This is a genomic window from Vibrio minamisatsumaniensis (assembly GCF_050337445.1).
GTDB lineage: Bacteria > Pseudomonadota > Gammaproteobacteria > Enterobacterales > Vibrionaceae > Vibrio > Vibrio artabrorum.
This window is the reverse complement of the sequence record NZ_JAKJSY010000018.1, coordinates 1-57671: the sequence shown is the minus strand read 5'-3', so window position 1 is coordinate 57671 and position 57671 is coordinate 1. Positions and strand designations below refer to the sequence as shown.

Here is a 57671-nt window from a genome sequence, read left to right as displayed (position 1 = left end):
ACTTCATTCAGAAATGCTTTAACGACGGAATCTTCCTTAGGAGCGAAATAAATCAGACTGCGGTGCGGCAAAGGCTTTGAGTGAGAATAGACGGGGTAGGCGAGTACTGAGTTGATGGTTAAGCTCATGATTAACACCGTGCTGATGGTCAGTAGTTTTAGCAAACTAAACCAGAGACCTGAGTTTGATGGTTGATTCAACGTTTGCACCAGTTTGGTTGTGTCGATGCTTACGTTCGATTTGTGTGTTTGTCGGTGCAGCATTGCCAACCTCCCTTCATAAGCGCTAAGCCTGAGTATGATTTGAATGTTACGTAAAGCAGAAGGTGAAGTTCAAAACCATCTAAGAAACGTTCAAAACGAATCTACTTACATTAAGCATAGTTAGGATTACGCTAAAGATATTAGATTTACGTTAACGATAGCTGACAGGTTCATTTTTATTAAGTAAAGCGACTCGCATTTTTCAATTGGATAGAATAGGGTATACGGAAAATCTCAAGGTATGAATTTATGGAAAATATAGCAATCTTGGTCGACGTTCAGAACGTTTACTACACGACACGCGACAAATACCGTTCTAATTTCGATTATAACCAGTTTTGGTATGTTGCTACTGAAGGGCGTCATGTTGTTGCCGCCAATGCCTACGCAATCTCTAGCCAAGACCCTAAACAGCGTCAGTTCCACCATATCCTTCGCGGTGTTGGCTTTAATGTGAAGTTAAAACCATTTATTCAGCGCAGAGATGGTAGTGCAAAAGGCGATTGGGATGTGGGAATTGCCCTTGATGCGATAGAACTGGCTGAGACAGTGGATACGATTGTTTTAGTTTCTGGGGATGGGGACTTTGAAATCCTTGTTGAGCGAATCAAACAACGCTTCGGTAAACCGGTCGAGGTGTATGGTGTTCCTGGATTAACTGCCCAACACTTAATCGATTCAGCCTCGAAATTTGTAGCGATTGAAAAAGATCTTCTGCTTTAGAGGAAATCTCTCACTTTATCATTGAAATCAATAATACTGATAATTAGAATGCAAACTATTCTTATTTATCGGTGTGTGCAATGTCTCGCATTTTAGTTGTTGATGATGATATCCAGTTGTGTGAGTTACTGGGTGAAGTATTGGAAAATGAGGGGTATCACGTCGATACCGCTCATTGCGGTGAATCTGCGCTAGAGTTTATCCAGTCAAACCCTATCGATTTGGTTCTACTGGATGTAATGCTCCCTAATTTAAGTGGTATCCAAGTGGCTAGGCGAATCTGTCAGCGATTTGCTACGCCAATTCTTATGTTGACAGCACTTAATGACGACGCTTCTATGTTAGAGGGTTATCAAGCTGGCGCAGATCAATACATCGCGAAACCTTTCAATGTTCCAGAGTTATTGACCCGCATTAAAGTTATCTTACGTCGGGTAGGTTTTGAGCGTCAAAGGCAATCTCTTGCGTCATCTAATCATGGCTTGTGCGAACAACTCTCTCGTTTACCGCTAACTGGTACAGAAAAAGATTTGTTGGATTACCTTGTTAAAAACCAAGGGATTGTTGTCTCTAAATCCAATCTGCAAATCGATGTGCTTAAGAAAGAACTCTGTCCTTTCGATCGTAACTTAGATATGCATATCAGCAATATACGTCGAAAGCTTGTTCAGGCGGGCTTGTCTAAGCAACACATAAAAACGGTTCGTGGTAAAGGCTATAGCTATTTAGAGTCGGTCGGGGCATGAGTAAAAAATTACTGCGTTACCCCGACTTTATCGCCAAGCGTAAGGATGGCTTGACGTTTCAGTTATTCAGCTATTTAACGGTGATTCTGGTCAGTATCTTGCTTCTTCAAGGAGTGGCAGAGCGAGCGTTGATGAAAGCCTTGTTAAAGGTGCCTGAATCCGTTAAAGCTGAAATGCTTGACCTTGCTTACCAAGCGAATGTGTTGCTCGAAGAAGGGGACATGGACGAGCTGGCGGATTGGGGAAATGCGCAAGCTTATTCTCTCTTCGTTATCGACCAAGATCATCAACCCATCACTCATCGAGACATGCATCCGCATTTTGAATTCAAGTTGAATTATTTGCGCAAGTTAGATCACCAACTGAGTGACCGTGTGAGTAAGCCTATTTTTGGTCTGCCCCTTAACAATGGTAAGACGTTGGTCATTCAATTGCCTGATCAGGTTCACCCAGCCAAATCCTTCGCGCCATACTCATATCTGTTAAAAGCCTTAATCGCTTTGTTCGTGTTGTTACTGTTCTCTATGGGTATGGCGAAAAGCTTACAACAGCCGCTGGATCGTTTAAGAGAAGCAAGCCGAAGGCTCGCACAAGGGGATTTTTCCGTCAGTGTTGTGTCGGAGTTAGGTTCAAGTACGCGTGAGTTTAACGAACTTGCCCATGATTTTGATCATATGACATTTGAAATACAGTCTCTGGCTGAAAAGCAACGTCGATTGCTTCGAGATGTGTCCCATGAACTCAGAACGCCGTTAGCAAGACAAAACCTCGCATTACATTTGTTGCGAGGTAAAGTCGATGAGAGTAACGTCGGTCTACTCGACAGGCTTGAAAATGAAACGGAAGAGATGAATAAGCTGGTCGGCGAAATTCTCGAATTTAGCCGACTAGAGACGTCTCGTTACGAATCTAAGCTGTCTTTGATGAGCTTGGAACAATACTGTTCGTTACTTATTGCGCAAATGCAGAACGATCTAAAGCCAAACCAAACTTTGGTTGGCGAGTTAAGAACGCCGACGAAAATGGTTAATATTGATGAAAGGTTACTTTTAAGGGTTATCGGTAATTTGGTGGGGAATGCGATTAAGTATGCCGGTGATGATGCTCATATTTTGGTGACCACGCATGAACTCGTCCTTGATAAAAGTTACAGTGTCATAGCTGTGGAAGACAACGGCCACGGTATCCCAGATAATAAAATGGCCACAATTTTCGACCCGTTTACACGTCTACAGTCAGCTAGAGACAAACAATCGGGTGGTTATGGCCTAGGCCTTGCTATCGTGAAGGAAGCAATGGGTGTGATGAATGGTCATGTTACCGCTGAGAATCGAGAGGGCGGAGGCTTGAGAGTCAATTTGATGTTCCCGATAAGTGATTAGACCGCTGATTATTTTGGTCTTTGAGAGACATAAAAAAACGCCACTGCAATCGCAGCGGCGTTTATATTTTTATCTATACGCTAAGGCATCGCCATTAATGATCCCTTAAGCTAGGAGATAATAGTGAGACTATGCTTGTTGCTGCGATAGTCTGACTTCTTCTTCTTTCTCGCCTGCGGAAGGGTCGTTGAAGCGAGACTCATCGAGAGAACCTTCAGACTTAGCCACAATGATGGTTACTGCGCTATCGCCTGTGATGTTGACAGCTGTGCGAATCATATCAAGAAGGCGGTCAACACCCATGATAAGAGCAATACCTTCAAGCGGCAGACCGACTTGGTTCAATACCATTGCTAGCATAACGAGACCCACGCCTGGAACACCTGCTGTACCAACAGACGCTAACGTAGCGGTTAGGATAACCATTAAGTAGTCACCCATCGTGAGGTCAATATTGTATGCCTGTGCAATAAACGCCGTCGCAACACCTTGCATGATAGCCGTACCATCCATGTTCACTGTTGCACCTAGCGGAATGGTGAATGAGGCTACTTTGTTATCAACACCCATACGGTTTTTCGCCGTTTCCATTGTGACAGGAATCGTTGCGTTTGAAGACGCTGTTGAAAATGCAAACATAATCGCATCTTCCATCTTACGTAAGAACATCATCGGGCTTAAACCAGTGAACCCTTTTAACATCAAGCTGTAAGTCACTAGGGCGTGCAGTAGTAGGGTTCCCGCAAGCACTAAGAAGTACTCTGCTAGGCTCCAAATTGCACTTAAAGCAAGTCCTGAGAACATTTTTGCCATCAAGAAGAACACGCCGTAAGGGGCAAGGTTCATCAGGAGCGCGACCAGCTTCATGATAACTTCATTTAAGTCTGCGAAAACAGCAGCGATACGTTCGCCCGGTTTACCTGCAGCACTAATAGCAATACCAAACAATACGGCAAACACGATTACTTGCAGTGTTTTACCTTCAGCCATCGCCTGTATAGGGTTGGTTGGGAACATGTCAATGATGACTTGACCCAAAGATGGTGCGTCCGCTGATTTGAATGAGCTTGCTGCTGTTAAGTCGGCACCTGCCCCCGGTTGGAATAAGTTACCAATGGTTAGGGCGAGTGTGATAGCAACGGCAGTTGTACCAATATAGAGCGCCAGTGTTTTGCCACCCATACGGCCTAAAGTTGATATGTCTTTAAGCGAACTCGTTCCACATACTAGTGAAACGAACACCAGTGGAACAACAAGCATTTTTAAACTCGCAACAAATATTTGTCCTCCGACTTCAAAGAGCCCATGAACGATATAGTTGTTAACAAACCCGCTTTCTGCAAAAAAGGATTGAATGGCAAATCCCGTAAGTACACCCACGACCATACCGAGGATAACTCGTCCAGTCAGAGACATAGGTTTCTTGGTATTCATTTAGAACACTCCTTATTATTTATAACTTTGACACCTTTTCAAAGTGAGCAGGAGATTAGCAGTCGGTATATTAAATCGAAAAACAAAAAATCACTCCGGGATTGCAGATGTGATCTGGCTCACTGATATTTTTGTGAAATAAACAAATAAAACCATGAATATTCACAATAAACTTACAAAATTCGATACCTCTATACATAAATAGGCCATTTCACAGGTAATAAATAAGACGAAGCTTTTTACTGCGTCCCGCTCATTTATCGAATCAGGAGCAAAAACAAGGTTGTAGCCCAGTAGGTAAAGCAAACGATGGATTTTTCATTCCGCCAGAGCCTTGAATTCTTTTCTAAAGTTCAGGGGGCATCTCTCCTCTGAATGCAAAGAATGTAAATTCAATGCAAATGGTAATGGTTATCACTTATATTCCCTATCGAGAATGATTCAGTGGTACCGGAAACGGTTTAACGAGCACATCGAATAAATAGAAAGTGTTCGTCTAAAAGAATAAAAGCGGAGAAAAGGACATGTTTTCAAAGAGCCCATTAGCTTTAGTGATTGGTGCAGTATTAGCGTCACCAGCGGTATTGGCAGAAACAGTAAAAACAGACGAGCATATGGTCGTTGAAGGTCGTGACTACGGTTACAAAGCTGACACGAACACAACAGCCATGCGCATGGAGGCAACTCAATTAGAGACTCCGGGACAAATCTCAGTCATTGATGAACAAATTATTGATGAGCAGCGTGCTAGCACATTAGGGAAAGTTCTTAAAAATGACGCTTCTGTTGGTGCGGGCTCTAAGTCAACAAACCGTGAACGCTTTACACTTCGTGGTTTTGAGCTCGACAGTAGCTCTGGTTATTTGCGTGATGGTGTTCAACACTGGTCTCACTATCGCCAGCCTGTCGAACTTTTAGAGCGCGTAGAAGTATTAAAAGGCCCTGCGGGTCTCCTTTACGGTAAGTCAGCGCCGGGTGGCCTTGTTAACATGGTGTCTAAGAAGCCTACGTATGAAACACAAGTTAATGTAAGTCAGGATATGGGTTCTGATCACTACACTCGCACGACAACGGATGTTAGTGGCTCATTGAATGATGAGCAAACTTTACGTGCTCGTCTTATTGTTTCACAAGAAAACCAAGATTCTTACCGTACACGTTTTGATGGTACGGATGTCGAAACCGATCGTTTTGTGGGTGGTTTGTTTGTTGATTACGATATCAACGAAGATATCATGTTGTCGGTTCATTATGATCGTACGATAGAAGAGGGCGATTTAGACAATGGTTCTAAAATCGACACATCGACGGGTAAAGAGATTGAGCCTAACACTGTGAACGATCAGCGTTTTGCTCAAACAGACAATGACGTTGCCAATTACGGAGTATCGGTAACGGCTCATCTAAGCGAAGCTTGGTCTATGAAAACAGGCATGAACCGCCAGTTCTATGAACGTCAACGTACAGAATCGAACAACACGGTATATGACGATAAGAACGGTGGCTACGGCTACAAGGTGTCAGACCGTCATGATGAATGGACGTTTGATACCGCTTACGTAGACTTTACGGGTGACTTTGATGCGCTAGGTGTTAACCATCGTCTGCTTGTTGGTGTGAATGGCTTACATTACGACTATGCACGTTTATATGACTCTGGCTACACCTGTGTTAACGCAACAGAAGCAGAAGCCGTCGCATCATGTGGTAACGGTTTTGATATGCCTTCTAACGTTAGCTACAAGAATGACAGCAAAGTTGATCACTCAGAAAGCCAGCACTACGGTCTTTACGTTCAAGATTTAGTGACATTGAATGACCAATGGCAAGTGCTCGCGGGCGTGCGTTTTGCTCACGATAAAACGAAGAGCAGTAAAGGTGTAGAGGAGAGTTACAACAACATCCTTCCTAAAGCCGGCCTAATCTATTCACCAGCTCCAAACGGTTCTATTTACGCGGTTTACGCTGAAAGTTTCGAGCCTGTTGGTGAAATTACAGATCAAGATGATGCGAATTTTGGACAATCTCAAGAGGCAAAAAAAGGTACACTTTACGAGCTAGGCTCTAAGTGGGAACTGTTTGATGAGCGCCTGTTGGTATCGGGCGCATTGTTCCAGATCACTCAGTCGAACATGCAAGTGACTGAAGACCTTGACCCCGCAAGCAATAACGGTAAAGAGACACGCACAACCCAAGTGGGCGAGCAAGTTCATACTGGTGTCGAGTTGTCGGCTACTGGCTACATGACCGATGCCTTTTCTCTGAGTGCATCAACCATGCTTTTGGATGCGGAATACCAGAATGACCCAGCACTGGCAGGCAAAACGCCAGCAGATGTCCCAGAGTTTACCGCCAGTATTTGGTCTACTTATTCGTTTAATAACGGTACTGATGTCAACTTAGGTGTTTATCATGTTGGTGAGCGTTACACTGAAGATGCAAACACCTTCAAAAAGGACGCCTACACGCGTGTCGATATGGGGATCGCACATACAATGAAGTACGACGAAAACCTCGCTTTTGTTGCTCGTTTCAATGTAGAAAACCTGTTTGATACTGATTATCTTGAAGGGGGCAGCACAAGCGGTGTCGTGGTTGGCGAGGGTCGCAACTACATGGCGACTTTACAAGTAAAATACTAATTTGATAATCGAGTATTATTGCTAGCATAAATACGCAGGGGAAAACAGCGGATTTCCCCTTTCGTGATTCTGCTATTTCGCAAAATATCTCTAGTAATGTGAGTGACTTTTAATGATGATGAGACTGTTTATCAATAAAATTCATTTGACCTTCTTCTATAGTAAATAACGATAATTATGACTCTTTTTAAAACTAGCTTAGCGCYCGCGATTACCTTGGTTGCAACGCCTTTGATGGCAAACAGCTTAGATCAAGCTCAATCCATTCAAAACAAGACCAATAACACATCGGCGTCGAGCCAAAAAGTTATTGATCAAAGCTCACAAGCAACGTTAATGCTACAAGCTGAGATTGAGCGTCTGCAAGAAGAAGTAAAAAACCTAGATATCTATCACGACCACTTGGTTGCCTTGGTTGAGAGCCAGAATCAAGAAGCGAAGAGCATTGAAGATCAGATCGCTGAAATTAAGTACACACGTCAAGGTGTTGTGCCTTTGATGTATAAAATGATTGATGGTCTGCAACAGTTGGTTGAACAAGATGTGCCAATCAAGAAACAACAGCGTTTAGAAAGAGTTGAAAAGCTGCAAGCAATGATGACTCACGCTGATGTGAGTGATGCAGAAAAATACCGTCGTATTCTAGAAGCTTACCAAATAGAGATGGATTACGGTATCAAGCTGGGTGCGTATCAAGGTCGTGTAGCACTGAGCAGCGACAGAACGATTGAAGCTGATGTACTCCACTTAGGTCGTATCTCTTTAGTGGCTCGCAACCTAAAGGGCAGTCAATATTGGGCTTGGAATCAAACACAAAATCAGTGGCAAGCGCTCGATTCATCCATGAAATCTGAATTAGATAAAGCTTACGATATTGCGAACCAACAAGCGGCACCAAGCTTGATAACGTTACCTGTTTCTTTAACCGTTGCGGAGGTTAAGTAATGAACTTAAAACCATTCGCCGCGCTGATTTGTATGGCCTCTATTTCATTTTCTGCTTTTTCTGCATCAGACACGACGGCTCAACTAGTGAATAAAGCAAAAATGGAGAGCCGTGCTCAAGCTTCTCACAATTTAGTACGTGAAGCTGATTTCAAAAAGAGAGAACAAGAACTCAAAGCGCTTAAAGCTAAACTTGAAGCGAAGCGCACTTCTATTCAAAATGCGACCGATGTGCTGACTCAGACATTCAGTGACAACGAAAACAAGCTCGCTCGCTTGGAAGAGAAGTTGCGTTTAGAGACCGGTAGCTTAGGCGAGTTGTTCGGTGTCGTGCGTCAAAATGCCAAAGAACTCGGTGCCGAGCTGAGTACAACAGTAAACAGTGTGGATCGTGCTGAACACACGGCAACCGTTACCCAAATCATGGATGCTAAATCACTGCCTTCAATGCCACAGCTGACAGGTTTGTGGATGAGTATGGTTGAGCAGATTAAAGCGAGCACAGAGCTGAGTAAAACCCAAATAGCGTTCATCAACGGTGAAGGCAACACACAAACTGTCGACGCTTACCGTCTAGGCTCCATTGGCCTAGTGACCGATCAAGGCTACGTAAACTGGAACACTCAGCGTCAAGATGCGATAGCGTATCTAAAACAGCCGTCGAATGGCCCAACATTGGCGTCGCTTTCTGCATTAGCAAATGGTGAAGTATCGAATGTGGTTGTCGATCCTTCTCGTGGGCGCATGCTAGAACAATTGGCTTTGGAACCAAGCCTAACCGATCGCCTTCAAGCGGGTGGCGTGGTTGGTAAAGTGATCATCGGATTCTTGGTTATTGGCTTAATCATCGCATTGGTTCGCGGTATTTCTTTGGCTATCGCTCGCCAGAAAATTCGCGCACAACTCAAGGCTCCAGATCAAGCGGGTGACAACCCTCTAGGTCGGGTTCTTGCGGTTTACAACAAAGAGCAAAACCGAACGGTTGAAGCGCTAGAGCTGCGTCTTTTAGAAGCGGTAGTCGATGAGCAGACTCACTTAGAGAAAGGTTTATCGATGCTTAAGCTATTGGCAGCACTAGCACCAATGCTTGGTTTGTTAGGTACAGTAACCGGCATGATCGAAACATTCCAAGTGATCACCCAGTTTGGCAATGGCGACCCTAAAGTGATGGCGGGAGGTATTTCGATGGCGCTGGTAACCACCGTACTTGGTCTTGTTGCAGCAATGCCTCTTCTATTCGCCCACAACATTCTTAGCACTCAGGCTGAGAACATTCGTAATATTCTTGAGAAACAAGGTATCGGTCTTGTTGCTGATCAGGCAGAAAAGAGAGCTGAATCGAACCCTGTTGGCTCACCTGTTGGGACTGTGGCGTAATGGATATTTTGTCGGCTTCTCTATTACCAGCAAGTTGGTTAACGAGTGACTGGCTGCTGTCTTTATCAAGCTTTATGGAGCAGGGCGGTTTCGTCCTGTGGTGGTTAGCCGCGGTTGTCCTAGTATTTTGGGTGCTTGTGGTAGAACGTATACTTTATCTTGCGTTCTACTTTCCAAAGCAACGTCAGGTTTGGATTACTCAGTGGCATGAACGAGAAGAGCACTCTTCTTGGTATGCTAAAGCCATTCGTGAAGGTTGGTTGGGGCAAGCGAGTATCTTACTTAACCAGAACTTGAATTTTATTAAGCTATTAGTCTCTATTTGCCCGATGTTGGGGTTGTTAGGTACCGTCACCGGTATGATCTCTGTTTTTGATGTGATGGCGACTCAAGGAAGCAGTGACCCTAAATTGATGGCTTCAGGTATCTCGTTGGCAACGCTACCAACCATGGCGGGTATGGTTGCTGCTTTGGCAGGCATGTTTGTTCACGCGCGTTTAGCAAAAGTGTGTCACCACTTAGAATTGAAATTAGAAAAATCTTTAAGGAGTCAACGATGAGACTCGGTCGACGTCATTCTAAAAACGAAGAGGCTCAAATAGACCTTACTTCGATGCTTGATATTGTATTTATCATGCTGATCTTCTTTATCGTGACCAGTTCATTTGTTCGTGAATCAGGGGTTGAAGTCAATCGCCCACAAGCGTCTAACGTCGTCAGCCAAAAGGATGCGGGCATCTTTGTTGCGATTACTTCTGCAAACGACATTTATATAGATAAACGTGTTGTTGATGTTGAACGTGTTCAAGCGACATTAGAACATTTGTTATTAGAACAACCGGATGCTTCTTTGGTTATTCAGGCGGACGAACACGCCTATAACGGTACGGTTGTTAAAGTGATGGACGCCGCCAAAAGTGCGGGTGTTAAAAATATTGCGCTTGCGGCTGATAAGCGATGATCTGGGAGGATCTTGATCAATGATTCGCCTATTTCTTGCTCTACCGCTGGCGGGCGCATTGGGTTTAGCTCTTTTTTCTTTTATGGCTTGGATGGTCGATAATGGTCATCAACGTTCAGCAGACAACCGTGAGACGTTAAGTTTCAATATGGTGATGGTGGAACAAGAACAACAAGTTCAAAGAAGACAACGTGTCGTTCCTGAAAAACCAGAAATGCCAGATCCGCCACCGAAAGCACAAGCGTCTCAATCACAAGCGGAAGTGACGCCACTCAACTCAATGTCGTCACTGCCTTCATTGAATTTGGATACATCAATTGATGGTTTAGCGATTAACGCGCCAGCCTTTTCTGATTTTGGGTCAAACCAACAGGCAATGCCTCTGTATCGAGTCGAACCGCGTTACCCAGCTAAAGCGCTGAAGCGTGGCGCTGAAGGTCATGTCATTATGTCTTTTACCATCGATGAAACGGGACGACCTGTCGACATTCAAGTCACGGATGCAAACCCACGTAGAATGTTTGAACGTGAAGCCGTGAGAGCACTTAAAAAATGGAAATATCAACCGAAAGTTGTTGATGGAAAAGCGATAGCTCAAGTTGGTCAAACCGTGAAACTCGAGTTTAAGTTGGCAAAATGATGAAACAGATATGGATATTAGTGGGCGTGTTATTAATGCCCCTAACAACACAAGCCCAAGCGTTATCACAATATACGGCTATTCGTGTTCAAAAGGCCTATCAACTGGCTCAAGATGAACAGGTTAAGCAGGCCATTGATGTACTGGCGGATTTAGATCTCTCTAAAGGTTACGATAAAGCCTATGTAGCACGTATGCTTGGTGTATTTTATTGGCAAGATGGTAAAACTGATGCGGCGATTAAGCAGCTCACTTATGCCGTCGATACGCATTTGCTCGTTGATGAGCAAGCTTGGGTCACGAAGCGCATGCTGGCTGATTTGTTGTTGAACGATCAGCAGTGCAAAAAGGCGCTTCGGTACTATTACGAGTTAGTGAAAACAGCACCAGAAAAGGAAAAGAAAGACACGCTTTGGATGCGAATTGCACAAGCTGAATACCAAATGAAGAACTGGTCGAAAGTACTCGTGGCCATCGGTAATCATGATAAGTTCAATTCAAAACCTGAGTTATCACCTCTATCGTTAAAACTCGGCGCACAGCTTCAGTTAAAGCGGTGGAAACCGTCTATTCCTACATTGGAAAGCCTCATTGAACTTCAACCAGAGAAAGATAATTGGTGGCGTCAACTGGTCGGTATTCAGTTAAGACTGGATCGTTACCGAGATGCATTGAATACCTTAGCACTGGCTGATCTCCAAGGCGTAGAGCTTAAAAAATCAGATCGACGGCTACTGGCTCAATTGTATGCCAAACGTGGTATTCCAGAGCGAGCCGCACAAGAAATAGCTAAGTTAGACGATGCGAACAGCGACGTTCAACTTCTCGCAGAGCAAGCCACGTATTGGCAATTAGCGAAAGAGTGGGACAATGCCATTAAAGTGTGGACGTTGGCGTCTCAAAAAGATGCTCAGTATCATTGGAATGTAGCTCAACTACTGGTTCAGCAAGGTTACTACGAGCGAGCATTGGTTGTGTTAGACAAAGTGAAAGACAAAAACAAACAAGCTGATGTGGCATTAGCGAAAGTACGTTCATGGTACAAGCTTAAGAAGCTTGATAACGCGCTCGCGCAAGCCAAGCGTGCAAATAACATTGAACCGTCATCTGAAGCACAAGGTTGGATTAAATACCTGACTCAGCTTAGAAAAGTCAGTGATAAAGGAAATGTCTAATTCCTGATAGTGAAAACCGAACACAACAAGCATAACATTTATATGGGTGCCATTTGCTCGCTCCAATGACACCCATCGTTAATGTTGGTGACTTAAGCTCATCTCGCTATATTGTATGGATTTATGGATTTATGGATTTATGGATTTAAGGCTCACACATCGTGCCACTAGACGTAGCACTTTGAATAACACCACTGTTGTCCGTTATCCAGTTAATGGAGCAGTCGCGATAAGGATTTTTAAAGGTGTGTAAAGTGTTGCCATCCTCCCATAACGTCTTCATTTCAACCCAAGCATAGTGTCGAGACGCCCAAAAACTGATGGGGCGCGAGCGTTCACTGAGATACAACGCCTGTACATCGCTGATGTTTGCCCCTATGTATTGTTGGAGACGCTCTTCTGTGCCGGGTATTAGGCTACTGCACGCTGTTATAAGCGTCATAAAAGCCAAAACAATAATACGCATTTCAAAATCCCTTTAGGCTAAATTAGCGCTCATAAATCGGTTATTCGCTCAGTTTTTAACAAACTACATCAACCAAAGAGTCCACCGCGTTTACATGGTTGTCAAAGTGTTGGAAAGCTCAAATAGTCTCAACTTTCACACCTTAAAGTCACAGTTGCTACCCTACACCAACCTCAATCAAGTATGTTGATACTGAGATTTTTAAGGTTTGCCCCCTGTTATTAATGAGAATGATGACGAGTGAACCATTCTCTCTAGTACAAGTTAGCAAGAATAGGCAAACAGTTCGATGACTTCCCATGTAATGTTGCGTAAATTTCCTTACGTCATTTGCAAATGTAAACAATCTGCGAACGTAAACAATGTAAATTAAATGTCAATACGAATGATTATCAACTAGATTGTCGCCATGAAATTTATAGGTATTAGTTTGTATGTCGTTAAAAAGTAGGGCGATCCAATCTTGGGCTCGTCGACTTCATGTTTATATTTCAATGGCGCTTCTGTTTGTTGTTCTTTTTTTCTCGGTAACGGGCATCACCCTAAATCGACCTGAGTTATTTGAGTCAAGCCAACCCAATATACAACGCTCTACGCTAACACTTCCCGCCAGTTTGTTCACGATCGAAGACGGACGATTAAAAGTCGATGATAACGCCTTTGAAGCATTTCTTTTTGAAGAGGCTAATTTATCTGGTGTTGCTTCTGGTTTAGACATCTACACCGAAATTGAAGATGGAGCATTGCTTGTTGGTGAAGTGTCAATGGACTTCAAAGGGCCAGGCTACAACGGTTCGGTATTTGTTGATCTGACGTCTGAAACGGTGGAAGTCGAAACCACGAATTACGGCGTGATTGCTCTGTTGAACGACCTACATAAAGGGCGTAACAGCGGCGAAGTTTGGAAGTGGTTCATCGATATCACAGCGCTGCTGATGATCTTCTTTGTTCTCACCGGTGTGTGCTTGCTACTCCCTAAGAAAAAAACGCTCAATACCTCCATTAAATGGACGGTCGTTGGCTCTGTAATCTCACTTGCTGTTTATTTTGTTGCTGTGCCTTAACTCTTCACTCGCTTGATCAATCAGCATCAAGAAAAGTCAAAGGTTAAACGGATTAAAAGGTTGTTAAACATGAAAAAAATCAACTGGAGCAAGGCACTTCTTGCGTTGTCTCTTTTACCAAGCCTAGGTATGGCACAAGCGATTCCTGATTCGGCAAAAATGGATGTCAGTTTTGAGCTGCCAAAGATAGATACCTCAATGTATGCACGCCCTTATGTGGCGGTGTGGGTAGAAAACAGTGAGCGAAAGTCAGTAAAAACCATTGAGCTTTGGGTTGGTAAAGACGAATGGCTTAAAGATTTACGTAGCTGGTGGAGAAAAGTTGGACGCTACGATCGTGAACTCGTTGATGCTGTGACATCGGCAACGCGCCCAGCTGGCAAGTACCGTTTCGTTTGGGATGGTAAGAGCGATGACGGCCAGCCCCTAGACCAAGGTGAATATACCGTTCACATCGAAGTGGTTCGTGAACACGGTGGCCGTAACTACCTGCGTCAAAAAGTATCACTTACGGATGCAAATGCGTTTTATCAGTTAAAGGCAACCAAAGAGACGGGTGAAATCACCTTGAATTACCTCGTTAAATAGCCGATGCGCCAGTTAATACCTGCGATGACTCACCAGTGAGAAAAGAATCGGCGTTTGTCATCGTTAGACCTCATTGGGTGACACAGTTAAAAAATATCAATAACGGAATTGAACATAATGAAACAGACAAAAATGAAAGTACTGGCTTTAGCGGGTGTTGTGGCGTTCGGTTTAGCGTCAACGACTACAGCCCAAGCACACCCCCGTTGGGTATTACCGTCTCACTTCACGGTATCGAAAGTGGGGGGGGATTGGCTGACATTTGACGTGACTGCGTCTCACGGTACATTCGTTTTCGATAAGCCCGCAGGCAGTGAAAATGCGCAGGTCATCATGCCCGATGGCCGAAGCGAGCGTCCAAACTTTGTCGTTCGCGGTAAACGTCGTTCAATTTTCGATTTCTACTTTGAAGAAGAAGGTACGCATAAAGTCGCGATTAATAATGAACCTTCTTACTATACACATTATAAAGCGGGCCGTCGTGATACCGTGAAAAGGATCAAAGCGAACAAGGCAGACCGCGATTCCGTCCTTCCTAAAGAATCACGTGACGTGGTAACGCAGCTCAGTTTCACTCGCGCTGAAAGTTACATCACAGTCGGTAAGCCATCAGATTCAGTCTTTAAGATTGAGGGTAAGCTTCTTGAAATGAAACCAGTAACACACCCTTCAGACATCATTGAAGGCGAACCTGTAACATTCCAATTCTTCTATAACGGTGAAGTTCAGAAAGACGTGACCGCGGAGATCACCCGTGAAGGCACGCTTTACCGCAACCACCAAGAGCAGATTGATGTTGTGAGTGATGAGAATGGCGAAATCACGTTCACCCCGGATGTGGCGGGTCGTTATGTCATGAAAGCAAACTACAAAGGTGAGTTGATCAATAACCCACTGGCAGACAAAGCCAGTGCCAACGTCCATTTAACCTTCGAAGCACTGCTTCAATAATTGGCTTTATCGAGGAGGTTCCTCGATGTTGAGACCAACAACGGTTTATCACCATTACGAGTTCAAAAACAGGGGCTCATTTGAGCCCTGTATCACTCAGTCTCGTACTGAGAAATTGCATTGTGTCTAGGGTACAAATCATGACAATAAAAACAAAACTAAACGCGGTAGTCGCCCCATGCATGGCTCTGGGACTTGGTTTCGCTGCATTACCTGCGCAAGCACACTTTCCCCTTATGAGTTGTTGGTTTGAAGGCCAAATGGTGGCCTGTGAAGTGGGCTACTCAGACGGCAGTAAAGCGATTGATTATACAGTCGAGATGTACGACTACGAAGACAACTTAATTGCAAAAGAGTTGACGGACAAGCGCTCTATTGTTGAATTTCCCAACCCTGATACTGAGTTCTACCTTGTGTTCGATTCTGGCCATGAGTTTCCTGTTGAAGTCGACGTTGTCGAGATCAGTGAGAAATGATGATTCAAGGTGTGCGTGCTGATACGGGCGGCAGAGAAGGCAAATGGGTAGGGCTGATCATGGTGTTCATTCTGAGCTTTGCCATGGTTGCTATCCCATTTCATCAAGCAGAATCGCATATCAAAGCGGTACTCGATCATCAAATCTTAGTGACCGATGTTGAGCAGAAAAACTTGGCGATGTTATCCGAGCTGCGTTTGGCCCATGAAGAGATTCGTGACCTGCGCATGGACTCTGACGGCGAATGGCCAAGTGTTGCATCACTTAAAGATGAATGGGTCGCGCCATTTGTTGAAGACCAGAGTTGGAAGCGTAAAGGTTCTCATACTTGGTTATTGGACGAGCGTGGTTACTACGTCGCGTTAGCAAGTGAACATGCGGCACTAAGTGAACAAGCTACGCCAACCGATCATGGCTTCGCGGATTCCTTTATTTTGAACGCCAACAGTGTTTCTCCTGAAATCTGGATTTACCTAGGAGGCGTAGCAAGTCAACCGACTCATTTTGATGAGAACACACTTGAATCTGCCGGCTGGAAAATGGTCGTCAATGAATCACAAGTTGAACAGCATGATGCTGCTTCTCATTAAGTACTCCGGCTTACAAAAATGCTCACTAATTATAAGAGATTTACTATGCGAATTATGACTCTATTGATGTCGTTATTAGCGGTGTTAATGACACCCAATGCATTGGCAAAAGAATACAAGGTCGACAGCGATAAGCTGACGATTGGCATAACCCTTCAGCCTTACTACAGCTACGTAAAAGCCGTCGTGGGTGACAAAGTGAACATCCTTCCTTTGGTTGATGCTGGCTTTAATCCGCATAATTACTTGCCACAACCGAACGACTTAAAGCGATTGAGCCAGATGGACGCCATCGTGGTAAACGGTATTGGTCATGACGACTTCGCACTAAAAGTAATCTCAGCCGCGCAACGTGATGACTTAGTGGTGATCGAAGCGAACAAAGAAGTGCCTTTACTGCCGGCATTAGGCCAGTCAGTGGGTCAAGGCGCGGTGAATCCGCACACGTTTGTTGGACTTTCGACAACCATCCAAAAGGTTTACACCATCGCGAGTGAAGTCTCTAAGCTCGACCCAGACAACGCGGTTTTTTATCGTAACAATGCGCGTCAATACGCTAAGCAATTTCGCTTTATGAAGCGCGATGCGATGTTGTCACTAGGTGAACTCGATACTTCAGGTATGAAGGTGGCGACCACGCATAATGCTTATGGCTATATCTTGCAAGAGTTTGGTGTGGATGTGGCAGCGGTGATTGAGCCTGCACACGGTGTTGAACCAAGTGCGAGCCAGCTGCAAGAGACGATCGAAAAGATCCGCGCATCGGGCATTGATGTGTTGTTCTATGAGTTAAACATGCCAAACCGTTTTGTTGACACCATTGAAGCGGAAACGGGCGTGCAGCTTTACCGTTTTTCTCACATGACGCACGGCGAATATCAAGACGATAAAGTTGAAGTTGAGATGAAGAAGAACCTAGAAACGCTGATCGAAGCCATGAAATTTGCGGCTGCGAACCAAGCTAAAAGCGGGAACGCATAATGTTAGGTCCATCGATTTCAATCAATCAACTTGGTCTACAGTACGACAACAACGTCATTCTTGACGATATTTCACTTGAACTTAAAGCGGGTGAGTGCCATGTGGTCATGGGACCAAACGGCGGTGGTAAAACCTCTTTGCTGCGCTCGGTTCTTGGTTTGACGCCTTTCTCTGGGCAAATTAATATTCATTGGCCAGAAAAGCCAAGTATTGGTTACGTTCCTCAAAAAGCGACCTTTGAATCGAGCTTACCTCTTACAGTCATGGATTTCGTGTTGCTTAACCAAACTCGAATTCCTCTATTTTGGCGTGGTAAGTCCAAGCAGTTGGATCTTGCATTAGCGCAGTTGGATCGAGTGGGTATGGCGACACGTAGCGATCGCCGCATGGGACAGTTGTCGGGCGGTGAGCAGCAACGCGTGTTGTTTGCTCAAGCGTTGTTGGATAACCCAAGCTTATTAGTGTTGGACGAACCAACGACCGGCATGGATGAGCAGGGCGTTCGTTATCTTGAATCGCTGATTCGTGAATGTGTTGACGAGGGTCGCACGATCCTTGCCGTTCACCACGATGTCACCGCAGTACGTCGCCTTGAAGCCAATGTACATGTTGTGAATCGATTCTTGGTGGATAGTGGTCCACATGAACAAGTACTGCACCCAAGTAAAATTGAAAGCTTATTCCAGCATTACAGCAGTGGCGCTGCGATGAACAAACCAAAGGAGGTTGCGTAATGGATTGGTTACGACACCTTGCCATAAGTGGTGTTGAAGCGGGTTGGTTATCAGACAGCTTCATCTATGCGTTCATGGTCAATGCCTTGGTGGCGGCACTATTACTTGGCCCGTTATTAGGTGGTCTTGGCACTTTAGTGATAGCAAAACGTCTGGCTTTCTTCTCGGAAGCGGTCGGTCACGCGGCATTAACCGGTATCGCTATTGGAGTGTTGCTTGGCGAGCCACCGGAAAACCCAATTATCGGACTGTTTAGTTTCTGTATGATCTTCGCGCTGCTTCTTCATTTTGTAAGAAACAGAACCAATGTGCCATACGATACCTTAGTCGGCGTTTTCCTTGCACTAGCGTTAGCGGTGGGCGCGGCGTTACTGATGTACGTTGCACGCAAAATCAATATTCACATGCTTGAGAACGTATTGTTTGGCTCTATTTTGACGGTAACAGACCAAGACTTAGCGATTCTTGCAGGCAGCTGCGCGATCATCATTTTGCTCTTAATTCCGACGTTCAATCGTATTCTTTTGACTTGTATCAGCCCAGATATTGCCAAGGTTCGTGGTTATAACACCAGTTTTTACGACTACTTGTTTGTCATGATGATCACCTTAGTGACGATTGCCGCGGTGAAGATTGTCGGTGCCGTTCTGGTTGGCGCGTTATTGCTGATTCCAGGTGCTACCGCTCGCTTGCTGACTAAACGTATGGGTAGTTTTGTGCTGCTGTCTGCCTTGTTGGCAACTATCGCGTGTGTAGTCGGAACGGTTTTACCTATGGAGCTAAAACTGCCCGTACCATCAGGCGCTTCAATCATCATCGTTTCTGCGACATTTTTCTTAGCAGCAACACTCTATCGAATTATGAGAAAGGCATAATCATGACCCCTTTAATGAATCGTATCTCAAGCTCAGTGAAGGCAACGACTCAAGCGGGCGCACTAAGCTGCCTATTTTGGGCTGGCTCAATGGTGTCTATCAATGCTAATGCTGAGGATATCCTCACCAGTACACCGGTGACTTATGCTTTGGCGACAGAGCTAACCAAAGGCACAGACATTACCACCGAATATCTACCGCCAAAGCGCTATGGTATTGATCGTCTGCCAAACTGGTTTGGCAGCAAGGGCGCAAGCAAAGTCTTACAATCCGGTAAAAGGGCAACGGTCGTATTAACGCTGTCGTCCATCTGGCCGGCGGACCCTACATTCATATACGCAAGGCAGGGTAACATCCGTTTAGTGGAAGTGGATGCCGCTCAAGCGATCACACCGCGTGCTCAAGGTGTCGCAGCACTGACGTTATCGAGTGGTGATGTGTCTAAGTATGCGTGGTTAAACCCAACCAACTTAACGCGCATGGCGGCGATCGTAGCTGACGACTTTAAGTTATTGTGGCCGGCGCAGGCTGATGCCATTGATGGCAACCTACAACGTGTCATGCTTGATGTGCGTGAACTGATAAACAAGCAACAAGCGGTACTGCTGGATAATGACGTCGATTCAGTATTGTTGCTTTCAGAAAGCTTGGAAGATTTTGCTTCAGGTAGCCAACTGTTCGTTGCAGAGCGTATGTTCAAAGCTGAACTTGAATGGACAGAGCAAGACAAAGCCAAACTCAAAGCGATGTTTTCAGAAGATGATGCACTGTGGTTCGTGACCACGAAAAAGCCCACGACTTTGCTTCAGTCACTGGTACCGATTGAACGAATTCTGGTTGTTGATCCGGTAGATCGTTGGGGAAGCGCGGGGATTCATGCAAAAGCGCCGTTTACACGCTGGGAAGTTCGGCCTTTTAAAGGCTAATCAGCGCGATTAAAAATGGTAGGATCAAAAAAGCAGCCCAATTAGAGGCTGCTTTTTTTGTTCTTGTCTGTTGGCTCTTGGAGAGTGTCAGACAAGAGAGCTGCGAGTTCACAACTTACTCTGCAGCTTTTGTCTCTTCGACTTCAACAGTCGCTTCAACTGTGCCTTCAGCTTGCTCTTGAGCGGCTTTAGCCTGTTCTTCAGCTTCCATTTTTGCACGGTCAGCTTTAGAAATGTAGCGAGGCTTGTTGCTACCATGCAGTTTCGAATTCGCTTGTTTCTGCTTCTTCTTTAGAATTTGGTTGATTTTTTTCTTACGGTTCATTGCTGCATAGCCTTGTATTTAGTTTAGGCGGTGGAGGATAATCATTTTAGATCTAGAACTCAATATTTACATGGTATTCAGCAAGGAAAATATCACTATGCAGGCAGTCGAGACCGAACGTTTACGATTAAGAATGATCACACCTCAAGATGCGGTGTTTATTCAACGATTATACAGCTTACAAGATTTCCTACGTTATATTGGAGACAAGGGCATTACTGATACTGACAAGGCTGTTGAATACATCGAAAATAACATTCTCACGATGCACAGAGAGAAGGGAGTGTGCTTACTAATGGTCGAAATCAAAGATTGTTCCACCCCAATTGGTATCTGTGGATTAATTAAACGAGAGACTTTAGCGTCACATGATATTGGTTATGGTTTTGTCCCTGAAGCGTACGGTCAAGGTTTTGCACGAGAAGCGGCACAAGCGATAATTGAACAAGCGAAACATCACGCTGATATCGATCATTTAGTTGCCATCACGACCTCAGATAACATTCGAAGTATCGCATTGCTAACAAAATTAGGTTTTGTCTTTGAGCGAGTCGAAGACGTATTAAGTGAAAGTGTTAATCTCAACCTGTACGGTTTATCTCTGGGCAATTAATCATGTTTCAACATAACAACATTCTACAAGGCGAACTCGCAACGGAGTACAAAACCGTGATTGCGATGGTGCACATCTACTGTAAAGATCACCACGGTGCAGTGCGTCAGAATGGCGCGTTATGTGAAGAGTGTGAGCAACTGTTACGCTATGCCGAAACGCGACTTGATCGCTGCCCTTATGGTGAAACCAAACCGACTTGTAACAAGTGTCCAATACATTGCTATAAGCCCGAACCGAAACAGCAGATGCGGTTAGTGATGCGTTATGCTGGGCCTAGAATGTTACTTAAGCATCCGATTTTAGCGTTCAGGCATTTGATTCATGAGCAACGAAAAGTGCCCGATAAGCCATTGCCGAATGTGTCGAATCGCCATATCCGAATGGATAAAAATAGTGATACCTCTAGAGAACGAGGCAACAAAAAGGTTTGATTTACCAAACCTTTTTGTTTCTATTTAATACTTAACTGTAAACCTAGATTGGTCAATTTAGAGGGTTATGCAGTTTGCGGCTCTTCGTGGGTCACCGTTAGGTTGTTGATCCAGCGTCGGCTTAGGTAGCGGTGTGAACATATGGCCAGTTTGACCACTTCTTCTACCAACATCAGGCCATAGATGTATTTGAAATCCCATCCCGCGACAAAGGCACCGTACACACATACTGGAATGCCAACCATCCACATCGCAATAAAATCCATGCGTAGACAAAACGCGTTGTCACCACCAGCACGAATAATACCGTTAATGATCACCATGTTTAGCATGCGAATCACCACAGCAAAACACATGATCATGATTGCTGGTGCTGCGAGTGGGTATAACTTCTCGTCTGTTAAATTCAGCCAACTCAATACGTGCTCCTTGCCGACGAAGAGAAGAAGACCGACAACCGCGCCAAAGCCAACGACGGCTTTAATGAAGGTCAGTCCCATACTCATCGCTTCATCAAACTCATCACGACCCAATGAATGACCTAGCAGTACTGAACACGCCACTGAAATACCGAAAAATACCGAATAACACAGCGATTCAAAGGGCGCGAGCATAGAGAATACAGCCAACTCTGTTGTCCCCATATGACCGAAGATCATTTGGTACGCCATGGTGCCCATTGCCCACAATACGGCATTCATCGTTAATGGCAGTGCAATACGACGGTAAGACAACCACAATGACGGACGATGTGGTGAACTTGGTGTCGTTAATAGCCAGTGTTTACGCATACGCATATAGCCATACATCAAGCCAACTTGAATTGCGCGAGCTAGTGTCGTTGCAAGCGCTGCACCCGCAACACCCATCGCAGGAATACCAAAGGCACCTTTAATCAGAATGAAGTTAAGTGCAATGTTGAGTGCAATGGTCACCGCCCCTAATAATAGAGGTGTTACAGTGTCACCCGATGAGCGTAGGCTGGCTTCTACCACGACAACAATATGAGTCAGAAGTAGGACAGGGAAGCCGTACCAAAGATAAGTCGCGCCGAGTGCTATCACAGTTTGATCGCTGGTTTGCAACATCATTAAAAAGTGGGAGCCAAGAGTGATGATAGCAGTAACAGGCAGCAGAACTTTTAGACCAAACACCATTGCAATGGATGATACGGTGCGTGCGCTTTTACGGTCGTTTTTTCCCCAATATTGCGCAACCAAAGTGCCGTTTGCTGAGGCTAAGCCAGCCATAATCATAATCGCTACGAAGTGCCATTTTGATGCAATTCCCACTGCTGCTGTTGCTTCCATACCGTAGTCACTAACCATCAGTACGTCAGCAAGGGCTAGAATTGCGACAAGCGCACTTTGTAATGCAACAGGTAAACCGAGCTTGAGAATGCGCGGTAATATGCTCTCAGCCGTGTTTTTGTTGTATAATTCAGGGTTAGTGTTAGTAGTCATAGGTTCTCCAATTTATGGCAGAACTATAGTGAGTTGAGGCGGATAAAAACATGTTCAAAAAACAACAAAACCTGTGCGAATCCGTCATTGAACAAATGCGACCTAAATCGAGATGGCAAGATGACGTCTTTTTAGCTGAAGCGTGTAAAGAACGTTTTTTGACCGTTGAAGATATCCCAGAAATGAAGAGTTGTGGGGTTTACATGGCCGGTATGGCTAAGCTGTACGATGCTTATTGGGTGGAACGCGAATCAGTGGATGTGCATTCGCTCATTTTCACACAAGAAGGGGGCGGTATACTGACGACGTCTACCTCGGTGCAAGCCATTACGCCGTATACATTAGTTGTTCTTCCGGCTGAAACCTCTTTCCGTTTTGAGCTTGACCCGCAATACAATTATTGGAAGATGGCGTGGATGTTGACACCGTCGACTCCTCAGTGGCAACACATTGCAAGTTTAGGCCAGCGTATTGTGCCGTTCGGAGAATGTGAACAAATCTGGTCGTTAATGAACTTGGTTTACTTTGAAATTGGTGGCAGAGCGAGTTATAGAAAGTTACTTATGAGTGAGATCATTCGGAGTTTGACCGGCTTTGAACCTAAGTCGACAAGCACCACTGCGCGAGTTCAGGCACTCTACAATGAAATCGAGAGCAGTCTCCATTTGGCGTGGACAGTTGCAGGGATGGCAGAGCGTGTCTTTATCAGTGAAGAGCAGTTAAACCGGGTCACCAAGTCATTGTTTAATGTCTCGCCTCGCCGCAAATTGATTCAGCTCAGAATGGATAAATCGACCAGTTTATTGAAGCAGCAAGATTGGTCGGTGTCGATGATTGCCAATCGTTTAGGCTACAAAGATCCTTATAACTTCTCGCATCGATTTAAAAAGCATTTCGGTTTATCACCCAGCCAATATCGAAAGAGTTATCAGATATTAGATAGAGATTAAGCAATAAAGCGCATCATTTAGCGAGTTCATCAATATTTAGCGCATTCACCGATTTTCAATTGATGCAAAACAAAAAGGCCCTGAGTTTAAACGTAAAGTCCTCACTCAGAGCCTTAGTGGCAAATATTTATTGTCCTGAAGTTACTCGCCTGCAATCTGCAAAGGAGAGCGCTTTAGGCTCGCGACCAGCATGTATATCGTTGTCGCAAGCAGAGACGCGAACAGGTACGTGAACAGCCCTGCTTGTGAATTCATAAAGCTGTCTGCAACGATGGGGCCAACAACAGAACCGATGCTGTAGCAAAGCAGCATAATTTGAGTCACTGACACCAAGTAGTTTGGGTCAAGGTTGCGGCACCCCAAGTTAATCGCGATTGGGTACAGCGCAAATGTTGCCATGCCCAAAACGAACAGGCTCATGCCTAATACGTAGAAATCGTGATTGATAGTCAACACGCCAATGCTTGCAACCCCTAGCAGGCAGAACAGAGCCATTAATAACACTTGTCCTACGTGGTGAGATAACCAAGTCACCATTGGTTGTACAGCCATGCCACCGATGATCACTAAAGCCATCAAACCGCCTATGTCTTCGTGAGCAATGTTACGTTGAGCAAGTTCAACTGGCATCAAACCGTAAATCGCCCCGAGTGTTAATCCAGATACAATGCAGCCAATGAGCGCGCTGTGGCTTAATTTGCTGATCTGCTTTAAAGACAAAGATTGCGCATCGTGGATCTGTGGTGGCGTTGCTTGTCCGTACATCAGCACAATGATCGCACCAAACAGAAGGGTGAACATTGCGATGAAAGGTACGCCACCAGTAATACCTAGGTAACCGATACCAAGCTGACCAACGGCAGAACCGCCGTACAGTGAGCACATGTAGATAGCGAGGCGTTTTGCTCGTTGTGATTCGTCACCGCTCATTAGCCAAGACTCTACAATCACGAAGATACCTGCAACCGCCACACCTGCCACAAAGCGAGCGAATAGCCATACTGCTTGATGTGGGATCAATGGCAATACAAGGATCGTGGCGATGAACACACTCAATGCGATGACGAACGCGTCTTTGTGACCAACACGCGCAATGGCACGTTCAATCAATAATGTACCAGCCAGTAGACCTGCATAGAATGCACTCGCCAACCAACTCGATAAATTTTTGTCTAAGCCATACTCAGACAGCATTAATGGTAATGAACTCATTAAGTAGCCTGAAGCGATCGCGTAAAAAGACAATGCAATAACAGGGACCGTTATGCGAGTTGTTGGTTGGATATTGTCCAATGCAGGAGCCTCTGATAGTCGAAGGAACGATGAATTTTCCGCGACTATGGAGGAGAAATTGGATTGGGTAAAACGAATAAAAATAGTCGTCAAGATAAAATAAATTAATCACCACTCTAAACTAAAATACCATTGCGACATTTCACGATTTGGCCAGATTTTATACGGTCGAAAAGCCGTTAAGCTGTTGTTCAATAGTGGTTTAATTTATAGAGAGACGGTAAAGTGGTTGGCTTGTTCTGATTGGGTTCGCATTGACGCTTATCTGTTAAATCGTCCCTTTACGGTATTGGCATGACGAGTTACCACTCTACTTGCGAAAGGCATGTCGAACGTTAGCACTATCATAAAGAGCGACGCGTTCAGGTATCTCTTCAATACTCTTTTTTGTTGAAGAAAACTGGTGATTAGAAAGGCTTCCGGTTTGAATAAATGGATTTATTTATGGATAACATCTCGGCATTTCAATCAGCATCTGTGAGATTTTCTCTTTGATGCTGATGGGGCGTTGATCTTAGCCCGTCACCACACGATTTGAGATATACCCATAAAGTGATGACAAGGCTCTCTAACCTATTTTTGTGTGGTTACTTAGAATAAAGCAAAAATGAAATTCAATAGCTCACCCCCCCATGTTATTTGGTTAGAGCTTGATTCAGCCATTGATCAAATTGACCTTTTGGTAGCGCGCCGTTTATCGTATCGACACGTTTACCGTCTTTAAACACCATCACGGTCGGAATGCTTCTGATTTGATACATTGCCGCGAGCTGCTGCTGTGCTTCAGTATCAATCTTAACGAATCGAACATCTCCAGAGCGTTCTTTTGCAACGTCGCTGAACACTGGCGCAAAACCGACACATGGGTTACACCATGTCGCCCAGAAGTCGACAACCACAGGCTGTGAACTGTTCAAGATGGATTGGAAATTCAGTGACGTTCCTTCGATAGGCGCGCCGTCGAGCAGCGCTGTTTTGCATTTACCACATGTGGGGCTTTCTGAAACTCTTTCTGAAGGAACTCGGTTTACGCCATTACAAGAAGGGCAGCGTGTGTTGAATGTAGACATAACTTTCTCTTTTTATTGTAACTCCGTGGCTAACGCGATTTACGAATCACGCACAGAGCGCTTATACTGTTTAAAACAAGACTACGATACTTAAATAAAAACAAACAATAAACAGGTAAATGATGACAAAATTTTATGCCGAAATTACAGGCTGGGGAAAGTGTCTGCCACCAGCCGTGTTGTCCAATGATGATCTAAGTACTTTCATTGAGACATCTGACGAGTGGATTCGAACTCGAACCGGTATCGAAAACCGTCGTATCAGTCATGTCAATACTTCTGAGTTAGCGACGGTTGCCGCGCAACATGCCATGGCGTGTGCTGGTCTAACGGCTGAAGATATCGACCTCGTTATCATCGCAACGTGCAGCCCTGATTCTCTTATCCCAAATATCGCCTCTAAGGTTCAACAGAACTTGGGCATTAAGAGTGCAGCCGCTTTTGACCTCAACGCGGCGTGTACCGGCTTCATCTACGGTGTTGAAACAGCGACTCGACTGATTCAAGCGGGCAACTACCGCAATGCAATCGTTGTGGGTGCAGAACGCCTGTCATTCTTCATCGATTGGACTAAGCGTGATACCGCGGTTCTTTTTGGAGACGGCGCGGGCGCGGTGGTTTTATCGCGTACTGAAGAACAAGTGGGTTTACAAGAAGCTCAAATCGGCTGCGATGCTGAAGGGCGTGACATTCTCGCGGTACCAAAATTCGGTACCTCCATGGATCGTTTTGCGGCTGATAACGGTTACTGGGACTTCGATTTCGTGGGTAAAGAGATCTTTAAGCGTGCAGTAAAAGGTATGGGGGCTGCGGCGCACACTGTGTTGAGCCGAACTGGTATCTCTACCGATAACATCGACGTGGTGATTCCGCACCAAGCGAATATCCGAATTGTTCAAACTCTGTGTGATATGGCGGGTATTGAGCGCGAGAAAGCATTTGTTAACATCCAAAACTACGGCAACACATCGGCTGCTACCGTGCCAATTGCACTGTGTGAATCATTAGAGCAAGGCTTCGTTAAGCCGAACTCCAATATCCTTGTCGCGGCATTTGGAGCAGGTTTAACGTGGGGTGCTGGCCACATTAAGTGGGGCAATCGCGTTGAACCACTAGGTCAATCGGATGCTAAGCTTCCGCAAGCTGATAAATCGGCGTTAGAGCTTCTAGAAAGCGCGATTTTACACTGTAAAACGCGTCCTAACTCAGAGAACGAGTAGCAGGATGACGTTGTTCAGCTCATGAAGCAAACCGGTCTCGATTAAGCGGTTTGAGTGCATATTGTTCAACATAGCACTTAATATTTTTAGTGGTTACACTGTCACCTTAAGCAAGGGCTAATGTGGTTGTAATCTAAAGAGAGAACGCTTGATAAAAGTTAACATTAGAAGGGCTCATTGGAGCCCTTTTGTTATGTATTAGGAAATGTTTTGAAGAAAGTTTTAGCCATTGGCTACGTTTGGCCTGAACCGAATTCATCGGCGGCAGGCAGCCACATGATGTCTCTTTTACGCTTATTTAAAAGGCAAGGGTGGTGCGTTGAATTTGCCACGCCCGCTCAAGAAACCGAGCACATGATTGATCTCTCAGAAGAGGGGATCACAAGCCAATCTATACAATTAAATTGTGATAGCTTTGATGATTACATTGATGATCTGCAACCTGATATCGTGATGTTTGACCGTTTTATGATGGAAGAGCAGTTTGGCTGGCGTGTTGAGAAGGTATGTCCGAATGCGTTCAAACTATTGGATACTGAAGACTTACAGTTTCTGCGTAATGCGCGCCACGAAGCGGTTAAGAAAGAGACGGAACTGACCAAAGCACATCTGCATAGTGACTTAGCTAAACGTGAAATTGCCGCGATTTTGCGCTGTGATCTTTCGTTGATCATCTCAAGTCATGAGATGGAACTGCTTCAATCTGAGTTCAAAATCGATCCCACACTGCTTCATCATCTGCCGTTCATGGTTGATCTTAATACGCTTCCAGAGAGCACGAAAAGCTTTGAAGAACGTCAGCATTTCATGACGATAGGCAACTTTAGACATGCACCTAACTGGGATGCGGTGCTTCAGTTACAAAAGATTTGGCCGAAGATTCGTAAACAGTTGCCTGAATCTGAGCTTCATATTTATGGATCGTATCCGCCGCCAAAAGCGACCGCATTACACAACCCTAAAACTGGTTTCCATATCAAAGGTTGGGCAAAAGACGCTCAAGAAGTGATGGAGCAGGCACGTGTATGTTTAGCGCCATTGCGTTTTGGTGCAGGGATCAAAGGGAAGTTACTTGACGCGATGAAGCTGCAAACTCCAAATGTGACCAGTGAGATTGGTCGTGAAGGCATGTTGCCGCAAGGTGAGTTGCAATGGCCGGGCGCGGTTGCAGACGATATCGATGCGTTTGTCGAAGAAGCGGTAGCTCTTTATCAAGATCAAGAGAAGTGGCTTAAGACCCAAAGTCAATGTCATTCAATTCTTGAAGCGCATTATGAGCAGAATCAACTGGGTAACCGATTGATCAAGCGGTTGATTGCCCTAGATTCTGAGCTTGAATCACATCGACTCGATAATTTCTTTGGTTCGATGCTCAAGCACCACAGCATGGCAAGTACTAAGTACATGTCGCAGTGGATAGCAGAAAAGAATAAGGCTAAGTAACGGTTGCGGTACGAATGATAGCGTATCAATCAAAACTCATCATAAGCCCTTAGGTTAATGCCTAGGGCTTTTTTGTATTGGCTTAGCTTTAGTCTTTCCTCGTTGTTGTCGTCCTAATTTTCGATACAGTAAACGTGTCTCTAACACATCGCAATCTCATTACATTAGTGTTGACTAATTTACATTTATTAGTAAACTCTAATTTAAGTTAAGGTGATGAGTTTATAGGTAAGTCATTTTGGGAGAGGTCTGTGATTAATTTAATACCTTGGAATGCTTTTTTTGGTGGCATGTTGTTAGGTGTGTCAGCAATCGTTCTTATGTTAGGCATTGGGCGAGTAGCAGGGATCAGTGGCATTGTTAGCCGTCTGTTGCCACTCAATTCAAATAAAGGTCTGAAGTCAGGTCCGGATGCGCGAATTGGCCAAACCGAAAAACATTGGCGACTTGCTTTTATTGTTGGAATGGTAGCGAGTGGTTGGTTATTGATTCCAACAGGATACCAACTTCCTCAATTGGAAGAGATGAATTTAGCGCTCGTTATTATTGCTGGCCTTTTGGTCGGCTTTGGTACTAAGACGGCAAATGGCTGCACTAGTGGCCATGGTATTGTGGGGATGGCACGTTTATCCAAACGGTCAATCGTGGCGACCTGTGTCTTTATGAGTGTGGCCATCGCAACTGTGCTTGTCAAAAATCTGATTGGCTTGGGGGCATAATGAAAAACTCGTCATTTACTATAGTTATCGGTTTACTTTCAGGCATTCTGTTTGGGTCTGGCATGATCATTTCAGGTATGGTTGATCCTAAGAAGGTGCTTGGTTTTTTAGATATTACAGGTGATTGGGACATCAGCTTGGCATTCGTTATGGGTGGCGCGCTATTGGTGTTCGCACCGTTTTACCATCTGGTGATTAAACAGCGCGCTCAAGCCGTTAATGGTGAGCCTCTAGACAGCAGCAATAATCCGTTAATCGATAGAAAGTTGATCTTAGGTTCAACAGCCTTTGGTTTAGGCTGGGGTATTGCCGGTTTTTGCCCGGGACCTGCGGTAACCAGCCTCAGCGGTGGCAATTCAATTGTGTGGGTATTTATGATCAGTATGCTAATGGGTATGTGGCTGGCAGGTCGTACGAATAAAACCGGCTAGTATTTTTTGCATAGGCTCAGATGATGGGTTGTTAGCTGCTCGAACAGAGAGGTTGACTCGCTTTAAGTCGAAAAGCGAGTCAGCCTTTTTTATATCTAGTGTTATTTATACCAAGATCTACTGTTGGATAGTCGTGGAAACTGGGCAGTGATCACCGAGTTTATAATTCAGCACGTCTTGCGTTTCAAATATCTCTTGTTTTGCCGGAGTTGCGTTTAGTGACTTACTGACGACAATATGATCAATCACCGAGCGAAACTGATGCGTTCGGTGGTTATTGCGGTTTGAACGTACCTTACAATCTGCGCGGGTTTTCCTTGTTGCTAACTGAGCGTCGGTATTTTTAGTTAAGTCTTTCCACATCCAATCTCTTGAGTACGAAAGGTTATGGTTGAAATCGCCGAGTATCGCGTAATCCTGACCGTTGCGTTCTCTTTGCTGTATCCACTGATTAAGTTGCTGTGCTTGCGCTTTGAGCCTTGAACAATTGCTATTCGACTTGTAAGCGCCGCTGCAACCTGATTTTAAATGCACAGACAACATGTGAATCGGCTTGGTTGCCGTTTCTACGACCATGTAACTGGCAAACCTAAGCTTACTGCTGGCACTCGATTCCAAAGGAAAGTGGGCGTAGTCGGTGAGTGTGATTCCTTTACGAACCGCGAACCCTGTGTATTGATTCACTTCTTTAAATTGTCGACTCCTGTTTTTGGGTAATGAGCGATCAGACATCAAGATTTCATATTGATCGCCAGCGATGCGCTGAATGGTGTTTACGTCACCGACTTATTGAAAGGCAACCACATCGGCATTCAAGGATTGAAAATACTGTTCGAGTTTATCGTAATCCGCTTGGTCCCGTTGCTCAGAAAACTTATTCACAGCAGTGCTGTCTGACAACCATTCAATATTCCAACTGGAAATGGTCAAAGGTTCGGCAAATGCATGGCTACTGAGTAAGCAAGCAAACATTATCCACTTTTGCCATCGATTCATGTTAAATGCCCTTAATTTGGCGGGTTAATATAGTTGAGCCTTTATCCTACAACACTTACCAAAAATTCAACTCATTTTCGCTGTTTTTTTGTTGTTACATTGTTTCTTTTAGACTTGAGAACTGACGTAATAATATTGAATTGATCTTGGTCTACGTGAGTATTTTGTTGATCTAAATCAATACTCAAATTAGGTGGTTCTCGTTAAATACGCCACAATATCTAGTGTTAGTTAAACGAGAATTCGCTCTATATAGTGTGTTTGTGGATAAGTCTGTGAATACATCAAGAGTAAGGAGAAGTGGTGAAATCAATCGTAATCAAGCGTGATGGCTCAAGAGCTCCATTCAGCAGAGATCGCATCCAAGCTGCAGTGGAAGCAGCATCAGACAAAGCCGATAAAGAAATTGCTATTTATGCACTGAATGTAGCGCTAGCTGTTGAGTTGAAGCTCGAAGACTACGATGAAGTTCATATCTCTGAAATCCAGACTTTGGTCGAGAACGAGCTAATGCAGGGACCATATAAGTCTCTAGCTCGTGCTTATATTGAATATCGTCATGACCGTGATACTGCCCGTGAAAAGCAAAGTGCGCTAACACGTGAGATCGAAGGTTTGATCGAAGAGAGCAATGTTGATCTGATCAATGAGAATGCCAACAAAGACGGTAAAGTTATCCCAACTCAGCGTGACTTGTTGGCGGGTATCGTGGCTAAGCACTACGCAAAAACGCACATTTTGCCGCGTGACATCGTACAAGCTCATGAGTGTGGTGACATTCACTATCACGATCTCGACTACGCACCGTTCTTTCCAATGTTTAACTGTATGCTTATCGACTTGAAAGGCATGTTAACGCATGGCTTTAAGATGGGTAACGCGGAAATCGACACACCTAAGTCGATTTCTACGGCGACAGCGGTAACCGCACAGATCATCGCGCAAGTGGCGAGCCACATTTACGGCGGTACAACGATTAACCGTATCGACGAGGTTTTAGAACCTTACGTAATGGCAAGCTACGAGAAGCATTTATCGTTAGCAAAAGAGTGGGACATTCATAGCCCAGAAGCTTTTGCTATCTCTCGTACTGAGAAAGAGTGTTACGATGCGTTCCAGTCTTTGGAATACGAAGTCAATACGCTACACACGGCTAACGGTCAAACACCATTCGTTACGTTTGGTTTTGGTTTAGGCGAAAGCTGGGGTTCGAAACTGATCCAGCAATCTATCTTGAAGAACCGCATCGCAGGTTTGGGTAAGAACCGTAAAACAGCAGTATTCCCTAAACTGGTGTTTGCAATCAAAGATGGTTTGAACCACCAGAAACAAGATCCAAATTACGACATTAAGCAATTAGCGCTTGAATGTGCATCTAAGCGTATGTACCCAGACATTCTAAACTACGACAAAGTGGTAGAAGTGACAGGGTCATTTAAAACGCCTATGGGATGCCGTAGCTTCTTGAATACTTACGAAGAAAATGGTGAGTTGATTCATGAAGGGCGTAACAACTTAGGTGTTGTTAGCTTAAACTTGCCACGTATTGCAATTAACGCGAAGCAAGATATGGTTAAGTTTTACGAACTGCTTGATGAAAAACTGAAGCTAGCTCGTCGCGCACTAGAAACGCGTATTTCTCGTCTAGAAAACGTGAAAGCGCGTGTGGCGCCAATCCTATACATGGAAGGTGCATGTGGCGTTCGCTTGAAAGCAGACGACTCTATTGCTGATATCTTCAAGAACGGTCGTGCGTCTGTTTCTCTTGGCTACATCGGTATCCACGAAGCAATGACTGCGCTGTACGGCACTGATGTGCACTTGTACGATGACGGCGAAATGCGTACTAAAGCGCTTGAGCTTGTGGCGTACATGAAGCGTGAAGTGGAGTCTTGGACCAAAGAGACGGGCTACGCATTCAGCTTATACGGCACACCAAGTGAAAACCTATGTAGTCGTTTCTGTAGTATTGACACTAAAGAGTTTGGTGTTATTGAAGGCGTAACAGACCGCGGATACTACACCAACAGCTTCCACTTAGACGTTCAGAAGAAAGTGAACCCATACGACAAGATCGATTTCGAGATGCCTTATCCAGATATCTCTAGCGGTGGCTTCATCTGTTACGGTGAATTCCCGAATATGCAGAAGAACATCGAAGCATTAGAAAATGTGTGGGACTACAGCTACACACGCGTACCTTACTACGGCACGAATACACCCATTGATGAGTGTTACGAGTGTGGGTACAACGGCGAGTTTGACTGTACAAGTAAGGGCTTTACTTGTCCTAAGTGCGGCAACCACGACTCAACGAAAGTGTCGGTAACACGCCGCGTTTGTGGTTACCTTGGTAGCCCGGATGCACGACCATTTAATTTCGGTAAACAAGAAGAAGTTAAACGCCGCGTGAAGCACCTTTAGTCAGGTTCATGATTTTTAGATACAAGATTGGTATTTAGAAACAGCATGGGTATCGGCGCTATGTCGATACCCATTCTTTCGCTTCAACGCTAGCCATTCCCCGTGTCAAACCATTAAGCAATCACGAGTTTCAATACTGCCTTATGAATTATCACCAATATCACCCAATCGACGTTGTCAACGGCCCCGGAACACGCTGCACTTTGTTTGTATCGGGCTGTGTGCACCAGTGTCGTGGGTGTTATAACCAATCGACGCAGAGATTGGACTCTGGTCACTTGTTCACGCCAGAGCTACAAGACCGCATCGTTGCTGATCTTAATGATCCTCGAATCAAGCGCCGTGGTTTATCGCTTTCTGGTGGTGATCCGCTGCATCCTGCGAATGTGTCTGAAGTGCTTAAGCTTGTTCAGCGTGTCAAAGCAGAATGTGAAGGTAAAGATATTTGGATGTGGACTGGCTATGAGTTAGCTGAGCTTGATGAAAAGCAGAAGCAAGTATTGGAATACGTTGATACTCTGATTGACGGTCGTTTCGAACAAGATAAAGCGGATCCTATGCTAGATTGGAGAGGCAGTTCTAACCAAATCATTCATCAATTTAGAGTTTAGTGGATCAACATCAAGCTAAATGGCTCTGTGATTATGTAAAGAAAAAACCTCAATTGACCGTTGAGGTTTTTTGCTTTTGGGTTTTTCTCAATTCTACTGTGATGAAATATTAAACTATCTGAAGTCCGGAATGTTGGGATGGGGGGAATTTAACTAGGATTATCGGCTAAAAAACCTAACTTAGGCGAATTTCTGTTTCTTAAATCATCGGTTAAATGATAACTTGGAGTTCATTACTTGAATTTCAAAGGGTTGTGACTTTCATGTTTTCACATCTACCAAAACCAATTTTAGATCCAATTCTATCTCTTTCCGTCGCTTATCGTAGCGATCCTCGCACTGATAAAGTCGATTTAGGCATTGGTGTTTATAAAAATGATCAAGGTGAAACACCTATAATGAAAGCCGTTTCTATGGCTCAAGATAGGGTTGTCGAAACGCAAAAGACCAAAGCGTATGTTGGCCTAGCAGGCTGTGAAGAGTTTAACCAGAGCATGGTTGATCTGCTGCTTAAAGGCACCTCAGTCATGGATCGTGTTGCTGCGATTCAAACGCCAGGTGCAAGTGGTGCGCTTCGTATGTTGGGCGACTTAATGAAAGTCTCTCAACCAGATACCACGGTTTGGATTTCAAACCCAAGCTACGTTAACCATAAACCGGTAATGGAAGCTGCAGGCTTAAAAGTTCGTTATTACCATTACTTTAGTCCAGAAACGAAGCAAGTTGATACGACAAAAATGTTGGACGACCTTTCAAAAGCGGGTCCGTCAGACGTTGTATTACTGCATGGTTGCTGTCATAACCCAACAGGTGCCGACATCGACTTTGAAGCGTGGCAGGAAATCACCAAATTATCACAAAAAAATGGTTTTATACCGTTCGTTGATATTGCCTACCAAGGCTTTGGTGACGGACTAGAAGAAGACGCGAAAGGCCTTCAACATATGGCGAATAACGTCGAAGAGATGTTGATCACCACTTCTTGTTCGAAAAACTTTGGCTTATACCGTGAAAGAACAGGGGCAGCAATCGTGATCGGTAAGAACAGCGAGCACGTTGGAAATGCAAAAGGTAAACTGCTTACGCTGGCTCGTTCAACTTACACTATGCCACCAGATCATGGTGCAGCATTGGTCAAGACGATTCTACAGAATCAAGAGCTAACCGCTATTTGGAAGCAAGAATTAAGTCAAATGCAACAACGTTTGTTAAATCTTCGCCAAAGTTTGTGTGACGAATTGCGAAATACTTATAACACGTCACAATTTGACTTCATTGAAAAGCATAAAGGTATGTTTACTGTACTAGGCTTTAAAGAAACTCAAATGAATCAATTACGTGAAGAGTATGGCATTTATGGTGTTGGTGATGGTCGCATCAATATCGCCGGTCTTTCTGAATCTCATATTCCTTATGTAGCAAAGGCGATAGCTAACGTAGCAAAATAGAAGGTGACTGAATGTATAATTGGAAAGCGATTGTAACTCTTATGTTAAGCGGAGGTCTGTTTGCTTGTTCAACGACAACTCAAGTCCCAGTCGAGCCAGATCAAAAGCCGCAAATTGAAGAACCGATTGCAGGTGACTCTTCTAAGATTGACACTGCGGAAGGCGAAAAAGTAACACAACCCGCAGAGAAGCCTGAAGAAGTAAAGCCAACGGAACCAGAGAAAAAGCCGGTACCGGTTGAGAAACCAGTAGAAAAATCGGTGAAGACAAGCGACGGTAAACTGATTCTAGGTGAAGAGGAGTGGGTGTTTGTACCTGGTCTGAAAGAATCGTTTAAAGCTCGTGTCGATACTGGCGCGACAACCTCTTCAATCAGTGCGGTTGATATTGTTAATTTTGAACGCGATGGAAAAGATTGGGTTAAATTCAAAATTGAACATGACGGTATAACAACAGAAGAGATCAGCTTACCTGTAGAGCGTTGGGTTAAAATCAAGCAATCAAGCGCAGAAGGTACACAACGACGTGCTGTGGTTGTTGCTGCGATTCAAATCGGTGACCTAAAAGATAAAACCGAATTTACGTTAGCCGATCGAACACACCTCTCTTTCCCATTATTGTTGGGTAGAAGTTTCTTCAGAGACGTTGCCGTTGTCGATGTTGGCCAAAAATACGTTCAGAAAAAAGTGGCTAAATAGCGTCAAGCGCGTTTAACTCAGATTCGCTCTGGCACTTTTATTGTTTAATGAATCTAACCCCTGCTAATGGAATTAACAGGGGTTTTTTCTTTTTATTGCCCAATAACCGAGGAAATGTAACTAATTGCGCTTTGTTCGCTATCCGTTCACTGTTTAACCTCGACAATGTGATCCTGATCTCTATATAATCCGCGCTTCGTTTTATGTTTAATCCATACTTTCGTACTGCTTATTTAGGCGTGTAAACACGCTTAATCATTATCTGTCAGTACATGCTTAGGAATTAGTTCTTTGATATCTACCGCGAACATCACAATGCAATTTGGCGCAGAGCCGCTGTTTGAAAACATCTCTGCTAAATTTGGTAACGGCAACCGCTACGGTTTGATCGGCGCCAATGGTTGCGGAAAATCAACGTTTATGAAAATCCTAAGTGGAGCGTTAGCGCCAAGTTCGGGTAACGTGTCGATCACGCCAGGAGAAAAACTGGGGGTTTTAAGCCAAGATCAGTTCGCGTTTGAACAGTATAGCGTAATTGACGTTGTGATCATGGGTGACAGAAAGCTGTGGCAAGTAAAGCAAGAACGTGACCGTATTTACTCTTTACCAGAAATGAGCGAAGACGACGGTATGAAAGTCGCTGAACTTGAAAGCGAGTTCGCGGAAATGGATGGCTACACAGCAGAAAGCCGCGCCGGCGACATCCTAATCCAAGCCGGTATCGAAGAAGAGTTCCACTTTGGCTTGATGCAGCAGGTTGCTCCGGGGTGGAAATTACGTGTTCTTTTGGCGCAAGCGTTGTTCGCTAACCCAGATATTTTGTTACTCGATGAACCAACCAACAACTTGGACATTCACACGATCAACTGGCTTGCTGAAGAGCTAAACCAGCGTAAATGCACAATGATCATCATTTCGCATGATAGACACTTTCTCAACTCTGTATGTACGCATATGGCGGATATAGACTACGGTGAACTGCGTATTTACCCTGGTAACTACGAGTACTTCCTAGAAGCATCGGGGTTGATTCGTGACCAACTTCTAGCGAGCAATGCTAAGAAAGCGGCTGAAATTAGTGAGCTTCAAGATTTCGTTAACCGTTTTGGTGCGAACGCATCCAAAGCCAAACAAGCAAGTTCTCGTGCTAAGAAAATGGACAAAATCACGCTTGATGAAGTGAAATCATCCAGTCGTATGAGCCCTTCAATTGATTTTGGTGAAGGTAAAAAATTACACCGTCAAGCGCTAGAGATTCAAGACCTTGGTCACGGCTTCGATGGCGAAACACTGTTTGCTGGTGGTAACTTATTACTGGAAGCAGGTACTCGTCTTGCGGTTATTGGTGAGAATGGCGTGGGTAAAACCACACTCTTAAAATGCCTAGTGCAAGAACTGAAACAAAACGAAGGTATCGTGAAATGGTCTGAAAACGCATCGGTAGGCTACTGCCCACAAGATAGTACGTCTGACTTTGATAACGACTTAAGTATCTTCGATTGGATCTCACAATGGCGCACAGTGAAGCACGATGACCTAATGGTACGTGGTATTTTAGGTCGTCTATTGTTCACTGCTGATGATGCGAATAAGAAAGCGCGTAACTGTTCTGGTGGTGAGAAGAACCGTCTGCTATTTGGTAAGCTAATGATGCAAGACATCAACGTGCTTGTCATGGATGAACCGACCAACCACATGGATATGGAAGCAATCCAAGCGCTGAACGATGCGTTAAAAGTTTATACTGGTACGTTGATTTTCGTAAGCCATGACCGCGAATTTGTTTCGTCACTAGCGACCCACATTATTGATGTGAAAGACCAACAATTGGTGAGCTTCCAGGGTACTTATGAAGAGTACTTAGATCATCAGAAAAAGATGTTGATGGTGAATTTATAAGGAAGGTATTGCTCATAAAACACAAGGTGAATATGAGCGATAGCTAGCTGCTGATAGTAAAAAGCCCCGAGCATAATCGCTCAGGGCTTTTTATTTGGTATCGCAGATTCATGAATCTAGATTAGAAGCCGAATCGAGCAGACATTAAGATTTGATGTCCATAGGTACCATTATTTCGTAGATCCACACCAACAGAAAGTTGTTCGGTGGAGTGAAAACGAGCGCCACAACCAACAATGGACTTAGTATCATCATTATCGATAAGCTGCCCCAGTCGTGCATTGACTTCAATATTTGCAATTACCCAAGCTCGCACCCCAATATTCACTTCTGTTTTGATCTTGTTTTCGTCATTGCGTTCGATGTTATGCAATAACATCTGACCATACATATCAGCGAACTGACCAATAGGGCCATTAAACCCTACGCCACCGGCAGCATCCCAGTCATCTTCGAAACCACTATCAATACGACCGATAAAATGAGCATTTTGAGTGAACAGGGTTGTGAACTCGCCACCAAACGTTGTTGGGCTTGCTCCCATGCGCATCTCGAATGTGTTGTAGTTAAAGTTGTTTGCAGACGCAGAGAATGAACACAGTGCAGCTAACCCTAAAAGGGCAGTCTTGTTTGTGCGACCTAGCATGGTAACTCCATATAAATTATATTTTCTAGCAGTATATACAAAATATCTTGCAATATGCAGGCCATTTATTTGAAGTTGACCATTTTTTCTGTGTTTTAAGTGATCAATTTACAAAATTTGGATGTGATCGACTTCAATCTCGGGTGTGTTACCACCTTCATATTCACCAAAGATACGGACTTTGGTGTCAGCGGTTAGCGGCTGTAATAAGTGAATGTCGTCATCGAGTTCAATTTGAATTTCACGCTGTCCATCAGAGAAAATAAACGTGTCATTGTTGAGCTGACGAACAATCTTACCGTCTACAATCGCATCTTGCTCGGTAAGCATACGAGTGTTGTCGAGTAGACTGGCAATAGAAACCGTTTCGATCGGTCCGCTATAAACAATGCCGTGCTCGTGCTCGTGCTCGTGTTTGTTGTCATTGTGGTCACTGGCAACCGCGAAAGTAGGAGCAAGAATAATAGTGGTTGCGATCGTCAATAGGGTGTTTTTCATGATGAATCCTTAGGCGTTGACTTTTGATTTAAACAATTGTTTTGAGGGCGACATTAGACAACGTTAAGATTGAATCCACAGTGAGCAAGGCATTCATTTTCTGTTCATTTTATTGAGCATCTACTCGGTAATGACGTTAATATAGTGCGAGATAAGTACCGTCTTAACGTTAGGTGTCGTGAGCCCATCCCATGATGATGATGTCTGTCGCCATTCTCTCGGCCATCAAGTGATACGAACCTAAGATGAAGAACACACAATTAAGGATTTCAATACAAATGCGATCACCACTAAGCGCCCTTATGGTTCAAGGGACAACATCAGATGCAGGGAAAAGTGTTTTGGTGGCAGGTTTATGCCGTGTTTTGGCTCGAAAAGGAATCAAAGTCGCCCCCTTCAAGCCACAAAATATGGCTTTGAACAGTGCTGTAACCAAAGATGGTGGCGAGATAGGCCGTGCACAAGCAGTACAGGCACAAGCGTGTAATATCGAACCCACCGTGCATATGAACCCACTACTGCTAAAACCTAACTCAGATACCGGAGCGCAAGTTATTCTTCAAGGCCGAGCGCTGAGTAATATGGAAGCGACCAGTTATCATGATTACAAGAAAGTGGCGATGACTACGGTTATCGATTCTTTTGATCGACTTTTTGCAGAATATGAAAGCATCATGATTGAAGGTGCTGGTAGCCCCGCTGAAATTAATCTTCGTGAAAATGATATCGCCAACATGGGATTTGCTGAAAAAGCGGATATCCCGGTGATTATCGTGGCAGACATTGACCGTGGTGGCGTTTTTGCGCATCTCTACGGTACATTAGCGCTATTGTCTGAGTCTGAACAGGCTCGCGTAAAAGGCTTCGTCATTAACCGATTTAGAGGTGATATTGCGCTTCTTCAGTCTGGTTTAGATTGGCTAGAAGAGAAAACAGGAAAGCCGGTCATTGGGGTATTGCCATACTTGCATGGCTTTAACCTTGAAGCGGAAGATGCCATTACTTCTGCACAAGAGTCTAATGGGGAGGCTAAGCTTAAGGTTGTGGTGCCTGTGCTAACACGAATCAGTAATCATACAGATTTTGATGCGTTGAGGCTTAATCCATCGATAGATTTGCGTTATGTCGGCAAAGGTGAACGACTCAATAACGCTGATTTGATCGTGTTACCGGGTACAAAGTCTGTTCGAGCGGATCTGGATTATCTAAAACAGCAAGGGTGGGATAAAGACATTCAGCGTCATCTACGCTTGGGTGGTAAAGTGGTCGGGATCTGTGGTGGTTACCAGATGTTAGGGAAGCTCATCCACGATCCGAATGGTGTTGAGGGGGATCCTGGTAGCAGTGAAGGGCTCGGATATCTCAATATAGAAACTACCTTAACGCAACAGAAAACGTTAACCAATGTGCGCGGTACTATGACACTTGATGGTAAAAAAGCGCCAGTCAAAGGGTATGAAATTCACGTCGGTAAGACGGATGTCAAAGAAGCACTGTTGCCGATTCAATTGGAATCAGGCAGCCTAGATGGCGCAGTGAATCAAGATAACTCGATTTTTGGTACTTATCTACATGGCGTGTTCGATAGTAGTGATGCACTATCGCTTATTTGCGAATGGGCAGGTGCCAACGACGTGACATCGATTGATCACGAACAGCTTAAAGAGGTGGGAATTAATCGAATCGCAGATGCTATTGAAGAGCACTTGAATCTTGACTTACTTTGGCCGGAACTCCCAGTGTTAACCAGAACTGAACAAGAATCATAGATAAGAGAGAATAATGAGAAAGCAAATCATCCTTTTTAGCCTAGCGTTTAGTTCCCTGTTGAGTTCGATGAATATTCTGGCCGCAGAAAAGCTACGAATTTACGCCGCATCATCTATGACCAACGCTGTTAACCTACTGGTTGAAGAGTTTGAGAAAGAGCATTCAGTCGATGTCATCCCTGTGTATGCGAGCACGTCTTCTTTGGTGCGACAAATTGAACGAGGAGCACCCACCGATATTTTTATTTCAGCAAACGACAAGTGGATGACGTATTTAGTCGATAGGAAGCTGGTTTTGAGTGACAATGTCACAAACTTGTGTGAAAACGAACTCGTGCTGATTTCTCCGAAAGGAACATCGGTAACATTCGACCAGTCAAAAGGTGAACAATGGGTTAATTTTCTGACTAATGAAAGGCTTGCGGTTGGCAACACGCTTTCGGTTCCGGCTGGTATTTATGCGAAAGAAGCATTAGAAACATTGGGCGTATGGGATGATGTGAAGAGCCGATTAGCACCAAGTAACAATGTTCGTATGGCGTTGGCCTTAGTCGAGCGCGGTGAAGCGAAGCTTGGCATTGTCTATAAAACCGATGCGTTACTCTCTAAAGAAGTGAACTTAGTGTCGACATTTCCATCCGATCTACACACCCCTATACGTTACCCTGTAGCGAATTTGAGCAATAAGGCCATTGCGAAAGACTTTTATGCTTTCCTTAAGAGTGATAAAGCCAAAGAGATCCTGAATAGCTTTGGATTTAAAGTGAATAAATGATGTATTTATCGGAATACGAATACCAAGCTTTACTGCTGAGCTTAAAAGTCGCTGGATTTGCGATCTTATGGCTTATTCCTATCGGCATTGGTTTAGCGTGGCTGCTTGCTAAAAAACAATTTGTGGGCAAAAGTATTGTAGAGAGCATCGTCCATTTACCTTTGGTACTTCCACCTGTCGTCATTGGTTATTTGCTGCTAGTGATGATGGGCAGACAAGGCATCATCGGTGCGTGGCTTAACGACGTTTTTGGTGTGGTATTCAGTTTTAGTTGGAAGGGCGCTTCACTCGCTTGTGTGGTTGTGGCGTTGCCATTAATGGTTCGCTCTATTAGATTGAGCCTAGAAACGGTAGACAGTAAACTCGAAGAGGCCGCCGCGACACTCGGCGCTTCTCCGATTCGAGTGTTTTTCACTATCACCTTACCTTTAATGATCCCGGGGATCATAACGGGCACCATGCTTTCATTCGCGAGAAGCCTCGGTGAGTTTGGTGCCACCATCAGCTTTGTTTCCAATATTCCCGGTGAAACACAAACGATCCCACTGGCCATGTACACCTTTATCGAAACACCCGGCGCAGAAATGGAAGCGGCGCGCTTATGTGTTATATCTATCGTAATCGCGCTCGGCTCATTGATGCTATCTGAATGGTTAAATAGAAAATCATCGCAGCGTTTAGGGGGAAGAGCATGAGTGCTTTGATACTCCGGTACCAACAACAGCTTGGTGAATCGTTTTTTGACATTGATTTAGAATTGCCGAGTCATGGTATTACTGCCATTTTCGGTCGTTCCGGTGCCGGTAAAACATCACTTATCAATGCGATTAGTGGACTTAAACCGCCGGACAAGGGCGTAATCAGTGTGTCAGGACGGACCTTATTTGATAGTGATAGTGGCATTAACTTGCCGACTCATAAACGTAACGTGGGTTATGTGTTCCAAGAGTCGCGATTATTTCCGCACATGAAGGTGGTGGCGAATCTTAAGTACGGAATGAAAAGGGTCGATAAAGCGCACTTTGAGCAGATAGTCTCTTTGTTGTCTCTCGGTTTATTATTAGACCGTTACCCAGTAAGCTTGTCAGGGGGGGAAAGGCAACGTGTTGCGATAGGTCGTGCTTTGCTTTCTAAACCAAGCATTTTACTGATGGATGAGCCTCTAGCGTCTCTCGATTTACCCCGTAAGCGCGAGGTGATGCCTTTTTTGGAAAATCTCTCTGAAACGGTTCAGATCCCGATCATTTACGTGACCCATAGTCTTAACGAAATTTTACGCTTGGCAAATCAGTTAGTGATAATCGACCAGGGGAAAGTCATTTCATCCGGCAGAACGGAAGAGGTATGGGCATCAAGAGCCATGCAACCGTGGCAATCTTTCTCAGAACAGAGCTCACTATTTGAAGCACGCTTAACGGAACATAATGATGATTATGCATTGTCACGTTTGACAATAGGGAAATCGACGTCGTTATGGGTTCAGAAGGTATCCAGCGAGATCGGTACTGCTTTGAGACTGCAAGTTAGGGCAAACGACGTTTCTATTTCGCTAGAAAAGCCAAATGGGACTTCCATACGTAATATTCTCCCTGTGACCATTAAAAGTATAGAGACGCACCAGCAAGGCACAGACAAACAGAGTGTGTCTGTCGAGTTAGAGTTAGAGTCTGGATGCTATCTATGGGCAACCATTACCTTATGGGCACTGGACGAGTTGAATCTAGACATAGGGCAACGTGTTTACGCGCAAATAAAAGGTGTGAGTGTCGCTCAACGAGATATTGCCGTGACGCATTAATTTGTTTATTGATGTTTGACATTAACGGCGCAAAGAGAGACCAATGTCGTGTTATATCGCATAAATGGACGTTTACGTCACAATCTATGTGTCTGAGTGAGCATTGTGACAAACGAAAAGACACCATAGAGCAATAAAGGCAATGGAATGCGTGGGCACAAAAAAAGCCGCGAGTTTGAACTAACATGCGGCTTAGTCATTACTATGCTGTTGGCGCTTAGATTGTGTTCAGCGCTTGGCGACTTACTTAGTAAAAACTTCTTTAAAATCACGCTTCAAGATAGCGTCGCGACGAGCTTTCTTGATTTGTTTAACCATGTCTTTGACACAGTTGTGCAGAACTTGGTCTAGCAGTTGCGCACGGTACTCTTCTTTTTCTTCATCAGTCATGTCTTCAGGTAATTTAAGAGTTGGGAACTCTTCCATTACATTGATGCCTGCAAAAGCTTGACTAACAGAGATAAGCGCGTGGAATTGTTCGAAATTGTCTAAAACATTTTGTGCGCTTGCTGGAAGGCTGCTCCATGCTTCACGTACTGCTTCCTCAGACACTTCATGAATAGAAGTAACCATAAAGTGCATCTCTTTTGGAACTTCATCAAATTCGATAACTTGACGAAGCTCTGGTGAGACAGTGGCTAAATCGATTTCTTGTGGTTCGTTGCTTGTCGCGTCTGACATAGTATTTCTCTTCAAAAAGAAACTATGCTAAAAAAATCTGTAAAAAAGTCAACATAATATAGAAATTAGGGCATGATTTAAGCCTCAATTTGAGCTACTTTCAATATTAAGCACTAGATAAAGGTGATGTGATGATAGAAAAAGGTTCATCGATGCGCATATTGTTGGTTGATGACGTTCAACTAGATCGGATGCAACTTGCTATTCGACTCAAACAACTGGGTCACATTGTCGAAGCTGTTGGTAGCGGAAAACAAGCCCTGAATGTCTATTGTGATTTTGATCCTGAACTTGTTTTACTTGATATTAGTATGCCAGACATGGACGGTTTTGAAGTGGCGAGCGAAGTCCGTAGGCAATTTCCTGAATGGGTACCTATCATCTTTTTAAGTGGGCATGAAGAGCCTGAAATGATTGCTAAAGCGATTGATGCAGGGGGCGACGATTACCTTATCAAACCTGTTAATAAAGTCGTTTTGAATTCCAAGCTGATTGCCATGCAGCGCATTGCACATATGAGGCGAGAGTTAAAGCAAAGTACTGCCAAACTTGAAGAACTGAATATACTCCTACAACAGCAAGCTAATGAAGACGGTTTAACTAAGTTATACAATCGTCGATATATGGATACTAAGCTTGAAGAGAGCATTGCTTGGCATGGGCGAAGAAAGGTATGTATGTCAGTGATTCTTTTAGATGTAGACTTTTTTAAGCCTTACAATGATAATTATGGGCATATTCAAGGGGATAGATGCTTACAGAGCCTCGCAACTATCTTAAAGCGACTGTTTGTACGTGCCGGTGAATATGTAGGTCGCTATGGTGGAGAAGAATTTATTCTAATTCTAAGTGATACCGATGGCGAAAACGCTCATGTACAGGCTTCGCGAATCAAAGAAGCGCTGCATGAAATGAATTACGCGCATGCTCATTCTAGGGTGTCTGATCGGGTGACCGTGTCGCAAGGTGTTCTGTCATTTGTACCTAGAGGGGATGAGCCTATCGCCTCAATTTATGAACAGGTGGATCAATCGCTTTATCAAGCAAAACAAAGCGGCAGAAACACCTTTATACATCACAGCATTGTAAAGCTTGCTCGTGAATAGGCGAACTCATTTAGATATTTGATTTTATACTTCTAATAGCACTAAGCTAGGAAGCAATTTAGTGAAAAAATATGTCGTATTTTAAGTTTTACTCAACAGTATTAACAAACAGGGCAACCGTATTATCACTGCTTTGTACTGTTTTTCCCTCGGTAGTTAATGCTTCTGCGTTGTCAAATTCTTTCAGAAAGAATATCGAACAAACGTTCGCGGCAGGCGTATTGCTTAACGATACGGATGTATTTACCTTTGGCGTTAATAATTTCGATCCGAATAAAGTCTTTCGTTTAGATAATGACCAAATTGGCTCCAGTGACTCGGTGGAGCGTAGACAGAATATTACATCGATAATCCTGCCATACACGTTTGAACTGCCACAGTACATTGAAGACAATCATCAAGAGGTGACCTTACGTCTGTCAGCCCTAAGAATTGAAAAGGACATCTCGTTCGCCCCTAACGTGCAGAGTGATCTTCAAAAAGAATCGGTTGTTTCTGGTTATGTCGAATTTGCTAACATAACCCAATTAGATAACCACTGGAGCTTCACTTCTGCGATTGGTAACCACTTTTCTTACTATCGTAACGACTTTGAGTATCGTTCTTCAATCTCTGAGCCCATTCGAGGATTATTAGATGGCGTCTATGTTAATACTGACGCATGGGCATACATCATTGAGCCTAAAATCAAACTCACATATGAAGATAAGAGTAACTGGGGAAAATACAAATTCAGTTCCAGTTGGCATTACTTCAAAGGTGTTGGATGGGGCGAGGCGAATAATGGTAACGTTGGTCGTCCTGAAGGTTGGTACATCGCAAATGAGGCGAAAGTATTCTATGACTTGATACATTGGGATAAAAACGTCACCTCGATGTACTCGAGTATCAAAAGGATTGAAATTGGTGGTGATACTGTTAATTCAATGGGGACGAGATCTTATTATGAAGGCAGTATAGGTTGGTTGCTCGACCCTAACCTTTTTAATGATTTGGTTGATAACGTAGGTATCGGATTTACGATCAATTACGGAAGTAATCTAAAAGGAGGGAGCTTGGTTATTTTCTTTAACCAAGACTAATGACCTTCTCTTCTGCTTGTTGACGCTTCTGTTCGGCTTACTGCAAACTATTGCGATACCAAACTTTCGCATAGCCTGTTTCGGCCCGTTTCTTTGGCTTTGTAAAGTGCGTTATCAGCAAGTTTCAATACATCCTCAGGCTGTTTGGCTGTTGTGTTATCAGACAGACCAATACTTATGGTGACGTTTACCGTTTTCATCGGTTGGTTACTATACCCACGTTTTTTTATGCCTAATTCATGATTCTCCGGACGACTGTTGGTATTACGAATAATCATGTCGTATTTCTGTATATTAGCAATGAGCGTTTGTAAGTGTGGCTTTACTTGTTCAGCATGCTTACTTTTAAAAAGGATCGTGAACTCTTCACCACCGTAGCGATAAGCACGAGCACCACCGCCTGTCTCGGTAATAAGGCGGGCTACCAGTCTTAGTACGTCATCACCGATATCATGCCCGTAGGTATCATTAAATTTTTTGAAGTGATCGATATCGATCATCGCCATTGAGTATTTACGGCCTAAATGTTTCATATCAACTTCTAACGCATGTCGGCCAGGGATGTTAGTCAGTTGGTCGTTAAATGCCATATCGTGGCTTGCTGACATCACATAAATGATCATTAAGAGCCCTAATGTTGAAAACATAGTGCTTGAGATGAATTGGACATCAAAAAGGATGAATGTGCATGATGTAAGTAAGATAGTGCTATAAACCACAGCATCAATAGAGCGGTTATAAATCAAAACTAAAATGGATGTTAAGCCCAGTAAACTTAGACTATATAAAACAAGAACAAATGGCAGTCTAGATAAGCCGTTAACCGTAAATAGGACTCCTTCACTCCATGATTTAAAACCGCCATCTTGGAAGTAAGATACAAAAAGCTGTGCCCAAATGATAAACAGCGCGACGATGATGGCATAAAGTAGCATCGATTTTGAGTTAACGCCGTTATTCGGAAACGCATAGACCAATAAACAGGCAACGGGTAGTAAAGTAGCCAGTAGAGACAGCTCAAGTAAAGTCGTGCCGGTATTCAGTGGCGTTTGCAAACGAATTTGGATTATGAGGTACGCCACAAGTAAGCTAAGAGACACCATTGCCATTCTACCTTGTCTGAAGGTATGGCATAACAAAACGGCAAAGCTCAAAAGAATGTACGGCAGGTTGCTAGCAAAGCCTAGGTTTGAAACCGTCACATGGATGACACTGTTCATACCTAAAAATATCATTGCCAACAGAACTAGGGGAGAGCAAAATCGAAACAAGCTCGACGTTACGAAAGAAGATGTCATTTATATGGTGAACCTGAGTTTACTGATGATCTTATAATGTTCATATAGGTCACATTTTAATATGCCATTGCCAAACTTTTGCACACATTGGTGTAAGAGCAAGGCATACACTCCATTCGATGCACCCTATATGTATTTGATTTGCTATTCGTGTTAGAGCAAGCTAGACATTATATATGAAAAATCAACGAGTCGTTATGGATACTTATCAAAAGGTCATATGTAAACATTAATGGTCAATATTAGTCCATTGTTAAGAATGACATTATTAAACGCTATAGACGGAGATGTGGTATGCAAATCAGTGTGGATGTACATAACTATATGGAAACACTCGTTGGACATGTTTTGAGTAGTGATAAATATGTTTCTAGTTATACCAACGAACAGTTGGCTGATCTTGCATGCCTGGCGTTGGGTCAACTTAAACCCATTTATATCCGCTTTGATATCGATTTTCTTTCCGCATTGCCAGAAAACAAATTGGTGCTCTATAAACGAAATAGTGTGATTGCGGTCAAAAATGCAGAAAGGATGATTATTGACGATCGAAGACGTGAACGTGACGACAATGTTCCCGTAATATTTAGTCAACACAAATTTGATGATGACGTAGAATTACAATGGTATGAAAAGCCGTTGTTGAATGGCAAATAGTCATGATATTTTAAAGGCAGTTCAGTTAGTTAATGAGGGTTAAACAGTGGGATTTTTTTCTAGATTATTTGGTGGTAAAGAAAAAACCGAACAAAAAGTAGAAATTGAACCAGTGGAATACAAAGGGTTCAGTATTTACCAAGATGCCATTGCAGAGTCTGGTCAGTACCGCGTTGCTGGGCGAATTGAGAAAGAAGTCGATGGCGAAATCAAAACTCATCGCTTTATTCGTTCTGATGTCGTTTCAAACAAAGAAGATGCTAATCAATTGATGCTCAAAAAATCACAGATGTTCATTGATCAAATGAGCGGTAATATTTTTAGTTAATCAATTAATATTAGGTTGATGTCGGTCATCATTTATGGAACTTTCAAGTGTCTATGTTGAAAGTTTTTTTCGTTTTAGATACAAGGACCAGCGAGTGGGTTGTTACTAAAAGGGTGGCTAGTCAATGATTTGAGGCATTGCTTTAAGGAAGCCAACTTTTGTCGAAATGAAGCGCCGAAAACTCAACTAAATCGTTATAAGTAATAACTTTTCCTGTTCTTTGAATAAAACGCTTGAAGTATTAGTTGTCGTTAGATACAAACGAACAAGTCATTGTGCCAATAGTCAAGGAATCGCTATGCAAATTGGTGTACCAAGAGAAACACTCGCGGGAGAAACGCGAGTCGCTGCTTCGCCGAAATCGGTAGAACAGCTATTAAAATTAGGGTTTGAAGTTTGTGTTGAGTCACAAGCTGGTGCGTTAGCAAGTTTTGAAGATGCAGCGTATGAACAAGCTGGAGCAAAAGTTGTTACCGCCGATGAGGCTTGGAAGTCCGATATTATCTTTAAAGTTAACGCTCCGATCGTTGACGATAATAAAAATGAAATCGAATTACTCAAAGATGGCGCAACATTGGTCAGCTTTATTTGGCCAGCGCAAAACCCAGAATTAATGGAACAATTGTCCACTCGCAATATTAACGTGATGGCGATGGATTCTGTCCCACGAATTTCAAGAGCTCAAGCACTCGATGCATTGAGTTCTATGGCAAACATCGCAGGTTATCGTGCTGTTGTTGAAGCCGCGCATGAATTTGGTCGATTTTTTACCGGTCAAATTACAGCAGCTGGTAAAGTTCCGCCCGCAAAAGTATTGGTTGCCGGTGCGGGTGTTGCTGGTTTGGCAGCAATAGGCGCGGCGGGTAGCTTAGGCGCTATCGTTCGTTCGTTCGATGTTCGCCCTGAAGTAAAAGAACAAGTTGAGTCAATGGGTGCGGAGTTCTTGGAAGTGGATTTCCAAGAAGATACCGGTGCGGGTGATGGCTACGCTAAAGAGATGTCTGAAGCATTCAATAAGAAAGCCGAAGAGCTTTATGCCGCTCAAGCGAAAGACGTCGATATCATCATTACAACGGCGCTGATTCCAGGTCGACCTGCGCCTAAGCTGATTACCAAAGAGATGGTAGACAGCATGAGTGCAGGTAGTGTGATTGTAGACCTTGCGGCAGCCAATGGCGGTAACTGTGAATACACGGTTGCGGATCAAGTCATTACAACGGCGAATGGCGTAAAGGTTGTCGGTTACACCGATATGGTTGGTCGTCTACCGACTCAATCATCTCAACTGTATGCAACGAATCTAGTTAACCTGCTGAAACTGCTTTGCAAAGAGAAAGATGGCAACATCAATATCGACTTTGAAGATGTTGTTCTGCGTGGTGTTACTGTCGTTAAAGAGGGCGAGCTCACTTGGCCAGCTCCACCAATTCAAGTTTCAGCTCAACCACAACAAGCTAAGCCAAAAGCGGCCAAACCAGAGCCTAAAGTTGAAGAACCTGTTTCTCCAATGAAGAAAGCGGCAGGCATGGCAATTGCTGTTGGTGCATTCGCTTGGGTAGCTTCGGTTGCTCCAGCTGCGTTCTTATCTCACTTTACCGTTTTTGTTCTCGCTTGTGTGGTGGGTTATTACGTAGTTTGGAATGTCAGCCATTCTTTGCATACGCCTTTGATGTCCGTGACGAACGCGATTTCGGGGATCATTGTAGTAGGTGCACTGTTACAGATCGGACAAGGAAGTGGCGTCGTCACGTTCTTATCATTTATTGCCGTATTAATTGCAAGTATCAATATCTTTGGTGGCTTTACCGTGACCAAACGTATGCTTGAAATGTTCCGTAAAGACTAAGGAGTAACAGATGTCTGAAGGATTAGTACAAGCAGCTTATATTGTTGCTGCTGTATTTTTTATCATGAGTTTGGCTGGATTATCGAAACAGGAATCTGCACGTGCAGGTAACTATTACGGTATTACAGGTATGGCAATCGCATTGATCGCGACGATCTTTGGCCCTCATTCTGCTGGTATTGTGTGGATCATCATTGCAATGGTGATCGGCGGTGGCATTGGTATCCACTATGCAAGAAAAGTAGAAATGACTGAAATGCCTGAGCTGGTGGCTATTCTGCACAGCTTTGTGGGTATGGCGGCGGTACTTGTGGGTTATAATAGCTATATCGATCCACCGACTGCTGTTTCGATCAACCCTGTAGATATTCATGCAGAGCACGTTATCCACTTAGTGGAAGTGTTCCTTGGGGTATTTATCGGTGCGGTCACCTTCACGGGTTCTATTGTTGCGTTTGGTAAGCTTCGCGGCGTTATCTCTTCGTCTGCATTGAACATCCCTCATAAGCACAAGTGGAACCTAGCGGCTATCGTAATTTCTGCACTGCTGATGATCATGTTCGTGAAAGCGGATGGCAGCATGTTTGCGTTAATGGTGATGACACTGATTGCTTTCGCATTCGGCTATCATTTAGTGGCATCGATTGGCGGCGCTGATATGCCAGTCGTGGTTTCTATGCTGAACTCGTACTCTGGTTGGGCAGCAGCAGCAGCAGGTTTCATGCTGGCGAATGATTTGCTTATCGTAACCGGTGCGTTGGTTGGTTCGTCGGGTGCAATTCTCTCTTACATTATGTGTAAGGCGATGAATCGCTCGTTCATTAGCGTTATTGCGGGTGGATTTGGCCAAGAAGTGGCTGTGTCTGATGGCGATGAAGAGCAGGGTGAACACCGTGAAACATCAGCTGAAGATGTGGCTGATATGCTGAAAAACTCCAAGTCAGTAATTATCACTCCTGGATACGGCATGGCAGTAGCACAAGCTCAATATCCCGTTCACGCCATCACTGAAAAGCTGCGTGCTCAAGGTATTAAGGTTCGATTTGGTATTCACCCTGTTGCAGGCAGGTTACCGGGTCACATGAACGTATTACTTGCTGAAGCAAAAGTACCTTACGATGTCGTTCTTGAAATGGACGAAATCAATGATGACTTTGATGATACAGATACGGTATTGGTTATCGGTGCGAATGACACTGTGAATCCAGCTGCGTTAGAAGATCCAAATAGCCCAATTGCTGGTATGCCAGTACTGGAAGTTTGGAATGCTCAAAATGTTATCGTATTTAAACGTTCGATGAACACGGGTTATGCAGGTGTGCAGAATCCATTGTTCTTTAAAGAAAACACGCAAATGCTGTTTGGTGATGCGAAACAGAGTTGCTTGGGAATCTTAGAGCACCTTTAATCTTAAAATAAGAAGGAACTCGTTATGAGTTCCTTCTATTTACTGGCCTATCTTGCAGCGAGCTATCCTCCAATCGTTGTCACGTGTGATACTTATTGTTTTTCGTTCCGYTAAAAATTTATCTTTGACAACAGATGGTATATATTTGATTGGTCAATATTAATTTGTGCTAGTTTGTGATCATCAAAAGAACTTTTATCCTCCTTGTTAGTCTGTTATCCATCTCGGTAAATGTATTTGCTGAAGATTCTTTACCTGAGCGTATCGATAACTTCACTAAACTATTTGATCATGAAACGGCTATTGAGTCTTACGATATTCGACTGCTTCAAGCTGATTATCCTACTCGATTGATTATGCCGTCCTCAATGCTGCCACAAACGGCCCAATACCCATTAAAAGACATCCAACGCTTATATCAGTTATCTAAAACCTGTAGCGGTAAGTTACCATTAAGCCCCTTAATTACGGAACCTTTGGTTTTTACCCGAGCATTATGTAAAGGAACTAAACTGTCCGACCGTTGGTTTAGTCGTAGTGGTTTAATCCATCCTGGCGGAGGGTCTTATGCCGCAAGATACGTTGAACAGCATCCTGAAAAGTTCGATGACTTAAAGCGCTTTATGCACATTCAAGAGCGACCAAACACTGAACACGATGAACTGTTATCTCGGTTGCAAAAAATGGATAGTGACGCTATTACTGCGCTGTTATCCGGTGCCAGCATGTTTGTTGAGCTTGACGAGATGTGGGTGAAACGTGGTGACAGGTATTACTTATATAAAGAGTCTGTCTGGAACGAAAATGCAACGCAAGTTGGATTATCATTCAGCTTGTCGTCAGAAGGTAGTAGTTGTTTCGTGCAGCGTGGTAACGTATGTTGGGAGATCGAAGATCACTCAGAGCTGCTGCAAGTCGCGATGTTTATTTTGCTCATAGCGAATATCGCGCTTGTGTCGGGTTGGTCACTTTATCGCTGGAATAGCCGCAAGCAAGAGATGAAAAGCCGTATGTTGGTACTTCAAATACTGACTCATGAGTTAAGAACACCCATTGCGAGTCTATCATTGACAGTTGAAGGATTTAGACGTGAATTCGAACAGTTGCCAGAGACAGTATATGACGAATTTCGTCGATTATGTGAAGATACTCGTCGCTTAAGGCAGTTGGCGGAAGCCAGTAAAGACTACTTACAATCGGATAACCAACCATTGGCCACTGAGTGGGTGCCAAGCGTAGAAGATTGGCTACAATATAAAGTTGAAGAAGATTTTGCACCGGGAATTGAACTGCGTGTGAATAAAGATATTGCTGCAAAAGTGAACGTATATTGGTTAGGTACCTGTATCGATAACTTAATCAGAAACGCCGTAAAGTACGGTGTGCCTCCTATAATACTAGAACTGAATACTTCTGACAAAAAGCTGACATTTAAAGTTATAGATAATGGAGACTTATCCCGCAAAGATTGGGGGCAACTAAGAAAGCCATTCGTGAGTAAGAGTGGGCTAGGTTTAGGTCTGACAATAGTGGAATCTATGGTCGGAAAAATGGGCGGTCATATGACGCTTATCGGCCCCCCAACAACATTTATTTTGGAGATACCTTGTGAAACAGACATTGCTTCTCGTTGAAGATGATAAAAATTTAGCTGACGGTTTATTGGTTAGCCTTGAGCAAGCTGGATATGAATGTTTGCATGCAGAGCTCATCTCTGAAGTTGAAGGCTATTGGGAGCAAGCGGATCTTGTGATTTTAGACCGTCAACTTCCTGATGGTGACTCAGTAGACTTTCTTCCAAATTGGAAGAAAAAGAAAGACATTCCGGTTATTTTACTGACGGCTCTCGTTACCGTAAAAGATAAAGTGGCAGGCCTAGATTCGGGGGCAAATGATTACTTAACGAAGCCATTCGCTGAAGCTGAACTTTTTGCTCGAATTCGTGCCCAACTCCGTCTACCAGACACCGAAGAAAAAGATGAATCAAAAGTAACTGCTCAGAATCTTGTTATCGATAAAGCCACTCGTGAAGTGTTTTTCCATGAGCAAGAAACAACGCTAACGCGTACTGAATTTGATCTTCTGTTGTTCTTAGCAAGTAATCTTGGACGCGTGTTTACACGTGATGAACTGCTTGACCATGTGTGGGGTTACAATCACTTCCCAACAACCCGTACCGTCGATACCCACGTGTTGCAACTTAGGCAGAAGCTACCAGGCTTAGAAATCGAAACATTACGTGGTGTTGGTTATAAGATGAAAGCGTAATGAAAAAAGCCTTACTTCCTGTATTAATGTTATCGAGCCTCATCAATACGGCGCATGCTGCTGATTGGTTTAAGAATAATGATGCGTTAACTCAAGTTCACAAACATTTATTAAACAATGACTTACCTCAGATGTTTGATTCATTGGTGGAAGTTTGGCAAATCAACGCTTCGGAGTATCGAGAAGAGCATCTTAATACACTGTTTGCTCAAGCATTGAACAAAGATTGTGGTAAAACCCTTACTAAAAAGACGTTACCTGATTGGATCAGCTCTGTGGTGATCAAAAGAATGATGATTCAGAGCCCCGGTCGAGACACTTTCCGTGTAGAAATCAATGTCGAGTCTAGTAACAACATTAAAAATATCACTTTCGAGAAGTGGGTAGATAAGGTCGTTTCATCAGACAGTGAATTCTCTAAAGATGACCAAGGGAGCAATGGCTCGTCTGATCATCGATATTACAAACGGTACAATCTGTCTACGCAACTTAATCCAGGCTTGTATCGTTTGAGCGTTAAAACTGACGCTCGGGATTCTTGGAGTACTTGGGTTATTCTCGGTAAGGTTGTTACGCGTCAACAAGTTCGTTGGGCATCCAAAGATACTTGGCTAATTGATAAAAAAGAGCTATTAAATCCTTATTGTCCATTGCCTAAGCTCGACGTTGGTTTGTTCGATTATGTCGACGAAAAATATGACAAGGTGTGGGGTAAAAGCTATGAATCTGATTATCCCAAAAGCTTAGCCAATGAAGACTTACCAAATGATCGCTATGTATTGGCTGTTTCAATGGTGCAATCTCGCTGGCAAGGAGACATTTCAGTCGAACAAGTACAAACGATCAGTAAAACGTATGATATTTCTAGCGAAGAGGAGTTAAAGTAATTTAGAATTGTGCCGTTAACTAAGTAATGGATCTAATAAAGATGAACGGCATGAACAAAACTACTAAGCTACTCGCAGCGTCAATTGCATTCGCCAGTCTTCCTCTATCAGCAGCAAACTACGCGATCGAAGCGCGTGGTGATGCGATGGGTGGTGTTGGTGTGGTTTCTGCAAACTTCCTAACTGCGCCATTCTACAACCCAGCACTGGTTGCAATCTATCGTAGAAACGATGACATAGGTATGATTACGCCGAGTTTTGGTGGTAGTTATAATGATCCCAACGATATGAAATCAAATATCGACGACGTCATCGATGCAACGAACACGTCTGATCTCGATGCCGCTCTCAACAAGCTTGATGGTAATCAAGCCAATGTTAATCTCGGCGGGGTAGTTGCATTTGCCCTCCCAAATCGATTTTTAGCAGCTAACCTTTTTGCTAAAGCCTATACCGAATCATTTGCGACACCTGAGGTTTTTACTACAGGTAGTGATATTGATAAGCTTGAACTGTCTGCCATTGAGGCTGTTTCAATTGGTGTCACCGAAGTTGGGCTTTCTCTTGCGAAATACCAAACCTTTATGGGGCAGCACCTCTCGTTTGGTATCACACCAAAAATTCAACGTATATATACATACAATTACGTTGCTTCAGTTAACGATTACGATTTATCTGACGTAAGAGAAAATGGCGGTGGTGAAACAGCCTTCAATATGGATGCCGGTGCACTTTGGTTCTTCGGCCCATTCCGAGTCGGTGTGTCAGCAACTAACTTGCTCGCTCGGGATATTGAAACCAAAGATTCAACCAAAGTGCTAACAAGCAGTACGAGCAGTGCTACTCATCAAGTGGGCGGTAAATACACTTATAAACTGGAGCCTGTGTATACGGTAGGAGCGGGTATTGTCGCAGACTACTTTACGCTAAGTGTTGATTACGATTTAAATGAAGCTGAAAAGTTTACGTCGTTTAAAGACAATGAACAGATGATTCGTGTTGGTACCGAAGTCGATCTGTTGCGTCAACTTAAGCTAAGAGCGGGCTATTACAAGAACCTAGCTTACTCTGATTCAGAGGGAACCGTCACTGCCGGTATTGGCCTGTCACCATTAAACTTATTCCAGTTAGATATTAGTGCTAACTACACGAATGAAAATGCAATGGGCGCTTCAATCAATTTCCTTGCTAGTTACTAACACTCCTTATATAGTTCTGCTCCCAAACAAAGGAGCAGAGCATGCTAAATGACTTACCAACCCTTTCTCATGAAGAGCAACAAAAAGCGGTTGAACGAATTCAAGAAATGATGACCCAAGGTATTAGCACTGCACAAGCGATCAAAATCGTGGCTGAGCAAATTCGTGAAGAAATGAGCAACAAAGAAGAGTAGGGCAATCGCCCTTCTTTTTTCACTATAACTAAATTTATTTCTCTCCAATATTTTATTCTGCACTCATTAACTTTAAACTCAACCGCACTCCGCAAGACACTATCTTTATTTTTACCCTTTAACATCAGTTGCTTACCGTAGAGTAATCGACTTTATCGCGTCATAAACAAAGCTCACATGTAATAAAGCTACAGCAAGTGGTGAATGAATAACATTTGGCTATTTGGGTGTCAATATTTCTGTCACCCTGCGTAAGTTATTAAAATATTGTGTTTTTTAAGCGTGCGTGATGCTGTAACTTCCAATTTTGAAGTTTGATAAGCTCTAAATGAGAAAGATAAACGGAAAATAACGGGGCTACATAGGTTGTAAAGTTACTTGTGGATTTGCAAAGTTAATTAAAAAGGACTTGGTTTGGTCTAAAGCTAGATTTAAGCTAATAGTAAACACAAGTGAGGTATCTCAAACTGTGGGGATATCGGTCTTTTTATTTAGTTGCAGTGTCACTTTTTAAACACTAAAGATCTTAGTTAGAGGTAATCTCAACTTTTTAAATTACTTTAGGTTGCTTTTATCTTTGAGGTGAACTCATATAATTCTATCTAAGTGGCATTACAGTTATGCTCTCAACAGGAATGTAGCTAGGTATAATTTTTGAAGGCACTTTTTTGAATATACCAATAAGAATTAATGATAAATTTCTAGTACACACTACAAATAGAACAAATAGACTCGTCGCGTATGTAAGATCTTGAACCTAACCAACGGCCACGTCCACAAGATTTACACACCGTACCGACTCATGGATACAAACCGATGCATAAGGTCACAGAAGCCTGCGTCATGGTGACCACGCTTGAACCATTTCAATTGGAGACCATACATGTAAATATTGGTTAGCGAAGTTGTCATGTGAAAACTCGAGTCGTTTGAGGAACTCAGTTTAATCGAGGTTTAAAGGAAAACTGCCGTTGAAAGCCTCTCTTCCACTACTGCGTATTATGTATCTAGATTTATGTTGAGCGGTTTGCTGAAAGCCTGAGAGCTTAAAAGGGTGGGCGAGAGAACTGCTCATTGTCGGAACTTGTTGCGTACATGCGAAAAGCGAGAATCGCTTTTAGAACGAAGCCCGTAACATAAATCCTGTAATACGTATTAAGCTTACAATCTATCTTCCGTTAGATTGCAGTAAACACGTTGACAGTATGCCGGTATTTTTACTAATATCAGTCTTAATGATATGGACTATTAAAGAC

The 57671-nt window shown here is 43.7% G+C and carries 57 protein-coding genes and 2 pseudogenes (1 of these 59 running past the window's edge); 46 read left to right on the top strand and 13 right to left on the bottom strand.

Going from position 1 to position 57671, the window contains the following annotated elements:
- Positions 1 to 263, bottom strand: partial view of a DUF4174 domain-containing protein gene (locus L4B77_RS05685; RefSeq protein WP_429749060.1) — the beginning only. 289 nt of this gene lie to the left of the window's left edge; only the first 263 of its 552 coding nucleotides appear in the window; its start codon is at positions 261 to 263; its stop codon lies beyond the left edge, outside the window.
- Between the two features lie 249 nt (positions 264 to 512).
- Here L4B77_RS05685 and L4B77_RS05680 point away from each other — a divergent pair, with 249 nt between their 5' ends.
- The 3 genes from L4B77_RS05680 to L4B77_RS05670 all read left to right on the top strand — a co-directional run bounded on the left by L4B77_RS05680 (position 513) and on the right by L4B77_RS05670 (position 3114).
- On the top strand, positions 513 to 986 hold the full coding sequence (locus L4B77_RS05680; protein ID WP_261840076.1) for a LabA-like NYN domain-containing protein: 474 nt from the start codon (positions 513 to 515) through the stop codon (positions 984 to 986).
- Between the two features lie 80 nt (positions 987 to 1066).
- On the top strand, positions 1067 to 1732 hold the full coding sequence (locus L4B77_RS05675) for a response regulator transcription factor (RefSeq protein ID WP_261840075.1): 666 nt from the start codon (positions 1067 to 1069) through the stop codon (positions 1730 to 1732).
- Positions 1729 to 3114 carry a histidine kinase sensor domain-containing protein gene (locus L4B77_RS05670; protein ID WP_429749057.1) on the top strand — a complete coding sequence of 462 codons (1386 nt, stop codon included), beginning with the start codon at positions 1729 to 1731 and terminating at the stop codon, positions 3112 to 3114. Before L4B77_RS05675 ends, L4B77_RS05670 begins: the two co-directional genes overlap by 4 nt.
- A gap of 129 nt (positions 3115 to 3243) precedes the next feature.
- On the opposite strand, the gene L4B77_RS05665 is transcribed toward L4B77_RS05670, so the two are convergent.
- Positions 3244 to 4548 carry a dicarboxylate/amino acid:cation symporter gene (locus L4B77_RS05665; RefSeq protein WP_429749055.1) on the bottom strand — a complete coding sequence of 435 codons (1305 nt, stop codon included), beginning with the start codon at positions 4546 to 4548 and terminating at the stop codon, positions 3244 to 3246.
- A 524-nt stretch (positions 4549 to 5072) separates the two neighbouring features.
- On the opposite strand from L4B77_RS05665, the gene L4B77_RS05660 reads away from it, so the two are divergent.
- The 7 genes from L4B77_RS05660 (at position 5073) to L4B77_RS05630 (ending at position 12287) form a co-directional block, all read left to right on the top strand.
- A complete protein-coding gene (locus tag L4B77_RS05660; protein ID WP_429749053.1) occupies positions 5073 to 7190 on the top strand; it encodes a TonB-dependent siderophore receptor in 2118 nt (705 codons plus the stop codon).
- A 177-nt stretch (positions 7191 to 7367) separates the two neighbouring features.
- Entirely contained in the window at positions 7368 to 8135 is a 768-nt protein-coding gene (locus L4B77_RS05655) for a DUF3450 domain-containing protein (RefSeq protein ID WP_429749051.1), read from the top strand.
- A complete protein-coding gene (locus L4B77_RS05650) occupies positions 8135 to 9511 on the top strand; it encodes a MotA/TolQ/ExbB proton channel family protein (protein WP_429749049.1) in 1377 nt (458 codons plus the stop codon). The genes L4B77_RS05655 and L4B77_RS05650 overlap by 1 nt, the downstream gene beginning before the upstream one ends.
- Positions 9511 to 10071: a MotA/TolQ/ExbB proton channel family protein gene (locus tag L4B77_RS05645; RefSeq protein ID WP_261840069.1), complete on the top strand. Its 561-nt coding sequence runs from the start codon at positions 9511 to 9513 to the stop codon at positions 10069 to 10071. Before L4B77_RS05650 ends, L4B77_RS05645 begins: the two co-directional genes overlap by 1 nt.
- Entirely contained in the window at positions 10068 to 10472 is a 405-nt protein-coding gene (locus tag L4B77_RS05640) for an ExbD/TolR family protein (protein WP_261840068.1), read from the top strand. The genes L4B77_RS05645 and L4B77_RS05640 overlap by 4 nt, the downstream gene beginning before the upstream one ends.
- Before the next feature lie 19 nt (positions 10473 to 10491).
- Complete coding sequence (locus L4B77_RS05635; RefSeq protein ID WP_429749046.1) at positions 10492 to 11112, top strand: energy transducer TonB; 621 nt, start codon at positions 10492 to 10494, stop codon at positions 11110 to 11112.
- Positions 11109 to 12287 carry a tetratricopeptide repeat protein gene (locus tag L4B77_RS05630; RefSeq protein WP_429749044.1) on the top strand — a complete coding sequence of 393 codons (1179 nt, stop codon included), beginning with the start codon at positions 11109 to 11111 and terminating at the stop codon, positions 12285 to 12287. Before L4B77_RS05635 ends, L4B77_RS05630 begins: the two co-directional genes overlap by 4 nt.
- A 145-nt stretch (positions 12288 to 12432) precedes the next feature.
- Here L4B77_RS05630 and L4B77_RS05625 read toward each other — a convergent pair whose 3' ends face one another.
- The gene (locus L4B77_RS05625; RefSeq protein ID WP_261840065.1) at positions 12433 to 12753 is read right to left on the bottom strand and encodes a hypothetical protein; all 321 of its coding nucleotides are present in this window, start codon (positions 12751 to 12753) and stop codon (positions 12433 to 12435) included.
- A 434-nt stretch (positions 12754 to 13187) separates the two neighbouring features.
- Between L4B77_RS05625 and L4B77_RS05620 the strand changes: the two genes are divergently transcribed.
- The 9 genes from L4B77_RS05620 (at position 13188) to L4B77_RS05580 (ending at position 19938) form a co-directional block, all read left to right on the top strand.
- Positions 13188 to 13817 carry a PepSY-associated TM helix domain-containing protein gene (locus L4B77_RS05620; RefSeq protein WP_429749042.1) on the top strand — a complete coding sequence of 210 codons (630 nt, stop codon included), beginning with the start codon at positions 13188 to 13190 and terminating at the stop codon, positions 13815 to 13817.
- 69 nt (positions 13818 to 13886) lie between these two features.
- Complete coding sequence (locus L4B77_RS05615; RefSeq protein ID WP_261840063.1) at positions 13887 to 14405, top strand: DUF2271 domain-containing protein; 519 nt, start codon at positions 13887 to 13889, stop codon at positions 14403 to 14405.
- A gap of 114 nt (positions 14406 to 14519) precedes the next feature.
- Entirely contained in the window at positions 14520 to 15356 is an 837-nt protein-coding gene (locus L4B77_RS05610) for a DUF4198 domain-containing protein (RefSeq protein WP_429749073.1), read from the top strand.
- A 140-nt stretch (positions 15357 to 15496) separates the two neighbouring features.
- Positions 15497 to 15832 carry a hypothetical protein gene (locus L4B77_RS05605; protein ID WP_429749039.1) on the top strand — a complete coding sequence of 112 codons (336 nt, stop codon included), beginning with the start codon at positions 15497 to 15499 and terminating at the stop codon, positions 15830 to 15832.
- A complete protein-coding gene (locus L4B77_RS05600; protein WP_429749037.1) occupies positions 15829 to 16422 on the top strand; it encodes a DUF6162 family protein in 594 nt (197 codons plus the stop codon). The genes L4B77_RS05605 and L4B77_RS05600 overlap by 4 nt, the downstream gene beginning before the upstream one ends.
- A 45-nt stretch (positions 16423 to 16467) precedes the next feature.
- The gene (locus L4B77_RS05595; RefSeq protein WP_372040334.1) at positions 16468 to 17403 is read left to right on the top strand and encodes a metal ABC transporter solute-binding protein, Zn/Mn family; all 936 of its coding nucleotides are present in this window, start codon (positions 16468 to 16470) and stop codon (positions 17401 to 17403) included.
- A complete protein-coding gene (locus L4B77_RS05590; RefSeq protein WP_429749034.1) occupies positions 17403 to 18137 on the top strand; it encodes a metal ABC transporter ATP-binding protein in 735 nt (244 codons plus the stop codon). Before L4B77_RS05595 ends, L4B77_RS05590 begins: the two co-directional genes overlap by 1 nt.
- Entirely contained in the window at positions 18137 to 19012 is an 876-nt protein-coding gene (locus tag L4B77_RS05585; protein WP_429749032.1) for a metal ABC transporter permease, read from the top strand. Before L4B77_RS05590 ends, L4B77_RS05585 begins: the two co-directional genes overlap by 1 nt.
- 2 nt (positions 19013 to 19014) lie before the next feature.
- Positions 19015 to 19938: a metal ABC transporter substrate-binding protein gene (locus L4B77_RS05580; RefSeq protein ID WP_429749030.1), complete on the top strand. Its 924-nt coding sequence runs from the start codon at positions 19015 to 19017 to the stop codon at positions 19936 to 19938.
- Between the two features lie 115 nt (positions 19939 to 20053).
- Here the strand turns inward: L4B77_RS05580 and L4B77_RS05575 are convergent, their stop codons facing one another.
- Complete coding sequence (locus L4B77_RS05575; protein ID WP_261840056.1) at positions 20054 to 20263, bottom strand: DUF2986 domain-containing protein; 210 nt, start codon at positions 20261 to 20263, stop codon at positions 20054 to 20056.
- Positions 20264 to 20360: 97 nt separating this feature from the next.
- Between L4B77_RS05575 and L4B77_RS05570 the strand changes: the two genes are divergently transcribed.
- Together L4B77_RS05570 and L4B77_RS05565 are read left to right on the top strand one after the other, a co-directional pair.
- Positions 20361 to 20876 carry a GNAT family N-acetyltransferase gene (locus tag L4B77_RS05570; protein ID WP_429749027.1) on the top strand — a complete coding sequence of 172 codons (516 nt, stop codon included), beginning with the start codon at positions 20361 to 20363 and terminating at the stop codon, positions 20874 to 20876.
- A gap of 2 nt (positions 20877 to 20878) precedes the next feature.
- Positions 20879 to 21310 carry a nitrous oxide-stimulated promoter family protein gene (locus L4B77_RS05565; protein WP_372066460.1) on the top strand — a complete coding sequence of 144 codons (432 nt, stop codon included), beginning with the start codon at positions 20879 to 20881 and terminating at the stop codon, positions 21308 to 21310.
- 65 nt (positions 21311 to 21375) lie between these two features.
- On the opposite strand, the gene L4B77_RS05560 is transcribed toward L4B77_RS05565, so the two are convergent.
- On the bottom strand, positions 21376 to 22773 hold the full coding sequence (locus tag L4B77_RS05560; RefSeq protein WP_261840053.1) for an MATE family efflux transporter: 1398 nt from the start codon (positions 22771 to 22773) through the stop codon (positions 21376 to 21378).
- Positions 22774 to 22823: 50 nt separating this feature from the next.
- Here L4B77_RS05560 and L4B77_RS05555 point away from each other — a divergent pair, with 50 nt between their 5' ends.
- On the top strand, positions 22824 to 23723 hold the full coding sequence (locus L4B77_RS05555) for a helix-turn-helix domain-containing protein (RefSeq protein ID WP_429749024.1): 900 nt from the start codon (positions 22824 to 22826) through the stop codon (positions 23721 to 23723).
- Between the two features lie 141 nt (positions 23724 to 23864).
- Here the strand turns inward: L4B77_RS05555 and L4B77_RS05550 are convergent, their stop codons facing one another.
- From L4B77_RS05550 to trxC, 3 genes and pseudogenes are all read right to left on the bottom strand, one after another.
- The gene (locus L4B77_RS05550) at positions 23865 to 25016 is read right to left on the bottom strand and encodes an MFS transporter (RefSeq protein ID WP_261840051.1); all 1152 of its coding nucleotides are present in this window, start codon (positions 25014 to 25016) and stop codon (positions 23865 to 23867) included.
- Positions 25017 to 25461: 445 nt separating this feature from the next.
- Positions 25462 to 25573: pseudogene (locus L4B77_RS05545) on the bottom strand (AraC family transcriptional regulator); the annotation flags it as partial.
- A 78-nt stretch (positions 25574 to 25651) separates the two neighbouring features.
- On the bottom strand, positions 25652 to 26086 hold the full coding sequence (gene trxC / locus L4B77_RS05540) for a thioredoxin TrxC (protein ID WP_076651183.1): 435 nt from the start codon (positions 26084 to 26086) through the stop codon (positions 25652 to 25654).
- A gap of 122 nt (positions 26087 to 26208) precedes the next feature.
- Here trxC and L4B77_RS05535 point away from each other — a divergent pair, with 122 nt between their 5' ends.
- The 4 genes from L4B77_RS05535 to L4B77_RS05520 all read left to right on the top strand — a co-directional run bounded on the left by L4B77_RS05535 (position 26209) and on the right by L4B77_RS05520 (position 29899).
- Complete coding sequence (locus tag L4B77_RS05535) at positions 26209 to 27306, top strand: ketoacyl-ACP synthase III (protein WP_429749071.1); 1098 nt, start codon at positions 26209 to 26211, stop codon at positions 27304 to 27306.
- Positions 27307 to 27516: 210 nt separating this feature from the next.
- Complete coding sequence (locus L4B77_RS05530) at positions 27517 to 28749, top strand: glycosyltransferase (protein ID WP_429749021.1); 1233 nt, start codon at positions 27517 to 27519, stop codon at positions 28747 to 28749.
- A 251-nt stretch (positions 28750 to 29000) separates the two neighbouring features.
- Complete coding sequence (locus L4B77_RS05525; protein WP_261840033.1) at positions 29001 to 29468, top strand: YeeE/YedE family protein; 468 nt, start codon at positions 29001 to 29003, stop codon at positions 29466 to 29468.
- Positions 29468 to 29899 (top strand): YeeE/YedE family protein, encoded by a 432-nt coding sequence (locus L4B77_RS05520; RefSeq protein ID WP_261840032.1) that lies wholly within the window; start codon positions 29468 to 29470, stop codon positions 29897 to 29899. The genes L4B77_RS05525 and L4B77_RS05520 overlap by 1 nt, the downstream gene beginning before the upstream one ends.
- Before the next feature lie 117 nt (positions 29900 to 30016).
- Here L4B77_RS05520 and L4B77_RS05515 read toward each other — a convergent pair.
- Positions 30017 to 30895: pseudogene (locus tag L4B77_RS05515) on the bottom strand (endonuclease/exonuclease/phosphatase family protein).
- 303 nt (positions 30896 to 31198) lie between these two features.
- On the opposite strand from L4B77_RS05515, the gene nrdD reads away from it, so the two are divergent.
- The 5 genes from nrdD to L4B77_RS05490 all read left to right on the top strand — a co-directional run bounded on the left by nrdD (position 31199) and on the right by L4B77_RS05490 (position 37975).
- Positions 31199 to 33319 carry an anaerobic ribonucleoside-triphosphate reductase gene (gene nrdD, locus L4B77_RS05510; protein ID WP_261840030.1) on the top strand — a complete coding sequence of 707 codons (2121 nt, stop codon included), beginning with the start codon at positions 31199 to 31201 and terminating at the stop codon, positions 33317 to 33319.
- A gap of 143 nt (positions 33320 to 33462) precedes the next feature.
- A complete protein-coding gene (gene nrdG / locus L4B77_RS05505) occupies positions 33463 to 33930 on the top strand; it encodes an anaerobic ribonucleoside-triphosphate reductase-activating protein (protein WP_429749018.1) in 468 nt (155 codons plus the stop codon).
- A 263-nt stretch (positions 33931 to 34193) separates the two neighbouring features.
- Positions 34194 to 35378 carry an amino acid aminotransferase gene (locus tag L4B77_RS05500; RefSeq protein WP_429749016.1) on the top strand — a complete coding sequence of 395 codons (1185 nt, stop codon included), beginning with the start codon at positions 34194 to 34196 and terminating at the stop codon, positions 35376 to 35378.
- Positions 35379 to 35389: 11 nt separating this feature from the next.
- Complete coding sequence (locus L4B77_RS05495; RefSeq protein WP_429749014.1) at positions 35390 to 36076, top strand: ATP-dependent zinc protease family protein; 687 nt, start codon at positions 35390 to 35392, stop codon at positions 36074 to 36076.
- 291 nt (positions 36077 to 36367) lie between these two features.
- Positions 36368 to 37975, top strand: coding sequence for an ABC-F family ATPase (locus L4B77_RS05490; RefSeq protein WP_261840026.1), 1608 nt, complete (start codon positions 36368 to 36370; stop codon positions 37973 to 37975).
- 121 nt (positions 37976 to 38096) lie between these two features.
- On the opposite strand, the gene L4B77_RS05485 is transcribed toward L4B77_RS05490, so the two are convergent.
- Both L4B77_RS05485 and L4B77_RS05480 read right to left on the bottom strand, forming a co-directional pair.
- A complete protein-coding gene (locus L4B77_RS05485) occupies positions 38097 to 38621 on the bottom strand; it encodes a hypothetical protein (RefSeq protein ID WP_429749012.1) in 525 nt (174 codons plus the stop codon).
- A 108-nt stretch (positions 38622 to 38729) separates the two neighbouring features.
- Complete coding sequence (locus L4B77_RS05480) at positions 38730 to 39119, bottom strand: YgiW/YdeI family stress tolerance OB fold protein (protein WP_429749010.1); 390 nt, start codon at positions 39117 to 39119, stop codon at positions 38730 to 38732.
- A 278-nt stretch (positions 39120 to 39397) separates the two neighbouring features.
- On the opposite strand from L4B77_RS05480, the gene L4B77_RS05475 reads away from it, so the two are divergent.
- The 4 genes from L4B77_RS05475 to modC are packed head-to-tail and all read left to right on the top strand — an operon-like array spanning position 39398 to position 43461.
- Entirely contained in the window at positions 39398 to 40888 is a 1491-nt protein-coding gene (locus L4B77_RS05475) for a cobyric acid synthase (protein WP_429749008.1), read from the top strand.
- Positions 40889 to 40901: 13 nt separating this feature from the next.
- Complete coding sequence (modA, locus tag L4B77_RS05470; RefSeq protein WP_429749006.1) at positions 40902 to 41663, top strand: molybdate ABC transporter substrate-binding protein; 762 nt, start codon at positions 40902 to 40904, stop codon at positions 41661 to 41663.
- The gene (gene modB / locus L4B77_RS05465) at positions 41660 to 42358 is read left to right on the top strand and encodes a molybdate ABC transporter permease subunit (RefSeq protein ID WP_429749004.1); all 699 of its coding nucleotides are present in this window, start codon (positions 41660 to 41662) and stop codon (positions 42356 to 42358) included. Before modA ends, modB begins: the two co-directional genes overlap by 4 nt.
- The gene (gene modC, locus L4B77_RS05460) at positions 42355 to 43461 is read left to right on the top strand and encodes a molybdenum ABC transporter ATP-binding protein ModC (protein WP_429749002.1); all 1107 of its coding nucleotides are present in this window, start codon (positions 42355 to 42357) and stop codon (positions 43459 to 43461) included. Before modB ends, modC begins: the two co-directional genes overlap by 4 nt.
- 243 nt (positions 43462 to 43704) lie before the next feature.
- Here modC and L4B77_RS05455 read toward each other — a convergent pair whose 3' ends face one another.
- Complete coding sequence (locus L4B77_RS05455; protein WP_261840019.1) at positions 43705 to 44142, bottom strand: DUF3069 domain-containing protein; 438 nt, start codon at positions 44140 to 44142, stop codon at positions 43705 to 43707.
- A 131-nt stretch (positions 44143 to 44273) separates the two neighbouring features.
- On the opposite strand from L4B77_RS05455, the gene L4B77_RS05450 reads away from it, so the two are divergent.
- Both L4B77_RS05450 and L4B77_RS05445 read left to right on the top strand, forming a co-directional pair.
- Positions 44274 to 45248, top strand: a complete 975-nt coding sequence (locus L4B77_RS05450) for a diguanylate cyclase (protein ID WP_261840018.1) — start codon at positions 44274 to 44276, stop codon at positions 45246 to 45248.
- A 71-nt stretch (positions 45249 to 45319) separates the two neighbouring features.
- Positions 45320 to 46330 carry a Solitary outer membrane autotransporter beta-barrel domain gene (locus L4B77_RS05445; protein ID WP_429748999.1) on the top strand — a complete coding sequence of 337 codons (1011 nt, stop codon included), beginning with the start codon at positions 45320 to 45322 and terminating at the stop codon, positions 46328 to 46330.
- 47 nt (positions 46331 to 46377) lie between these two features.
- Here the strand turns inward: L4B77_RS05445 and L4B77_RS05440 are convergent, their stop codons facing one another.
- Entirely contained in the window at positions 46378 to 47628 is a 1251-nt protein-coding gene (locus L4B77_RS05440; RefSeq protein ID WP_429748997.1) for a GGDEF domain-containing protein, read from the bottom strand.
- Positions 47629 to 47922: 294 nt separating this feature from the next.
- On the opposite strand from L4B77_RS05440, the gene L4B77_RS05435 reads away from it, so the two are divergent.
- From L4B77_RS05435 to L4B77_RS05395, 9 genes are all read left to right on the top strand, one after another.
- Positions 47923 to 48285, top strand: a complete 363-nt coding sequence (locus tag L4B77_RS05435; protein ID WP_429748995.1) for a late competence development ComFB family protein — start codon at positions 47923 to 47925, stop codon at positions 48283 to 48285.
- Between the two features lie 46 nt (positions 48286 to 48331).
- On the top strand, positions 48332 to 48613 hold the full coding sequence (locus tag L4B77_RS05430; protein ID WP_261840014.1) for an HlyU family transcriptional regulator: 282 nt from the start codon (positions 48332 to 48334) through the stop codon (positions 48611 to 48613).
- A gap of 298 nt (positions 48614 to 48911) precedes the next feature.
- Positions 48912 to 50459 carry a Re/Si-specific NAD(P)(+) transhydrogenase subunit alpha gene (pntA, locus tag L4B77_RS05425; protein ID WP_429748992.1) on the top strand — a complete coding sequence of 516 codons (1548 nt, stop codon included), beginning with the start codon at positions 48912 to 48914 and terminating at the stop codon, positions 50457 to 50459.
- A 10-nt stretch (positions 50460 to 50469) separates the two neighbouring features.
- Positions 50470 to 51867 carry a Re/Si-specific NAD(P)(+) transhydrogenase subunit beta gene (pntB, locus tag L4B77_RS05420; RefSeq protein ID WP_429748990.1) on the top strand — a complete coding sequence of 466 codons (1398 nt, stop codon included), beginning with the start codon at positions 50470 to 50472 and terminating at the stop codon, positions 51865 to 51867.
- Positions 51868 to 52046: 179 nt separating this feature from the next.
- Positions 52047 to 53501 carry a sensor histidine kinase VxrA gene (gene vxrA / locus L4B77_RS05415; RefSeq protein WP_429749069.1) on the top strand — a complete coding sequence of 485 codons (1455 nt, stop codon included), beginning with the start codon at positions 52047 to 52049 and terminating at the stop codon, positions 53499 to 53501.
- Positions 53476 to 54135 (top strand): response regulator transcription factor VxrB, encoded by a 660-nt coding sequence (gene vxrB, locus L4B77_RS05410; RefSeq protein WP_261840011.1) that lies wholly within the window; start codon positions 53476 to 53478, stop codon positions 54133 to 54135. The genes vxrA and vxrB overlap by 26 nt, the downstream gene beginning before the upstream one ends.
- Positions 54135 to 55022, top strand: coding sequence for a DUF2861 family protein (locus L4B77_RS05405; protein ID WP_429748987.1), 888 nt, complete (start codon positions 54135 to 54137; stop codon positions 55020 to 55022). Before vxrB ends, L4B77_RS05405 begins: the two co-directional genes overlap by 1 nt.
- A gap of 50 nt (positions 55023 to 55072) precedes the next feature.
- Positions 55073 to 56221: a conjugal transfer protein TraF gene (locus L4B77_RS05400; RefSeq protein ID WP_429748985.1), complete on the top strand. Its 1149-nt coding sequence runs from the start codon at positions 55073 to 55075 to the stop codon at positions 56219 to 56221.
- Positions 56222 to 56262: 41 nt separating this feature from the next.
- On the top strand, positions 56263 to 56415 hold the full coding sequence (locus L4B77_RS05395) for a YoaH family protein (RefSeq protein ID WP_004731009.1): 153 nt from the start codon (positions 56263 to 56265) through the stop codon (positions 56413 to 56415).
- Positions 56416 to 57671 lie beyond the last annotated feature (1256 nt).

What these genes read in the sequence shown, in the direction of transcription:
- L4B77_RS05620 (WP_429749042.1), top strand. Translation starts at nt 13,188, where the DNA reads ATGTCGTTAAAAAGTAGGGCGATCCAATCTTGGGCTCGTCGACTTCAT.
- L4B77_RS05595 (WP_372040334.1), top strand. Translation starts at nt 16,468, where the DNA reads ATGCGAATTATGACTCTATTGATGTCGTTATTAGCGGTGTTAATGACA.
- L4B77_RS05675 (WP_261840075.1), top strand. Translation starts at nt 1,067, where the DNA reads ATGTCTCGCATTTTAGTTGTTGATGATGATATCCAGTTGTGTGAGTTA.
- L4B77_RS05445 (WP_429748999.1), top strand. Translation starts at nt 45,320, where the DNA reads ATGTCGTATTTTAAGTTTTACTCAACAGTATTAACAAACAGGGCAACC.
- L4B77_RS05405 (WP_429748987.1), top strand. Translation starts at nt 54,135, where the DNA reads ATGAAAAAAGCCTTACTTCCTGTATTAATGTTATCGAGCCTCATCAAT.
- L4B77_RS05605 (WP_429749039.1), top strand. Translation starts at nt 15,497, where the DNA reads ATGACAATAAAAACAAAACTAAACGCGGTAGTCGCCCCATGCATGGCT.
- L4B77_RS05665 (WP_429749055.1), bottom strand. Translation starts at nt 4,548, where the DNA reads ATGAATACCAAGAAACCTATGTCTCTGACTGGACGAGTTATCCTCGGT.
- L4B77_RS05590 (WP_429749034.1), top strand. Translation starts at nt 17,403, where the DNA reads ATGTTAGGTCCATCGATTTCAATCAATCAACTTGGTCTACAGTACGAC.
- L4B77_RS05455 (WP_261840019.1), bottom strand. Translation starts at nt 44,142, where the DNA reads ATGTCAGACGCGACAAGCAACGAACCACAAGAAATCGATTTAGCCACT.
- L4B77_RS05560 (WP_261840053.1), bottom strand. Translation starts at nt 22,773, where the DNA reads ATGACTACTAACACTAACCCTGAATTATACAACAAAAACACGGCTGAG.
- L4B77_RS05625 (WP_261840065.1), bottom strand. Translation starts at nt 12,753, where the DNA reads ATGCGTATTATTGTTTTGGCTTTTATGACGCTTATAACAGCGTGCAGT.
- L4B77_RS05535 (WP_429749071.1), top strand. Translation starts at nt 26,209, where the DNA reads ATGACAAAATTTTATGCCGAAATTACAGGCTGGGGAAAGTGTCTGCCA.
- pntB (WP_429748990.1), top strand. Translation starts at nt 50,470, where the DNA reads ATGTCTGAAGGATTAGTACAAGCAGCTTATATTGTTGCTGCTGTATTT.
- L4B77_RS05480 (WP_429749010.1), bottom strand. Translation starts at nt 39,119, where the DNA reads ATGAAAAACACCCTATTGACGATCGCAACCACTATTATTCTTGCTCCT.
- L4B77_RS05555 (WP_429749024.1), top strand. Translation starts at nt 22,824, where the DNA reads ATGTTCAAAAAACAACAAAACCTGTGCGAATCCGTCATTGAACAAATG.
- L4B77_RS05440 (WP_429748997.1), bottom strand. Translation starts at nt 47,628, where the DNA reads ATGACATCTTCTTTCGTAACGTCGAGCTTGTTTCGATTTTGCTCTCCC.
- L4B77_RS05630 (WP_429749044.1), top strand. Translation starts at nt 11,109, where the DNA reads ATGATGAAACAGATATGGATATTAGTGGGCGTGTTATTAATGCCCCTA.
- L4B77_RS05485 (WP_429749012.1), bottom strand. Translation starts at nt 38,621, where the DNA reads ATGCTAGGTCGCACAAACAAGACTGCCCTTTTAGGGTTAGCTGCACTG.
- modA (WP_429749006.1), top strand. Translation starts at nt 40,902, where the DNA reads ATGAGAAAGCAAATCATCCTTTTTAGCCTAGCGTTTAGTTCCCTGTTG.
- L4B77_RS05635 (WP_429749046.1), top strand. Translation starts at nt 10,492, where the DNA reads ATGATTCGCCTATTTCTTGCTCTACCGCTGGCGGGCGCATTGGGTTTA.
- L4B77_RS05495 (WP_429749014.1), top strand. Translation starts at nt 35,390, where the DNA reads ATGTATAATTGGAAAGCGATTGTAACTCTTATGTTAAGCGGAGGTCTG.
- L4B77_RS05680 (WP_261840076.1), top strand. Translation starts at nt 513, where the DNA reads ATGGAAAATATAGCAATCTTGGTCGACGTTCAGAACGTTTACTACACG.
- L4B77_RS05645 (WP_261840069.1), top strand. Translation starts at nt 9,511, where the DNA reads ATGGATATTTTGTCGGCTTCTCTATTACCAGCAAGTTGGTTAACGAGT.
- L4B77_RS05395 (WP_004731009.1), top strand. Translation starts at nt 56,263, where the DNA reads ATGCTAAATGACTTACCAACCCTTTCTCATGAAGAGCAACAAAAAGCG.
- L4B77_RS05570 (WP_429749027.1), top strand. Translation starts at nt 20,361, where the DNA reads ATGCAGGCAGTCGAGACCGAACGTTTACGATTAAGAATGATCACACCT.
- nrdG (WP_429749018.1), top strand. Translation starts at nt 33,463, where the DNA reads ATGAATTATCACCAATATCACCCAATCGACGTTGTCAACGGCCCCGGA.
- L4B77_RS05640 (WP_261840068.1), top strand. Translation starts at nt 10,068, where the DNA reads ATGAGACTCGGTCGACGTCATTCTAAAAACGAAGAGGCTCAAATAGAC.
- L4B77_RS05400 (WP_429748985.1), top strand. Translation starts at nt 55,073, where the DNA reads ATGAACAAAACTACTAAGCTACTCGCAGCGTCAATTGCATTCGCCAGT.
- L4B77_RS05600 (WP_429749037.1), top strand. Translation starts at nt 15,829, where the DNA reads ATGATGATTCAAGGTGTGCGTGCTGATACGGGCGGCAGAGAAGGCAAA.
- modC (WP_429749002.1), top strand. Translation starts at nt 42,355, where the DNA reads ATGAGTGCTTTGATACTCCGGTACCAACAACAGCTTGGTGAATCGTTT.
- L4B77_RS05580 (WP_429749030.1), top strand. Translation starts at nt 19,015, where the DNA reads ATGACCCCTTTAATGAATCGTATCTCAAGCTCAGTGAAGGCAACGACT.
- pntA (WP_429748992.1), top strand. Translation starts at nt 48,912, where the DNA reads ATGCAAATTGGTGTACCAAGAGAAACACTCGCGGGAGAAACGCGAGTC.
- L4B77_RS05520 (WP_261840032.1), top strand. Translation starts at nt 29,468, where the DNA reads ATGAAAAACTCGTCATTTACTATAGTTATCGGTTTACTTTCAGGCATT.
- L4B77_RS05575 (WP_261840056.1), bottom strand. Translation starts at nt 20,263, where the DNA reads ATGAACCGTAAGAAAAAAATCAACCAAATTCTAAAGAAGAAGCAGAAA.
- L4B77_RS05670 (WP_429749057.1), top strand. Translation starts at nt 1,729, where the DNA reads ATGAGTAAAAAATTACTGCGTTACCCCGACTTTATCGCCAAGCGTAAG.
- L4B77_RS05435 (WP_429748995.1), top strand. Translation starts at nt 47,923, where the DNA reads ATGCAAATCAGTGTGGATGTACATAACTATATGGAAACACTCGTTGGA.
- L4B77_RS05615 (WP_261840063.1), top strand. Translation starts at nt 13,887, where the DNA reads ATGAAAAAAATCAACTGGAGCAAGGCACTTCTTGCGTTGTCTCTTTTA.
- L4B77_RS05565 (WP_372066460.1), top strand. Translation starts at nt 20,879, where the DNA reads ATGTTTCAACATAACAACATTCTACAAGGCGAACTCGCAACGGAGTAC.
- L4B77_RS05585 (WP_429749032.1), top strand. Translation starts at nt 18,137, where the DNA reads ATGGATTGGTTACGACACCTTGCCATAAGTGGTGTTGAAGCGGGTTGG.
- L4B77_RS05450 (WP_261840018.1), top strand. Translation starts at nt 44,274, where the DNA reads ATGATAGAAAAAGGTTCATCGATGCGCATATTGTTGGTTGATGACGTT.
- L4B77_RS05500 (WP_429749016.1), top strand. Translation starts at nt 34,194, where the DNA reads ATGTTTTCACATCTACCAAAACCAATTTTAGATCCAATTCTATCTCTT.
- trxC (WP_076651183.1), bottom strand. Translation starts at nt 26,086, where the DNA reads ATGTCTACATTCAACACACGCTGCCCTTCTTGTAATGGCGTAAACCGA.
- L4B77_RS05660 (WP_429749053.1), top strand. Translation starts at nt 5,073, where the DNA reads ATGTTTTCAAAGAGCCCATTAGCTTTAGTGATTGGTGCAGTATTAGCG.
- L4B77_RS05650 (WP_429749049.1), top strand. Translation starts at nt 8,135, where the DNA reads ATGAACTTAAAACCATTCGCCGCGCTGATTTGTATGGCCTCTATTTCA.
- L4B77_RS05475 (WP_429749008.1), top strand. Translation starts at nt 39,398, where the DNA reads ATGCGATCACCACTAAGCGCCCTTATGGTTCAAGGGACAACATCAGAT.
- modB (WP_429749004.1), top strand. Translation starts at nt 41,660, where the DNA reads ATGATGTATTTATCGGAATACGAATACCAAGCTTTACTGCTGAGCTTA.